Consider the following 56,456-nt stretch of genomic DNA (forward strand, 5'->3'; position numbering starts at 1 on the left):
CTGCCCGATGGGCAGCACCAGCGCATGGCCGGCGTGTTCGATTTCATGCACACGCATTTCCGGGAAGAAATCGCACTGGAAACCCTGGCGCAGAAGGCGGCCCTGTCGCTGGGCGCGTTCCACCGCTGTTTCAAGCGCCATGCGCATTGCACGCCGGGCGACTACCTGGCGCGTCTGCGCATCGGCCGCGCCTGCCAACAGCTGATCGAAAGCGATCTGGCCATCGCCGTCATCGCGCAAGAGGCGGGCTACCGCAACCTCGCGCACTTCAACCGCCAGTTCCGCGCCGCCAGGCACGTCACGCCGCGCGCGTTTCGCCGGCAGTACCGGCGCGGTGCCACAGGCGCAACATAAATCCGTTCGGAAACGAAAAAGGGGATCAGATTTTACAATCTGACCCCCGATATTCTGGTGCGGCTGGCAGGAATTGAACCCACGACCCCTTGGTTCGTAGCCAAGTACTCTATCCAGCTGAGCTACAGCCGCCTAAGACAAGATTATAGCAGGGCTTTGCAGAATGGCAAAGGGCGTGGCGGCACTATTTCACAATTGACGCCCTCCCCGGATTTCAACGGCCGAGCCGCCCCGCTCACTTGCATCTTTCATCACATTTATTTTCTGACTGCGGCGCAAAACCGACAGGTTTATTTCTTCTTAGTCATTATCAATACATCCAGGAAAAATAAATGCTATTCATGGAAAACTTTGAGAATGTTTACTAGCAGTAATTTCAATAAAAATACCAAGGGGATGTCATGAAAATAAAATTGCATAAATTGCCTCTGGCCGCCGCCTGCGCGGCCACCTTCCTGCTGGCCGCCTGTGGCGGCGGCAGCAGCACCCCGGCCGACCCGGCGCCGCCAGTTCCCCCCGTTGCGCCCGTCCCGCCGGTGCCGGCAACGACGGTCAGCGGCACGGCCGCCGTCGGCGCCCCCATCACGGGCAGCGTGGTGGCCATCGATAGCAAGGGCAAAGTGTCCGTGGCGGTCAACACCGGCGCCGGCGGTGCCTTTACCGTCGACGTGGCCGGCATGACGGCGCCCTTTTTCCTCAGCATCACCGGCACGTCCGGCGGCAAGCAGGTGACGCTCAATTCCATCGCTACCGCAGCGGGGCAAACCGTCAACATCACGCCGCTGACGGACCTGATCGTCTCCACGGCGTCGGGCCAGCCCGGCCGGCGGCACCGCCCTGGCCGCCGTCTGCGCACCCGTCGCCAATGCGGTCCCGGCCGCCTGCACCGCGGCGCTGGCCACGGCGGCGACCCAGCAACGGCTCGATGCGGCCGTGGCCGCCGTCGTCGCCATGATCAAACCGATTAATACCGGCAATACCAATCCACTGACGGGCGCCTTTGTGGCCAACGGCACGGGCATGGATGCCGTGCTGGACCAGATCCTCGTCGCGCCCGCGGAAGCGCAAGGCGCCATGGCCACCGTTACCCTGATCGCCACCAACAGCGCGCTGGGCAGCGTGACCTTGCCCGCCGCCGCCGGCGGCGCGCCGACCATTCCCGCAGCGACGCCGCCATCGGATGCCGACTTGCTCAAGGCGACGGCCGCGGCCAGTGTCTTGCCGGAAATCCGCGCCTGCATGGCCTCGCTCAGCGCGCTGTATCCGAAGACGGGCTTCGTCGTGCCGTCGACGGCGGCCGTGTCGCCGTTCATCGACAGCAGCTTCAACATGGGCGCCGGGGTGGGCCAGGCGGACATCCTGGCCGCCCTGACCAGCGCGGACCAGGCCGCCCACGCGGGCCTGACGATCGAGGCGCTGGGTTTGTCCAGCGTCAGCATGCAGCCGTTGAGCAGCAATGAAATTGCCACGCTGACATCCAGCAGCAGCACCTCGACGACGCGCGTGGCCGACTTCATCGGCAATCGCCTGGGCGCCGGGGCGACGGCCATCGCCTTCGCCGCAGGCAAGCCCAGCAGCGCATGGGTGCAGTTGCGGATAGGAAACGATGCGGGCATGCTCAACTGGCAACTGGTCAAGACCAGCGACACCAGCGGCTGCGCCGGCGGCTGGAAACTGGCCGGCAGCGGCCATCTGGACATGCACATGAATGCGCGCATCCAGCGCAGCGTCGATAGCGGGGGCACGGCCAGCTTTGCGCGCGAATGGGCCGCGCATGTCGAGCTCGACACCGTGCTGCAGGAAAATCCGGCCGTCAACAAGATCGACGTGTGCGGGGACCGGGCCTGACGACGTTCGGCGACTTCCAGATACCTGGCACGGCCGGCAGCAAACTGCAGCTGATCCTGCCAGCGACCGGCTACACCCACATGCGGATTGCCGACAGCAATGGCGCCGCCAGCGCTTTCTACAATAACGCGGAAGCGATCCAGAGCTGCCAGGACCTGGCCAGCCTGCCCGTCAATACGCCGGGCCTGGGCGCGGGTACGGCTTGCATCGACGAAACGAAAGTAGCGCCTGGAAAAATCTACGTGTGGACCCTGAAAACGCCGAATGGCCCCGTCAGCGCCTTCCCGTTCCAGATCAATGCCGTGCCGCTGTCGAAAGCCTTTGCCAAGGCCAACCAGGCCAGCCTGTTCGCCACGCTCACCGGCATCACGCCGGCGAAACTGTCGTCCATCCCCGCCGCCACCCTGCTCGACGGCGCGGTGACCTTCCATTACACGCAATCGGCCACCTACGGCTCGAAAATGGATAATTGCGGCCTGTATTTGTTCAATGGCGCCACGCCGGTGCTGAATGCGGAACAAAATGCAGTTGGACAAGAAACCGCGTGCACCTTCACGAGCTCGGGGTTGAATGCGCTGGCCTCGAACGTGGCGGACCCGGCGCAGTCCGGCGCTTCGCTGTTCAAGTTCACCGGTCCCGTGACGCATGGCGGATTGTGGGTGACCACCATCGTCCTGGGCAACCAGGCGTCGTCGGGCCAGCCTTATCCGAATTGATACGGCCTGGCCACTGAAGCGCGCCGCGCTGCTGGCGGCGTGTTTCAAGCGACAGTTTGACTGGACGAAAAAAAACCCGGAAAGCGAACTTTCCGGGTTTTTTTCACTACTGCTGATACTGGTGCGGCTGGCAGGAATTGAACCCACGACCCCTTGGTTCGTAGCCAAGTACTCTATCCAGCTGAGCTACAGCCGCAAACTCTGACACACTTCGCCGGACGGCGCGAAGCTTGAAACTTTCATCAACACAGGAAAACCCGATGTTGGCAATACTGGTGCGGCTGCGGCTGGCAGGAATTGAACCCACGACCCCTTGGTTCGTAGCCAAGTACTCTATCCAGCTGAGCTACAGCCGCAAAACTTCTACAACATTCCATTGAACAACATGGAGGTGAAACTTGTTACAACAAAACCAGGCAAAGTCTGATTTTCAGTATTCTGGTGCGGCTGGCAGGAATTGAACCCACGACCCCTTGGTTCGTAGCCAAGTACTCTATCCAGCTGAGCTACAGCCGCGCAGGCAAACATTATAGCGTATTCATTTCGCTTTGAAAAGTTCGATTTTTCAATCGCTTAGCTGATTTTGCAGAATACCGCCCCGCATGACCGACTACCTTTTCACCGCCAAAAAGCCGACGCCTTTTTATCGATGGACCCTTCTGCTTTCACAGTGGCATCCAGCGAATCGAGAAGTTGCTGTCTCGAAAGAAGCGGGATTATAGGGACTGCCTTCCAGCCTGTCCAGTGCTATCTGCATGCGGCAGGCAAGCGTGCGGTGGCGGCGTGCCGCTTGGGGCTACAATACCAGCCAGACAGGGGCGCTCGTGCCTCCGCTAATTCATGACGGCTGGCATTTTCATCATGACCCATTTAACTGAGCTTAGCGACGGTGGCCTGGCGGGGCAAGCGCCCGTCCGGCAGCCGCACCGTTCCAGGATTTCCGATGGCCAAGCATGAACGCAAGCAAGATCTGCTTCCCCCATCAGCGCCGCTGAGCCTATCCGACGAGCGCCTGGCCAACTTACTGGAGAGCATCACCGACGGCTTTTGCCTGCTCGACCGCGACTGGAGCATCCGCTATATCAATACGCGCGGCGCCGGCATGCTGGCGCCGCAGCGTCCGCCCGGCAGCCGCCTGGCGGGCGGCAACCTGTGGCAAGCCTGCCCCGCCTTGCAGGGCACGGAACTGGAAGTGCAATACCGGCGCGCCATGGCGCAGCAGCACAGCTGCAGTTTCGAACTGCTGTATCCGCCGCTGGGGCGCTGGCTGGAAGTGCGCATCTTCCCTTCCAGCGACGGCCTGACCACGTATATCCAGGATATCAGCCAGCGCAAGGCGGCCGAGGACAGCCTGCGCCAGCGCGAGGAAGACTTGCGCGCGCTGGCCAATTCCATCCCGCAACTGGCCTGGATCGCCAGCTTCGACGGCACCATTGCCTGGTATAACCAGCGCTGGCACGACTACACGGGCACCAGCGCCGAGCAGATGGCGGGCGACGGCTGGAGCATCGCCTATCACGCGCAGCACCTGCCGCCCATGCTGCAAGCCTGGAAGGCCGCCTTGCGCGACGGCACGCCGTTCGAGATGGAATTTCCCATCCGCGGCGCCGACGGCCAGTTCCGCTGGTTCCTGACGCGCGCCAATCCCGTGCGCGACCGGGGCGGACAGCTGCTGCGCTGGTTTGGCACGAGTACCGACGTCGACCAGGTCAAGCGCGCGCAGGAAGCCTTGCGCGACGAGACGCGCGTGCTCGAATTGCTCAACAACACGGGTGCGGCCCTGGCAGGCACCTTGGACTTGCCGGCCCTGCTGCAGGAAACCGTCGATGCGGCCACTCGCATCAGCGGCGCGCGCTTCGGCGCGTTTTACTACCATGACGATGCGGCCGCGCCCGATACAGACGCGCTCCCCTCGGCGCGCGCCGTCACCGGCCTCAGCCTTCGCCAGGCGGATGCCATGGCCACGGAACTGCGCCAGGGACCGGCCATGCGCCAGAACGACTTGCTGGCGGCGCCCGAGGCCGGCGCCGACGGCGCGCCGCCGCTGCGCAGCTGCCTGAGCCTGCCCGTCAGCTCACGCTCGGGCCTGCTGCTGGGGCGCTTGCTGCTGGGCCATCCGCAGGCGGGCATGTTCAGCGCGCGCAGCGAACGCATCGTCTCGGCCATCGCGGCCCAGGCCGCCGTCGCGCTCGACAATACGCGCCTGTACGCGGCCGCCACGCGCGCCGCCGAAGAGCGCAAGGTGCTGCTCGACAGCGAACGCGAAGCGCGCGCCGAGGCCGAGCGCACGAACCAGCTGAAAGACGATTTCCTCGCCACCCTGTCGCATGAACTGCGCACGCCGCTGTCGGCCATCCTGGGCTGGGCCCAGGTGCTGCGGCGCGGCACGCGCGACCAGGCCGACCTGCACCGCGGCCTGCAAAGCATCGAACGCAATGCGCGCGCCCAGGCGCAGCTGATCGAAGACTTGCTCGACATGAGCCGCATCACCTCCGACAAGGTCATGCTCGACCTGCAGCCCCTCGCGCCCGCCAGCGTCATCGCCTCGGCCATCGAAACCCTGCGCCCGGCGGCCGACGCCAAGCATATCGCCATCCACAGCAGCATCGCCAGCGATGCGGGCAGCATCATGGGCGACCCCAGCCGCATCCAGCAAGTGATCTGGAACCTGCTGTCGAATGCCCTGAAATTCACGCCGCAAGGGGGACGGGTCGAGATCGGCGCGCGCCGCGAAGCGAACCGCCTGGCCATCACAGTGGCCGACAACGGCGTCGGCATCAGAAAGACTTCCTGCCCCACGTATTCGACCGCTTCCGCCAGGCCGACGCCTCGACCACGCGCCGGCATGGCGGCCTGGGGCTGGGGCTGGCGATCGTCAAGCACCTGGTGGAGCAGCATGGCGGCACGGTCACGGTGAGCAGCGCCGGCGACATGCAGGGCGCCAGCTTTACCGTGCGTCTGCCGCTGGGCACGCCGGCCGCCGCCGCGCGCCAGACGGGCGGCGCCCCGTCCGCCAGCCATGACTTGCGCGGCATCAAGGTGCTGCTGGTCGATGACGAAGCCGATGCGCGCGAACTGACGGCCCGCATCCTGCGCGACCACCACGCCGAAGTGCACGACGCCGGCAGCGTGGCGCAGGCACTGCTGCTGCTGGAACAGGTGCAGCCGCATGTGCTGATCAGCGACATCGGCATGCCCGATGCGGACGGCTTCGACTTGCTGGCGCACATACGCGCGCATGCCTCCCCCGCTACCGCCCGCCTGCCCGCGCTGGCGCTGACGGCGTTTGCGCAACCGCAAGACCGCCAGCGGGCGCTGGCCAGCGGCTTCCAGGCCTGGGTCGCGAAACCGCTCGACCCGGCCGAACTGCTGGCGGCCGTGGCGCAGCTGGCCGCCGCACGCGTGATGATCCCACCCTGAACAGGGTCATCCGCCGCCCCTAAAAAGATGATACAAAGAAATACATAGTGCTGAACATAATGACTATTTTGTGGTTTAGCCTTCCTACTTTCAGACGCGGCACTGTCCTACAAGCAACTAAGCTGAAGTTTGCTACACTGAAATGCAGAAGCACACCTGCACGGCAGGCAGGAGACAGGCAGCCTTGGCTGCCATCGGTGGCAGAAGCGAGTTCAAGCGCTGTTGTGCGCCCTGTCTTGTTGCAAGGCGCTACTATCTTTCCCACCGCCGCCAGCCGAAACGCTGCGGTAGAAGCCAGCGTTGCATAGACCGTATTAACCGAGACCCTACATGCCCAGCCAAGATGAGATTTTGAAAGCTAAAATTTTGGTCGTCGACGATTCACCCGACAATGTCGACCTGATGCTGGAAATCCTGCGCGATGCCGGCTATACCAATGTCACGGCCACCATGCGTCCGGCCCAGGTCTGCCCCTTGCACCAGGAGCATTGCTACGACTTGATCTTGCTGGATCTGCAAATGCCGGAACTGAATGGCTTCCAGGTCATGAAAGGCTTGAAGGAAATCGAGCATGGCGGCTACCTGCCCGTGCTGGCCCTGACGGCACAACCGAGTTTCAAGATCGCCGCCCTGGAAGCGGGCGCGCGCGACTTCATCAGCAAACCGTTCGACCTGATGGAAGTGCACAAGCGCATCCACAACATGCTGGAAGTGCGCCTGCTGTACAAGGAACTGGCGCAATACAGCAAGCAGCAGCAGGAACTGGCCCTGCACGACCCGCTGACGGGCTTGCCGAACCGGCGCCTGCTGGAAGACCGCATCGGGCATACCCTGCAGCAATCGGCCCGCAACCGCGGCAAATCGGCCATCCTGTACCTGGACCTGGACGGTTTCAAGGCCATCAATGATACGTATGGCCATGGCTATGGCGATGACATCCTGAAAATGGTGGCGGCCCGCCTGGTGGGCGCCTCGCGCAAGGAAGACACGGTGGCGCGCATCGGCGGCGACGAATTCGTCATCGTGCTGGGCAACCTGGCCGGCAAGGGCGACGCGCGCGAACCGGCCGCCAAGCTGATCGAAGTCATTTCCGAGCCGTATTTCATCAACGACCTGACCCTGCGCCTGTCGACCAGCATCGGCATCGCCATCTACCCGGACGACGCCAGCACCGTCGAATCCCTGCTGGGCGCGGCCGACACGGCCCTGTACGAAGCCAAGCGCGCCGGCAAGAACCGCTTTTGCTGCTCGCCCCACGAAGTGATGGCCGCCCAGGTCAACATGCAGAAAAACAGCATCCCCTCGATCGCCTGAGCCAACTTTCCGCGCAGCACGTCAAAAAACCGGCAAGCCTCACGGCCAGCCGGTTTTTTTATGGCAGAGACACTTTATTTCTTGCCGGCCGTCACTTCATGCTGGCCCGCATGCTGGTGGTCCGTTTGCGCATCGACGGTTTCCGGCGGCACTTCGATGCGCGTGATGCCGGCATCGACGGAGATCGGGTCGCTGGCGGGGAAGGTCATTTCCACTGCGTCGTCGAGCAACTCTTCCTTGGCCCGCTCTTCGCCGCTCATGCCCTCTTCATCGGCCAGGATGGCCAGCGCGCTGGCCCATTTGACGAAGTTGAGGTTGGACAGTTCGCGCACGGTGGTCACGCCGAACGCTTGCTGCAAGGCCTTGGCATCCTTGGCGCTGACGCCGCGCAAGGCGCTGATGGGGGCGTTGACGATGTCGCGGAAGCTTTTGTCGAGGTATTCCTTGTCGACGATGGTTTCGATATTCATGGCATGTCCTTTCAGTTCGGTAAAGGGCCGGTGCGGCGCCCTGCGCCACGATGGCGGCTATGCTGCAGGGGAGAATGCATGGCTCCACTATGGCAGCGCGCGGCGTCCGGGTATGTGCGCAGCCGTACGTAACGACGGGAACGATACCGCTGGCGCAAACAATAAGATTGTCTATGATATAAAAGTGATGGGAGGAGATTAAAATTGCCGAAAAGACAGAAATTTTCCATCCATGCGCCTTGCGATGAAATCCTCATGTATGATCCACCACTTGAATTTGGTCCACCTTTCACCATTCACGGGGCGCTATGTCCGCACAAACAGATCCGAACAAGGAAGCGGCCCAGGCCGATGCGGAACGCGCCGCCGATCTCAGCGAATTGCTGGGTCATGTCAATACCAGCTGGGACAATGAACGGCGCGCCCTGTCGCGCCAGCTGCACGACAGCCTCGGCTCGTCGCTGACGGCGCTGACCATGCATTTGTCGCTGCTGACGCAAAAAATGCCGCAGGAAGCGGCCTTGCTCGACCGCGCGGCGACCATGAAGCAATTGCTGCTGAATGTGATCGAAACGAACCGGCAAATGCAGATGAAGCTGTGGAATGACAAGCTGGAGTTTCTCGGCGTCAATGTCGCGCTGGGCGAACTGGCCACGCAATTTGCCGAACAGCACAAGATCACTGTGCGCTGCAGCCTGCCCGAAGATGAACTGATTTGCCCGCGCAACGTGGGCGTGGCCCTGCTGCGCACCCTGGAAGAGGCGCTCAGCAACATCGCCGCGCACGCCAACGCCACGCAAGTGGACATCATCATCGACGACAATGACGAAGCGCTGATGATGACCGTCAAGGATAACGGCAGCGGCTTGCCGCCCAGCGAGCCGGTCGAAATGAGCAAGCACGGCCTGCGCTCCGTGCGCGAGCGCGTGCACTACCTGGGCGGCAGCCTGAGCCTGGCGGCCAATCCGCACGGCGGCACGGCCCTGACCGTGGTCTTGCCGCGCATTAGCCCGAAGGAATAGCCACCGCCTTGCCCAGCGTCAAGGGCCGGGGAACGGCAGCGGCTCGCGCGCCACCGGCCGGCTGGCCCGTCGCTGCCCATGTGGCAATTACCCCGTGGAAAAAGTTCTGTGCCGACAAGGGTAGCTCGCAGACCAGCGCCACCATGCCATCTGGCGCCTCAGGCATTTCACGGGACAAGTTAAGGCTCACGTCAATATTGCCAAATTGCACCGTTTCTCGGCGCGGGTACGGCCCGTCCAGCGACAGCCTGAAGGCAAGCGGCGTGGACGCCGCATCGGCGGAAACCTGGCACTCCAGCCATGCCTGCCCTGCCTGCCCTGCCCCGCCCGCCCAGGTAACAAGAACAAGCTGGTTGCCGCGCGCGCGCATGCGCCACTGGCCTTCGCCACCCTGAAGGCCATCGCTGCGCTGCGGCGTGAAAGAATCGTGCATGATTGCTCCTGGTAGTGATTGGGCCAGCAATGTCATTCCATAAAGTATAGTTGGCCTGCCGCTCCATCGGGCGGCGCGCAGCGCCTGCACTGCGAAAAAGCATCACTTTATTGCAATTATTGAATGCAAATATCTGAAGAACAGGAGACCGTATGCAAGGCCTTGCCACGACGTGGTTTGTAGTTCTGCTGGGCATGACCACCGCCCAGGCCGCCGAAAAAACCGTGCCGCCGCCGGAAACCGTGGACAAGCTGGCCTGGCTGGCCGGCTGCTGGAACGTCGACGGCGCCGAGCCCGGTTCCGGGGAGCAATGGAGTACGGCTGCCGGCGGCACCCTGCTCGGCACCAGCCGCACCGTCAAGGGCGGCAAGACGACGGCCTTCGAATTCGTGCAGATCCGCCTCACCGAACCGGGCCAGCTGGCCTACATCGTGCAGCCGTCGGGCCAGCCGGCCGTAGTGTTCAACCTGCTGCGCCAGGACAAGCCGAATGAATTCATCTTCGCCAACCTGGACAATGACTTCCCGAGCCGCATCATCTACCGCCACGACAGCGAGCGCATCTTGCACGCCAGCATCACCGGCACCTTGAAGGGCAAGCTCACCACCATCGATTTTCCCATGACGCGGGGCCGCTGCGACGCGGCGCCCGTTGCGCACGGCAAATAGACTCCCCCTCCCAGGCAGAAACCGGAGCCGCGCTTGACGGCCCTGCCTGCCTCAAGGCGGCGAGCGCCCCCCCGTGGCCGCAGGAGGACGCAGGGCGAAGCCGGCGGCCATGCCCAGCCAGCCCGCGAACCAGGCAATGAAGGCCGCCACGTGGCCATACTCCCAGCGGCCGCGCAGGCGCGCATAGGCTGCGGCGAATTCTTCCTGGCTCACGTCGGCGCTATTGCCCCATTCCGCATTGACGGGGGCGACGAGGAAAGCCCACAGCAGCAAGGAGGCAAGCAGCGCGGCGGCCGATGCGGCCAGCAGGCGGCCATGGGGCAGGCGCCTGGAGCGAAAAGCCAGCACCGCCGCGGCCGCCAAGGCGGCCATTTGCACGGCGCCCCCTGCCGGGCCAAACAGGGCGTACAGCGTGCTGGTCACCTGCGCATACAGGGCCGGCGGATATAAGCCAGCTTGACGGGCAGCTCCAGCAGATGCGCGGCACCCGGCGCGAGCCCGAGGGCGGTCAGGGTCAGGGCGATGACCTGCAGTAAGCGTGACGGCATGCCGGCCTCCTCTCCTAGAGCGCGCGCACCTTCCATTTCTGGTTTTCCTTGCCGTCGCAAGGAAAGATTTTCAGCTGCACGGCATTCGCCTCGCTGGCGTGATCGACGCCTATGCAATTTTGTGGGTCATCGAGATTTCTGAGGGTAAAGAAAGGAGTATCAGGCACCTCTTGCCATTGCTGATTTGGCTTCCTGTCGCAATCAAATTGCCGAATATCGGCGCCAGGCCTGGAGCTGCCGCCATCCACGCCCATGCACTTGCCGCTCTTCTTGTTCTTCATGCGGAAGTACGCCGAACCCGGCACAGGATCGTGTATCCACCGTTGATTCTCTGCGTTGTCGCAGTCAAATTGCTTGATATGCGCCCCGGCACTGGTACTGGCGCGGTCCACGCCGATGCAGCGGCCAGACTTGGCATTCTTGAACTCGACTGCTGCATCCTTCTTGAGTGCTTCTGTTGACTGCCCGGCCTCCGGCTGCGCAGCATAGGAAGTCAGACAACACAAAAAAGCCATCAGCAAGATTGCGTATCTCATCATTTCCTCCATTGTTATTCTTCATCGGAGTGTGCTTGATCCCCGTGGCGATGAGTCGAAAAAGCGGCGAAAAGGCGGCGAAAGGCGCCGCGTGTGGAAGTGCAATCGAATTGCAGTCGAGGGCTGTACCAGGAAAGCAACGCACATTGCTATGACCATCGCGCGGCAAGCCCGGTTCCCGGCCTGGCATGGCGTTCAGCGTATCGACCGCATCTGGAAACCTTTTTTGTAGCCGGTGTCGGGTACCCTCGCGCCGGGCGCATAGGTTGGCGAGGCCGTGCCCTTGCAGTGGCGCCGGGTCCACATCGTGGCGCCCCGCTGGCTGCCTGCGATCAGCGATTTCACAGGCAAGACGTGGCCCTTGCGCAGCATCCAGCAAATGGTCGGGCCCAGTTGCGTAAACGTGACCTTGTCGCCCTTGTAGTGCTTGCCCGTCCACAGGGAGAAATGATCCTTGCCGCAGGAGGCGGCCAAGGCTTCGCTTGAACCGGCGGGTGCGATCCAGACCGCGGTACCGTTGGCTAGCGTGATGATGGTGACGCCTTCGGCCGTCACCGCCTGCCGGGAAGCCGCCCCCTGCTGTGACGCGGTCTCCAGGGCAAATGCGGCAATATCGGCCTTGGAAAGCACCGGCCGCTCGTCGTCCTGCGAATCGGCAATGGCAGGCGGCACGGCCGCCAGGCACAGCAGAACGATGAACGAACCAAGCCTGCGGCGGCGTTTGACGGCAATATCGGCAATGCTATCCAATGCAATCGCAGGCATGGAAGGCCCCTCCATTCCGGTCGGTACGCGTGATACTGCAAGCAGCTTCAGTTAGACAGGCCGGTAGCGGGAGATTCCATTAAACAGACGACAAAAAGGGGCCTTGCGGCCCCATTTTGATCTGACGCAAACTGTGGAATATAACTGTTTAATGCAGCTTGACCTGCGGCGTGCTGCGCTTGATCAGGAAACGGCCCATGGCCATGACGGCCGTGCGCACGCTGCCCAGCACGGCATTGTGGTGCATCAGGTGCAGGCTGACATACATCATGCGCGCAACAAAGCCTTCGACGAACCAGCTCAGGCCCTTCAGCGAACCCATCAGGGTACCGACCGACGTCGTGCGGCCGAACGACACGAGCGAACCGTAATCGAGGTATTCATACGGTTTCGTCTGCGGCGGCTTGCCCTTGGCTTGCAGCAAAAAGGTCTTCAGCAGGTAATCGGCCTGCTGGTGGGCCGCCTGGGCGCGCGGCGGCACCAGCTTGCCGTCCGGCCCCATGCAGGCGGCGCAATCGCCGAGCGCGAAGATATTCGCGTGGCCCTGCACATTGAGCATGCCCGTCACTTCCAGCTGGCCGGCGCGGTTGGTCGGCAAGCCCAAAGTGGACAGGAATTCCGGCGCGCGGATGCCGGCGGCCCACACGCAGATGTCGGCCGCATAGCTGGTGCCGCTGGCCACCGTCACCTTGTCGGGGTCGATGGACGTCACGCGCGTATCGGTCACCACGGTGATGCCATGCTGATGCAGCAGTTTCGAGGCGGCAATGGAGACGCGCTCGGGCAGCGGCGCCAGGATGCGCGGCGCCCCTTCCAGCAAGGTGATGCGCACGTCCTTGATGGCGTTGAGATTCTGGAAGCCATACGCGGCATATACGCCGCTCGCTTCGCGCAGTTCGGCCGCCAGCTCGACGCCCGTGGCGCCGCCGCCGATGATGACGATGTCGACACCGGGATGGCCGGCGTCGCCCTGGCGCTGCTCGGCCATGGCCAGCAGCTTGAGCAGGGTCAAACGGAACCGTTCCGCGTCTTCCGTGGCATTCAGGGAAATCGTGTTTTCCTGGGCGCCGGGCACGCCGAAGTAATTCGAGGTGCTGCCACACGGCCAGCACCAGCTGGTCATAGCTGACTGTGCGCTGCGGCAAGAGCTGTTCATCCTTGTCGGTGGCGATGGCGCCCACGGTGAGGCTGTTGCTGGCCGCGTCGAGCGCGATCAGGGGGCCATAGACATAGGTAAAACCATTGTCATGCGCCAACATCTGGTACGACAGGCCCTCTTGATGAATATCCAGGGTGCCGGCCGCCACTTCATGCAGCGACGGCTTCCAGATGTGATACAGCCGGCTGTCGACCAGGGTCACCTGGCCGGGGCCGAGCTTGCGGCTGAGTTTGCAGGCCAGCTCCAGGCCGCCTGCACCTCCTCCTACGATTACGATTTTACTGTGCAAAGATCCTCCTGCGTGTTAATCCCTGTGCCCGTTGCCGTTGCCGTGACCATTGCCATTGCCATTGCCATTGCCATGGCCCTTGCCCGGCTTGTTGTCATGCTTGTCGCGCTTGTCATCATGCTTGTCGAAGTGCTTGTCATGCTTGTCGTCATGACGGCCGCGGTCGCCATAATCGGGACGGCCATGGTCACCATGTTGCTGGCGGTAACGGGGCACATATTGGTTGTTATACCAACTATCTTGGACGAAATATACCTCTTGGTTACAGGCATTATACTTGCGGCAGTGCTTGGACCAGTTTTTCGCATGGCCGGGCGGCACGCGCAAATAGATGGGGCGCGCCGAATAGTATTGCGGGCGCTGCACGATGACGGGCTGGGCGTAGATCAATTGCGGCGCGGGATAGTCGCCGATGTCGAGGCGTCCGTAAAAGCCTGGCTGGCCGACGGTGACGGAGACGCCAACCTGGGCGACAGCAGCGGTACCTGCCGACAGCAGGACGGCGGCGAGAATGAGGGTTTTCATGGGGACACTCCTTTTATCAGTTATGCCGCAATTGTAGACCTTGTGTGACCAACTGTTTGTTCGCAAGGACACATAAGGACTGCCGTGGCAATCTCACCACAGCTTGCCCAAAGGCACTACCAGGCCGCTGAACAGCGACCAGTCCGGTGACGCCGCCGTCAAGCCGCGCGCCATGCCGATATCGATGGCCAGCCGGGGCGTGGGACTGTAGGTGGCCGCCAGCAGCAGTTGCGCCGTGGCCCGTGCGCCGCGCAGGCGCGTGCCCGACATTTCCGCCGTGGCGCCCCAGCGCTCGCTGACGGGCGTGGAAAAGGAGGCCGCCCAGCCCGTCTGCACCCGGCCCGACACCGGGTCGGATGCGCCCAGGCGCGTGGCGTTCACATTGGCGTCCATGTGCACGGCGCCCAGGTCGCGGCTGAGAATGCCGTTCAGCGACACGTCGCTCTTGCCGCTGCCGATGCTGTCCTTGGCCGTGGGCAACTTCCAGCCCAGTTCCAGGCCCAGCGCCGTGGCGCTGTCGAGCATAAAGGCGCGCTTGAGCACGACCGTCGTGTCGCCCACGCCCGTCTCGCGCCGGCCCGTGTCGTCGCGCGCGCGCACAACACCCTCGCCTTCGAGCAGCACGCCCCATTCGGGCGTGAACGCCAGCTTGAAGGTGTAGGGCAGGCTGGCGCGGCGCGTATCGTCCGTTTTCGACAACAGGCCGCCCGCCTCGAATTCCAGCTGGCCCGGCACGGGCAGCTGGGCGGGGCTGGCCACCGAAGGACGGTAAGGCAGGACGGCATCGCTATCCTGCGCCTGCGCCAGGGGCGCCAGGAACAGCAGCAACAGGGAGAAACGGAAGGACGGCAGGACAGGAGATGGCATGGGGAACCCGGAAGTGGCAAACGCGCAATAGCGACAGCCTACCACCGCCGCGCCGCTTGCGCCCGGTCCAGCCGCCGTCAGGCCAGGCGCCGCACGCCCGGCCTGGCCGCCGGCGCGGGCCGGCGCAGCGGCGTGACATTGCTCGATGCCGGCACGGCGATGCCCTCGGCCTGGGCATGCAGGCGGAACACGCCCACCAGCTCCGTCAGGGTCTGCGCCTGGTCCTGCAGCGATTCGGCGGCCGCCGCCGCCTCCTCCACCAGGGCCGCATTCTGCTGCGTCACCTGGTCCATCTGCAGCACGGCCTGGTTGACTTGCTCGATGCCGGCGCTCTGTTCCGCGCTGGCGGCCGTGATTTCCTGCATGATGTCGGCCACCTGGCGCACGCTGGTGACCACTTCGTCCATCGTGTGTCCCGCGTCGCGCACGAGTTTGGCGCCCACGGCCACCTGCTCGACGGAGTCGCCGATCAGGATCTTGATTTCCTTGGCGGCACTGGCCGAGCGCTGGGCCAGGTTGCGCACCTCGGCCGCCACGACGGCAAAACCGCGCCCCTCCTCGCCCGCCCTGGCCGCTTCCACGGCTGCGTTCAGGGCCAGAATATTGGTCTGGAAGGCGATGCCGTCGATGACGCTGATGATGTCGACGATCTTGCGCGACGAGGCATTGATCGATTCCATGGTCTGCACCACCTGCCCCACCGCAGCGCCGCCCTTGCCGGCCACGTCGGACGCGGCGCCGGCCAGCGCATTGGCCTGGCGCGCATTGTCCGCGTTCTGCCGCACGGCCGAGGTCAGCTGCTCCATCGACGACGCCGTTTCTTCCAGGGAACTGGCCTGCTCTTCCGTGCGCGACGACAGGTCCAGGTTGCCCTGGGCGATTTCGCTCGACGCCGTATGGATGGTATCCGTGCCCGAACGAACCTGGCTGACGATGCCCACCAGCTTGTCGCGCATGGTTTTCATGGCAAACAGCAGGCTGGCGCTGTCGTGGCTGGCCGTGCGGATCTCGACGGTGAGGTCGCCCTCGGCAATGGCGCCGGCGATCTTCACAGCATACGCCGGCTCGCCACCGAGCTGGCGCGTCAATCCCCGCGTGATCAGCGCACCCAGCGCCAGGCCGACCGCCACACTGCCCAGCACCAGGGCGAGCATGAAGCTGCGGCTGGACTGGTACACGCCGGACGCCTGCTCGGCGGCCGCCTTGGCGCGCGCTTCCTTCTGCAGCGAGAGCTTGTCCAGCACAGCGTCGAGTTCGTCCGCATGCTGGCGCGTCTTGTTGAGCAGTTCGACCAGTTGCGCGCTGCGCTGGGCCAGCGGTTCGCCCGCCGCCAGGGTCAGTGCCTGCTGCATGGTGGCAATGTACTCGGCTTCGACAGTGGCGAAGCGGGCAAACAGTTCCTTGGCCGCTTGCGTGACGAACAGCGGTTCCGCCTTGGCAAGGTAACTTTTATTTAATTCGAGAAATTTGGCGATGTCGGCCTGGCGCGTGGCGCGCTCCTCGGCGGTCGTGGCCAGCAAGAAATTGCTGCGCGCGCGGCCCACCTTGATCAGGGCGATATTGGCTTCCTTGATGTACGACAGGCCCAGCAATTCATGGTTGTACATCTGCCCCGCCATGGTGTCGATCTTGCCCATGTTGAAGATGCCGATGCCGGCCACGATGGCGCCCAGCAGCGCCACGCAAAAGAATGCCGCCAACAGGCGCGTGCCCACCTTCATCCGATTCAACATGATTCCTCCGATGGCCTGGCGGCCGATACGCAACGGGACCTCAGCTTGAATATAAAGAAAAAAGCAGGAGGAAAATGCTCGGATTGTCACTAAACAACAATTCATTGATTTATAGCAACATGCAAAACGGCTTGCCGTGCTAGGCAAGCCGTTCCGGCAGGTGCTTAATGGGCCAGCTTAATGGCCCGTGTGCGCGCCAGGCTTGCGCACCGTCATCTCCACGCCGCCTTTCACCAAGGGCTTGCCCGCGCCCTGGCCGCGCACGGCTTCCGGCAAGGCGCCCGTCCATTCATACGCCACGCTGCCGGCCGGATGCTTGTACCAGCCCGGGTCGCGGTAGTCGCCGGCTTTCTGGTCCTTGCGCACCTTGACCGTGGTAAACATGCCGCCCATGCCGATGGCGCCGAAGGGGCCGTCGCCGGCCATCATCGGCAAGGTATTGTCGGGGATCGGCATCTGCATCTCGCCCATGTCGGCCATGCCCCGCTCGCCCATCACCATGTAGCCGGGCACGAGCTGGTTGACCTTCGCCGCCACGCCCTGGTGGTCAACGCCGATCATGGTCGGTACGTCATGCCCCATGGCATTCATCGTGTGGTGCGACTTGTGGCAGTGGAAAGCCCAGTCGCCCAGGTCCGTGGCCGTAAACTCCACGGCGCGCATCTGCCCTACAGCCACGTCCGTCGTCACTTCGGGCCAGCGCGACTCGGGACGCGTCCAGCCGCCATCCGTGCCCGTCACCTCAAATTCGTGGCCGTGCATGTGGATCGGGTGATTCGTCATGGTCAGGTTGCCCACGCGCACGCGCACCTTGTCGCCCTGGCGCACGACCATGGGATCGATGCCGGGAAAGACGCGGCTGTTGAAGGTGAACAGATTAAAATCCGTCATGGTCATGATCTTCGGCGTGTAGCTGCCCGGGTCGATGTCGTAGTTGCTGAGCAGAAAGACGAAGTCGCGGTCCACCTGCATGAAATGCGGGTCTTTCGGGTGCGTCACCCAGAACCCCATCATGCCCATGGCCATCTGCGTCATTTCATCGGCATGCGGGTGGTACATAAAGGTGCCGGGCCGCTTGGCAACAAATTCATACACGAAAGTCTTGCCGGGAGGAATGCCCGGCTGGGTCAGGCCCGTGACGCCATCCATGCCGTTGGGCAAGCGCTGGCCATGCCAGTGCACGCTCGTGTGTTCCGGCAATTTGTTGGTGACGAAGATGCGCACGCGGTCGCCCTCCACCACTTCGATGGTGGGACCGGGCGACTGGCCATTGTAGCCCCACAGGTTCGCCTGCATGCCGGGCGCCAGTTCGCGCACGACGGGTTCGGCCACCAGGTGAAATTCCTTGACGTTGTTGTTCATGCGCCAGGGCAAGGACCAGCCATTCAAGGTGACGACGGGGTTGTACGGGCGCCCGTTCGGCGGCGGTGGCGGCGCTTTCGTTTCCGCGCCGGCCATGCTGACGGCTTCCGGCAACGACGCCGCACCCACGCGGCTGACCGCAGCCGCACTCAGGGCGACGGCGCCCGCATTCATGAAAAAGTTTCTACGTGTAATCATCATTATTCCTTGTTGGCAAGACCGCTGCCGTTGATGGCGCCTTGCAATTCAGTTTGCGCGATCCAGAAATCGCGCTGGGTCTCGATGGCGCTGTTCACGCTGGCAACTTGCTCGCGCGCGTCGGCCAGCAGCTCGAACACGCTGGCCAGCATGCCGTTGTAGCGCAGCAATACTTCATGCGAGATCGTCTTGCGCAGCGGCACGACTTCATCGCGGTAGTGGCGCGCCAGGTCGTAGGCCGTGCGGTAGCTGGAATACGCTTCGCGCACTTCCGAGCGTGCCTTCACCGCCGTGCCCGCCGTGCGCTGCAGCGACTGCTCGTACAGCGCTTGCGCCTTCGCATTGCGCGCCGTGCCCCAGTCGAACAGGGGCAGTTCCAGCGACACCTCATAGCCGTTTTCGCGCGGCGCCTCGCTGCTGCTCTTGTTGGTATAGCCCACGTCGAGCACATTGACGAAACCCGTCGTCACCTTGGACAGGCCCAGCGCGTCCGCCATCGCATGCGCGTCGAGTTTCGCTCTTTGCACGTCGAGGCGCTGCTCCATCGCCTGCGCCTCGATATTGCCGGCGTCGGCCGGCTGGGCCGGCAAGTCGGGCAAGCGCGACGGCAAAGTGAACGCCGTCTGCTTGCCCCACAGGCCCAGCAAGCGCGTCAGGTGCTCGCGCTTGGCCGTGGCCTGGTGGCGCGCGCGGGCCAGGTCGCCGACGGCGTCCGCGTAAAACACTTGCTGGCGCGCCTGGTCGAGGCGGCTCCAGTTGCCCGCCTGCTGCAAGCGCGTGGCCAGTTCGGCGCCCGCCTCGGCCGACAGCAGCGCGCGCTGCATGAACTGTTCCGTCTGCACGGCGGCCACCGCATTGAAATAGGCGCGGCGCGTCTCAAGCGCCAGCTGCACGGCGCTGCCGGCGGCCTGCAGCTTGGCTTGCTCGAAACGGCCCCGCTCGATGTTCACGCGCAGCGGCATGGTCAAAGAGGCCCGCCAGGTCGAAGCTGACGCCACGGTCGATTTCATTGCCGTGGCTGCCGTGCGAGCGGCCGAACGACAGGCCGGGATTGCGCAAGCGCCCCGCCTGCACCAGGTCCGCCTCGGACGCGCCCAGTTCGGCCAGCGCCACCTTCATGCCGTGGTTGTTCATCAGGGCGATGCGCACGGCGCTGTCGGCATCCAGGGGCTGGGCCAGCAGGGACGCCAGTTTTTCCTCGCCGCCCTTGTCCGTCAATGCCGCGGGGGCGCCCGTGCGGGCGTCCGCCAGCGCGGACACCGTCTGCATGCCGCCATCGGGGCTGAAGCTGGCGCAGCCGCCGAGCAGCAAGGTAGCCGCCAGCGCCAGCGGCGTGAGGCAAGTTGATTGAGAGAAACGGGTCATGTCAGTGTCCCTCATGCTGGTGTTGCGGGGCGGGTTGGGCATCGGGCCTGGGGCCGGGCTTTTCCATCGGCATGGTGTGCCCTTCCATCTTGTGGCCCTTCATCTTGTGGCCGTCCATCTTCATCATGCCCATGTGGCCGCCGGCCTTGCCGACTTTGTCGTTGACGGCGCGCCAGGTCTGGTCGGGCGTGGAGTCTCCCTCGGCGGCGGGACGGTAGCCGGTGAAGGCGGAACGGTAAGTGGCGGCCGGCACGGACGCTTGCGCCTCTTGCGGAGCGGACGGGGATTGCGCTGCGGCGGCCAGCGGCAGTACAGCCAGCGCGAAGCTGAACAGGTGTTTCATGGTATTCCTTGAATGACGGGTATGGCGCGGCGGGCGCGCGGCTGGAACGCTGGCGTGGCCGCTGCAACGTGCAGGGACGTGCGACGGCGGCGCCGCCAGGTTCAACGGGCGGTCAGGCGGAGCGCGTGCTTCTCGGGGGACGTTCGGGGCCAGGCGGGATATGCCCGGCGAACAGGGAATCGGGCGCCAGCGCCGGGGGCGGCGCGCGCAGGGTCAAGGCGTGCAAGGCAGGCATGCCGGGCGGCGCCGTGGCGCCCACGGTGCAGGCACCATGATTGCTGCAATCGTGGCCATGGTGGGTGGCGCCGCCATCGTCCATGGCCATCTTCATCGGCTGGCCCTGCATCAGCATGTCGCCCATGTCATGGCACTGGGGCGCCTGCATGGCCTCGGCGGCGACCGTGACCGCTGCCGCCAGCTCGTCCACGCAGCAGCTGCGCATGGCCGACGCAAAGCCCTGCAAGGGCAAGGTGACGACCAGCAGCCAGAGCAGCGAGCGGGCGAGTGAGCGGAAAAAGGCGCGGTTCATGGCAGGACTATAAACCTTCCCACGCGAGGAAGGTCAAGCCCCTATTTGCGCCCGCCGCCGTGCGTCAGCCAGATGACGTAGGCGCCGTAGTAGCCCTGCCCCTCCAATATGACCTGGCCCTCGGCAAAATGGATTTTCTCCACTTTATTGACGGTAAAATACGCGCGGCCATCGGCCGCCTCCACGTCGCCCAAGCAACGGGCGCGGGGCCGGCAGTAGCCGCTGGCTGGCGCGCCCGATGGCCCACATCAGGTCGCCGATCATGAAGTCGTACATCATTTCGGCCAGCAACGGCCGGTGCCCCGCCAGCATGGCCGTGATATCGGGGTAGCCGGCGTCCCTGAGCTCGGGCAAATCGCTTTCCTCGTACTGCAGATCGTCTTCACGGCAATCCTGCACGAAACTGTTGAACGGTTCGTCGAGCAGTCCCGCCAGCCCCGCTTCCGGCACGCTCAGGCGGAACGGGTGCAGCGGCAGCACGCTGTGCTGGCCGTAATTGAGTTCGCGGCAGTCGAGCAAGGCCAGCGGGTGCGGCTGGCCACCGACCTCGCAGCGGATGCCGGAGGCCTGCGCCATCAGCTGCCCATCCCCGCCGCCCGCATCAGCAGGCGCATTGCCCAGGCGGCCAGGCCCAGGGTGGCCACGCTCGCCAGCCAGATGCCGGCCATCCACGCCAGTCGCTTCCGCCATGATTGTTGCCCTTGTTCAAATTGTTTCATCAATGATAGCCATCTTCCGGCAAGACTTTGCCACGAAACACATAATAGGACCACACCGTATACATCAGGATCACGGGAATGATGAACAGCGCGCCCACCAGGGTAAAGCCCTGGCTTTGCGGCGGCGAGGATGCCTCCCAGATCGATACCGACGGCGGGATGATGTTGGGCCACACGCTGATGCCCAGGCCCGTGTAGCCGAGGAAGACGAGCGCCAGGGTGCACAGGAACGGCGCCGTTTGCCGGCCCCGCCGCAGGGAGCGCAGCAGCAGCCAGCCCGCGCCCGCCACCAGCAGCGGCACGGGCAGGAAGAAGAACAGTTGCGGCAGCGCAAACCAGCGCGCGGCGATGGCCGGGTCGACCAGCGGCGTCCAGACGCTGATGACGGCGATCACGCCCAGCAGCAGCCACACCAACACGCGCGTGACGCGGTAGGCGTGCGCCTGCAAGCCGCCCTGCGTCTTCATGATCAGCCAGGTACTGCCCAGCAAGGCATACGCCGCCACCAGCCCCGCGCCCGTGAACAGCGAAAACGGCGTGAGCCAGTCCAGCGCGCCGCCCGCATAGCTGCGGCCCTCCACCGGCATGCCCTGGATGTAGGCGCCCAGAGTCACGCCCTGGAAGAAGGCGGCCGCCACCGAGCCGAAGATAAACGCCTTGTCCCACACGTGGCGCTCGTGCTCGCGCGCCTTGAAGCGGAATTCGAAGGCCACGCCGCGGAAGATCAAGCCCATCAGCATGAAGCTGAGCGGCAAATAGCAGGCGCTCAGCACCACCGAATAGGCGAGCGGAAAGGCGGCCAGCATGCCGGCGCCGCCCAGCACCAGCCAGGTTTCGTTGCCATCCCATACAGGCGCGACCGTATTCATCATCACGTCGCGCTCGCTCTTTTCCTGGAAAAACGGATACAGGATGCCGATGCCCAGGTCGAAGCCATCCATCACCACATACATCATGATGCTGAACAAGATAATAATGGCCCACAGTAGTGGCAGATCAATGCCCATGCGAATTCCTCCTTGTGCTGCAGACAGTGGCCGCGCGGGTGTACGTTGCTGGCCCGGTCCGCCGTGCTCGACGCGCTCGCCCTCATGCGGCTGCGGCCCCACGCGGATCAAACGCAGCAGGTAGCCGATGCCCGTGCCGAAGACGGCAAAATAGATGATGACAAAGAACACCAGGGTGATGCCCAGCTGCGTGGCGCCGTGCGCCGAGACGGCGTCTTGCGTGCGCAGCAAGCCGTACACAGTCCACGGCTGGCGGCCGATTTCCGTCGTGTACCAGCCGGCCAGCATGGCCACCAGGCCGCTCGGGCCCATCCACAGCGCGCAGCGCAGGAACAGGCGCGAGCGCCACAGGGTGCCGCGCCAGCGCAGCCACGCGCTCCAGATGCCCAGCGCGATCATCAGCATGCCCAGGCCCGCCATCAGGCGAAACGACCAGAACACGACGGCGGAAGGGGGCCGGTCGCGCGGCGCGAAGTCCTTCAAGGCGGGGATCGTGCCATTCCAGTCATGCGCGAGGATCAGGCCGCCCAGGCGGGGGATTTCCACCTTGTACAAGGTTTCCTCGCGCGCCATGTCGGGCCAGCCGAACAGGATCAGCGGCGTGCCCTCGCCGCCCTTGTTTTCCCAGTGGCCTTCCATGGCGGCCAGCTTGGCCGGCTGGTGCTCCAGCGTGTTCAGGCCGTGCAGGTCGCCGATCACGGCCTGGATGGGCGCGACGATCAGCAGCATCGACAGGCCCATGCTCATCATCTTGCGGATGGCCGCATTGTCGTTGCCGCGCAGCAAATGCCAGGCGGCCGACGCCACCACCAGCAAGGCCGTGGCAAGGAAGGCGGCCACGCTCATGTGCAGCAGGCGGTACGGGAACGATGGATTGAAGATGACGGCCAGCCAGTCCACGGGCACGATCCTTCCGTCGATGATTTCATGGCCCTGCGGCGTCTGCATCCAGCTGTTCGAGGCGATGATCCAGGTGGCCGAGATCAGGGTGCCCAGCGCCACCATGGACGTGGCGAACATGTGCAGGCCCGGCCCCACGCGGTGCCAGCCGAACAGCATCACGCCGAGGAAGCCCGCTTCCAGGAAGAAGGCCGTCAGCACTTCATAGGCCAGCAGCGGCCCCGTGATGCTGCCCGCGTAATCGGAAAAGAAACTCCAGTTGGTGCCGAACTGATAGGCCATGACGAGGCCGGAAACGACGCCCATGCCGAAATTGACGGCGAAAATCTTCGACCAGAAGTGGTACAGGTCGCGGTACACGGCGTCCTGCGTGCGCAGCCACGCCGCTTCCAGCACCGTCAGGTAACTGGCCAGGCCGATCGTGATGGCAGGAAAAATGATGTGGAATGAGATGGTGAAACCGAACTGGACGCGCGCCAGTTCCAATGCCGTAAGCCCTAACATGTGTTGCCTTCCCGACGCATGACGTCTGTTTTACCCAGGCCTCCACTCTAGGCGTATCCGGCAAAACATAACAGACTCAGAAATCGGAGAAAACATAGGATCAGTTTGACGTTTGCCGAATGACAAGGTCAAGCCGATCCAATGGAAAAACGCTTCAGGCAGGCTCCGTGATCCCCACGCAATTGCGCCCGTTTTCCTTGGCCACGTACAGGGCCGCGTCGGCGGCCAGCAGCACGGCGTCCGTGCTGCGCTCCCCGTGCGACGACGAGACGACGCCCAGCGAGACCGTGATGGCGCCCGCGCCGGGTATCACGGCGGCGGCCACCTTGGCGCGCAGGCGCTCGGCCACCTGCATGGCCACGTCCAGGTCGGCGTCGGGCAGCAGCATGATGAATTCATCGCCGCCATTGCGGCACAGCACATCGGCATCGCGCGAACAGGCACGCATCAGCTGCGCCAGGCGCAGGATGACTTCATCGCCCACGGCATGGCCCCAGCGGTCGTTGACTTGCTTGAAATGGTCGATGTCGATGGCGATGACGGAAAACGGCCGCGCCTGCGCCTGCCAGGCGTCCAGCGCCGCCGCCATGCCGCGCCGGTTCGACAGGCCCGTCAGCGGGTCCGTCTCCACGTCCGTCTTCAGCTTGCCGATCTTGTTCTGCAACAATGCCAGCCCCTTCAACAGGGCTTTCTTGATCTGCGCCGCTTCCACGTACCACGAGCGGATGGCGGCGATGCGCTCGGCCGTGCCGGGCGCGTCCATGCGCCGCGCGCCTTCGGCCAGCTGCACCAGGGGCCGTGAAATCAGGCTGGCCAGCCACCAGATGAATGGCAGGCTCAGCAAGGCGATCGGCAGGGAATGCCACACCGTGTTGGCCATCAGCTGGTTCAGCGGCGCCAGGGTCATGGCCGTGGGACGCTGCGCCACGATGCCCCAGCCCGTCGACGGCATGACGGCGTAGCCGGCCAGCATGTCCACGCCCAGGCTGTTGTCCATGCGCCGGTTGCCGCCGCCCCGCTGCGCGATGATGGCGTCGATCACTTCATTGCGGCCGGCCACGTCGCCCAGGCGTTCGGGGTCCGGGTGGTACAGCAGGCGCCGGTTCTGGTCGACCACGTACAGGTAGGAGCCGTCGCGGTAGTAATGCTGGCCCAGCATGGTGTACAGGATATTTTTCTGTTTCAGGTAGATGCTGCCGCCCACATAGCCGAGGTAGCGCCCATCCTTGCCCACGATGGGATGCGAGACGAAGACCACCAGATTGCCGACCGACGATATGTAAGGCTGCGTGACCAGCGGGCGCCGTTCGCGCAGCGCCTGCGCGGCGCCGGCCGAATCGAGCGTGCGGTTTTTCAGTGCCAGGGTTTCCGGCGACACGCCCAGCACCTTGCCGTCCGCATCGACGATGAGCACGGAATTGAAGCTGTTCGTTTGCAGGCGCAGGCGCTGCGCCTCTTCCGTCAGCCATTGCTCGTCGTCCATGCGCGAGGGCAGGCTGCCGGCGCTGTAGGCCAGCTGCTGGCGCGCCGACTGCAGGAAGTCCTCAGCCGTGCTGGCCAGCTTGCTGGCGTAGGCGTGGTTCGCTTCCAGGGTGGTATCGATCAGCAGCTGGCGCTGCACGCTGTAGCTGGCATAGAAGGTATTGGCCAGGGACACCAGGGCGCTGGCAAAGGCCACAAGCACGATCAAACGGCGCAAGTTCATGCGCAGAACAGGTTTAGTCCACATGGAGTCGGCAAGAAGAAAGTATTGCGCTAAAGAAAGGGCGCATTATACCGAGACACCCGTGCCAATATTGAAATCCTGGCATCCATGGTCAAAGAATATGAACAAGCGGCAACGCTGGGCGCTGCCGCCTTGATATGCATCAAGCGTGGATGGCGTGCTTGCGGACCCAGTCCGTGTAACGCTGCATCCAGCCCTGGAAGAAACCCAGGCTGGCCGGGCCGATGCCGCCGTGCTCGTCGAACAGGCCGTCCTTGGCCTGGATAAACATTTCAGGCTGCCCCAGCAGCGGCACGTCCAGGTAGGCGAGCACATTGCGCAAATGCTGCTGCGCCAGCGCCGTGCCCGTGGCACCCACGGAGACGCCCAGCACGGCACCGGGCTTGCCGCCCCACACGCTCTGGCCATACGGGCGCGAGCCGTGGTCGAGGGCGTTTTTCAGCACGCCGGGGATCGAGCGGTTGTATTCGGGGGTGAGGAAGAGCAAGGCTTGCGATGCGGAAATGTCGGATTTCAGGCGCAGCACCTGCTCGGCCTGCGCGCCATCGTCGTCCTGGTTGTACAGCGGCAAGTCGCCGATCTCGATATGTTTAAAGGAAAACTCGGGCGGCGCCAGCTTGATGAGGGCGTCGGCCAGCTTGCGGTTGAAGGAATCCTTGCGCAGGCTGCCGACGATGATTGCGACTTGATATTGGCTCATATAAATCCCCGATGATGGTTAAAGAAAAGCCCTGAGGTGCGATGCACATCAGGGCTATCTTGCCACACAATCATCGGTTTCGCGCTGCTTAGCGTGCGAAACCAGCGCACCTGAAAAAATGCTCAGGGCTAGGCGCCTTGCCGAAGACAGTACGAATGTACGGCAAGGCAAGGCAACAACGCCATGGGCGTTTTGGCAGGTGCGCTAACGTGCCAATCCCCGGTATTCGCGGTAGTAGCGTCCGCCCAGGTTCGTCAGCACCTCATAGCCGATGGTATTGGCCATGGCCGCCACGGCGTCGACCGGATGTTCGGCGCAGATCAGGTCGACCAGGCTGCCCGGCGCGACGCGCTCCTGGTCGATGGCGCTGACGTCCAGCGTAATCGAATCCATGGAAATGGCGCCGATCTGCGGCACTTTCACGCCATCGACGATGGCCAGGCCCTGGTTGCTCATGCTGCGCAGCCAGCCATCGGCGTAACCGACGGAAATGGTCGCCACCTGGCGCGGCTCGCTGGCCGTGTAGCGGCGGCTGTAGCCCACGTGGTCGCCGGCGGCAATCGTGCGTGTCTGCATGACCTTGCCCTGCAGCCGCACCACGGAGCGCAGCGGATTCGGCTCGCCGCCCTGCGGCCCGATGCCGTACAGGGCCGCGCCCGGACGCACCAGGTCGAAGTGATAGTCAGGAGACAGGAAAATGCCCGAGGAATTGGCCAGGCTGGCGCGGTATTGCGGCAAACGGGCGCGGATGGCGGTGAAACGGGCCAGCTGCTCGCCATTCATCGGGTTGGCGCGCTCGTCGGCGCAAGCCAGATGGCTCATGATGTAGCGCACCTTGATGCCGTCGAGAAAGTGCGGATCCAGCAGCCAGGCGTCGATTTCCTGTGGCGACAGGCCCATGCGCGACATGCCCGTGTCCACCTGCACGATGGCGTCCAGGGTGGTGCCCAGCGCCTTGGCGTGCCTGCGCCAGCCCGCCACCTGCGGCTCGCTGTTGAGTACGGGCGTCAGGCCGTGGGCCGTGAATTCGCCTTCCGTGTCGACGGGCGGGCCGTGCAGCACGAAGATGGCCGCATCCGGCGCCACGTGCGGGCGCAGGCTGATGCCCTCTTCCAGGTGGGCGACGAAGAAATGGCGGCAACCCTCTTCATACAGGGCCGCGCCCACTTGCGCGGCACCGAGGCCATACGCGTCGGATTTGACGACGGCGGAACAGACGGCCGGGTGCGCCTTGTCGCGCAACAAGCGGTAGTTGGCGCGCACGGCATCGAGATCCACCGTCAGGATGGCGCCGCTACGTTCCTTGGGAGGCATGCTGGCCGCCATCTCAAGCCGCCGCGTGTTGCAGTTTGCCCTGGCCCTGCGCGCCGCTGTAGCGGCTGACGGACAGGTCGTCGGCCAGGATGGCCGGCTTTTTCGACGACATCAGGTCGGCCAGCAATTGCGCCGAACCGCAGGACATGGTCCAGCCCAGGGTGCCGTGACCCGTGTTCAGGAACAGGTTGCGCAGCGGCGTGCGGCCGACGATCGGCGTGCCGTCCGGCGTCATCGGACGCAAACCCGTCCAGAACGTCGCCTCGGCCGTGTTGCCGCCGCCGGGGAACAGGTCGTTGACGACCATTTCCAGCGTTTCGCGGCGGCGCGGGTTCAGGTTCAGGTTGTAGCCGGCGATTTCCGCCATGCCGCCCACGCGGATGCGGTCGTCGAAGCGCGTCACGGCGATTTTATAGGTTTCATCGAGGATGGTCGACACGGGCGCCTTGGCCGCGTTGACGATAGGCACGGTGATCGAATAGCCCTTCAGCGGATACACGGGAATGTCCTGCAGCGGCTTCATGAAGCCCGTCGAGTAGGAACCGAGCGCCACGACGTAGGAATCGGCCTTGACGATTTCCGCGCCACATTGCACGCCAGCAATCTCATCGCCCTGCGTCAGCAAGGCATCGATGGACACGCCATAGCGGAACTTCACGCCCAGCGCCACGGCCATTTCGGACAGGCGCGTGGTAAACAGCTGGCAATCGCCCGTTTCATCGTTGGGCAGGCGCAAGCCGCCGAACAGCTTGTCCTTGACGGCTTCCAGGGCCGGTTCCGCGCGCGACAGTTCGTTGCGTTGCAGCACCTCATACGGCACGCCGGCATCCTTGAGCACTTCGATATCCTTGGCGGCGTCGTTGTATTGCTTTTCGGTACGGAACAATTGCATCGTGCCTTGCTGGCGGCCTTCATACGTGATGCCCGCTTCGGCGCGCAGCACCTTGAAGCAGTCGCGGCTGTATTCGGCCAGGCGCACCATGCGTTCCTTGTTCACGGCGTACGCTTCCGGTGTGCAATTACGCAACATCTGCCACATCCATTTCAGCTGGGCGGCGCTGCCGTCGAGCGAGATGGCCAGCGGCGCGTGGCGCTGCATCATCCACTTCACGGCTTTCAGGGGAATGCCGGGCGCGGCCCATGGCGAAGCGTAGCCGGGCGAGATTTGCCCCGCATTCGCGAAGCTGGTTTCCAGTGCCGGGCCCGGCTGGCGGTCGATAACTGTCACCTCATGTCCTGCCTTGGCCAGATAGTAAGCACTGGTGACGCCGATGACGCCGCTACCCAGAATCACGATACGCATAGTTTCCTCATTATATTTTTTAGGCTGACGCCAGATTAACCGCTATCATATTGGGAAAGAGCCAGTATTTGTTCACGTATAAATCGAGATATTCAGCAATAAATCATGAGAATCCTTAAAGAATCGGCACGTGGCCTCGACAAGCTGGATCGCCACATCCTGCGCATCCTGCAACAGGATGGCCGCATCTCGATGAAAGACCTCGGTGAACAGGTGGGGCTGTCCATCACGCCCTGCATCGAGCGGGTCAAGCGCATGGAGCGCGACGGCGTCATCACGGGCTACCACGCCAAGGTGAACCCGGCCGCGCTGGGCGCCAAGCTGCTCGTCTTTGTAGAGATTACTCTCAATCAAAAGTCGGCGTCCGCCTTTGAGCAATTCCGCCGCGAAGTGCTGCAGATTCCCGAAGTGCAGGAATGCCACCTGGTGTCGGGCGACTTCGATTACCTGATCAAGGCGCGCATCCATGAAATGGCCGAATACCGCAAGCTGCTGGGCGACATGCTGCTGCAGCTGCCCGGTGCCGCGCAATCGAAAAGCTATGTGGTGATGGAAGAAATCAAGGAAACCCTGGCGCTCTCGACCGACGTGCTGCAGAACCGCTAAAAGTACCGCCAGCCGGTACCACTGGCATCAGATTTTGCGCCTTTGTATAATCTTGTAGCACATTCGTGGCGACGCAAGCACACTCCCGGCATGACATCACGCCCGTCCCCTCTGAGATTGGAAGCAGTGATGCACACCGGGAGTCCCTATGAACACATTGATCAAACTGGCAGCTTCCTGCCTCGCGGGCCTGGCCGTGGCCATGTGCACCGCCAGTGAATACAAGGTCAACCGCGCGCCCGATAATGGCGCCATCTATCAGAACATCAAGGTCGGCAAGACCACCCGCCTCGACCTCGACGCGGCGCTGGGCAACGCCACCGTCGTCAGCTTCGACCCCGGCTATGAAGTCTGGGTCTACAAGAACCAGCTGCAAGCGCCCAAGGTGACGCGGCTGATCCCCCTGCTGGGCGAAAAAGGCACGCGCGAAGTGGCCGTCATGTTCGACCAGGCGGGTGTCGTGAAGAAATTCCGTATTCACGAGCCGCGCAAGTAGGCGCACAGCGAACGGGCGCCGCCTGCCACGCTGGCTGGCTATACTGGCTGCTGGCTACCGCCGCCCACCTACCCAGCAAGGAGTTCCCATGCGCCTGCCCCTGATCGCTCCGAAAGACCTGACGCCCGAACAACAGCCGCTGTACGACGATATGCGCAAAGGCATCACCAGCAATTTCAACGATTTCATCGCCGTGCGCGAAGACGGCGCCCTGATGGGGCCATGGAATCCATGGCTGCACGAACCGGCCATCGGCAAGGCCATCTGGGACCTGACCCTGGCCATGACGGCCAACGCCACGCTGCCCGACAAGGTGCGCCAGATTGCCATCCTGGTGGTCGGCGCGCGCTACAACGCCGCCTATGAAATCTACGCCCACATCGCCGTCGCGGAGCGCGAAGGCATGTCGGCCGAGCGCCTGGCCACGCTGGTGGCCGACGTCAAGCCCGTCGACCTGGACCAGCATGAGAGCATCGCCTACGACCTGGCTTACGCGCTCAGCGGCGGCGGCACGCTGCCGGAGCCGCTGTACCGGCTGGCGCTGGCCACCTTCGGCCAGCACGGCACCAACGAGCTGATCTATCTGGTGGGCCTGTACGCGCTGGTCTCGACCACCTTGAACGGCTTCAACGTGCCGGTGCCGGAACGCGACTGAAGGGCCTTGCCCTTCACTTGCCCTACCCCTGCCCACTTGCCGCGATGGGGAACGCCGGTGGACGCGCTCTTGCTCTACACTGGCGTTTTATCCTCTGCAACCTCCATGCAACTACCTGCAAACCTCGCCCCCATCTCGGTCGAACAAGACTGGCAACACACGACAGCGTATCCGCCGCTCGGCTTCACCCCGTTCGTTGAAGGCGCGCTGGGCAATGGCGACACGTTCGGCCTGTACTGGCCCATCGGCCGCGAAGCGTGGGAACCCATCGTCGTCGAAACATGGCACGACGAGTGGCGCATCCAGCCGCACTTTTCCAGCCTGGCGGCGTTCCTGCAAGCCTACGCAACGGCGGAAGACGAGTATGTCGCCACACCGACGCTGGCCGACGACCCCGCCTCGCCGCGCGCCGCCTTCCTGGAAGCCAAGGAATTGATTGCGCAGCGCAAGCCGTACGCCGCCATCGCGCTGCTGGAAGCGGCGCTGGCCATCGTGCCCGAATACACGGACGCCCTGACCTTGCTGCATGGCCAGTATGTGCGCGCGGGCAGAATCGATGACGCCGTCAAGGTGGCCATCCAGGCCATCATTTCACCGCCGTCGTTTGGCGGCCCGCCATTGAAGGCCTTGCAATGGCTGCGCGCGCAGCCGGTGCCGGACGGGGAACTTGACCCCATCTGGCGCGCCTGCGGGCAATTGTCGTTCAACTTTGGCGGCAGCAAGGAAAATGCCGATTACCCCGTGCTGCTGGCCGCCATCGACACCTACCTGGTGCAAGGCAAGCATGTTTCCGCCTCGACCCTGATGCAGACGTATGCCGAACTGATGAGCGCGGAAACCGTTTCTTTTCAGGAACGCTACGAATTTGACCAGACCGCCTTCATCGCGCGGCAAATCGATGTCAGCGCCCAGCTGGCCAACGGCAGCCGGGACACATCAACGCTCTGGCTGCCCGACCCGGCCTGATTGCTGCCGGAACAGCTTGCGGTACGCCGACGGCGACGTCTGCAAGCTGGCGCGGAAATGCTGGCGCAGCGACAGGGCCGTGCCGAAGCCGGCTTCTTGCGCCACGACATCGATCGAGGCCGCACTTTTTTCGAGCAGGCTTTGCGCATGCGCAAGACGCTGGTTCAGCAGCCATTGCTTGAACGACGTGCCCGTCGCCTGGCGGAAGTGGCGCGTGAAATTGCGCCGGCTCATGGCGGCCCGCTCGGCCAGCGCGTCGATGCTGTGCGCCTGGCCCAGGTTGGCCGTCACGCAGGCGAGCACATCGGCAAAGCGCCCTTCGCTGCCGGACACGGGCAGCAGCGGGCGCGCGATGAACTGCGCCTGCCCGCCCTGGCGGTGCGGCGCCACCAGCAGCCGGCGCGCCACGCGGTTGGCCACCTCGGCGCCGGCAAGCTGGCGCAGCAGATACAGACAGCAATCGAGGCCGGCCGCCACGCCGGCCGACGTCAGCACGCCGCCATCGTCCACGTACAGCACTTCCCGGTCCACCTTGACTTTGGGATAGCTGGCCGCCAGCCGGTCCGCCATGCCCCAGTGCGTGGCCGCGCTCTTGCCATCCAACAAGCCAGCCTGCGCCAGGGGAAACGCGCCCAGGCACAGGCCCACCATGCGCGCGCCGCGCGCGCTGGCCGCCCGCAGCGCCGCGACCAGGGATGGCGCCGCGTCGCGGCAATCGTCGTGCCAGGCCGGCATGATGACGATGTCGGCGCCCTCCAGCCCTTCCAGGCCGAACCCGGGCGTGATGGCGAAGCCGGCCGCCGTGCGCAAGGGCGCGGGATCGGCGGCGCAGACGCGCACGTGGAAAGGCGGCAGATCGGCCTCGTCCGTCTGGGCGCCAAACACGAGGCAAGGCACGGACAGGTGAAATGGCGTCATGCCGTCGAAGGCGATCACGGCCACGCTCAAGGGGGACAAAGAAGGGATAGCAGTCATGGCCCGATTTTATCGCAGATAGGCCTTCGGGCCACTTTTTGTTTTCAACGCGCCGCTTGAAAATGGCGGTATCGGGGAAGTCCTTCCTCTTTCAACCATTCAGGAGTCAAGTATGTCCACCACTACCGCACCGCGCCGCGCCCTGCTCGTCATCGACGTGCAAAACGAATACTTCACGGGTGACATGCCCATCGAATATCCATCCGTCGACATCTCGCTGCCGAACATCGTCGCCGCCATGGCCGCCGCCCGCGCCGGCGGCGTGCCCGTCATCGTCGTCCAGCACGATGCGCCGGAAACCTCCCCCATCTTTGCAAAAGGCAGCGACGGCTGGCAGCTGCATCCGCAAGTGGCTGCGTTTGCCGCCGACCACCGCATCAACAAGAGCATGGGCAGCGCGTTTGCGGGCACGGACTTGCGCGCCTGGCTGGAGCGCCACGGCATCGACACCTTGACGGTGACCGGCTACATGACGCACAACTGCGACGCCGCCACCATCTACCACGCCGCGCACGACGGCTTGCAAGTCGAGTTCCTGCAGGACGCCAGCGGCACCCTGCCCTACGCCAATGCGGGCGGCACGGCCAGCGCCGAGGAAATCCACCGCGTCTTTTGCAGCGTGTTCCACTCGAATTTCGCCGCCGTCGCCAGCACGCAGGACTGGCTCGATGCCGTGCGCGAGGGCAAGCCGCTGGAAAAGGACAATATTTATCTGTCGAACCAGCGTGCGAGAAAAGCGCAGGCGAACTGACGCCGGCGGGAATGGACGGGTATCATGCGTCCATTCCCAACTTGATGATGAATAATGCGAAAAATAACTGTGCTGGGCTTGACGACTGCTGGTGTTTTCCTGCTGGCCACCGCCGCCCTGGTACTGGCGGGACTCAACGACAAGCTGGCCCCGGCCGACGTGATCGTCGTGCCCGGCAACACGATCCTGCCCGACGGCACGCCCAGCCCCCGCCTGCAGGCGCGGCTCGATGCGGCGCTGACGCAATTCCAGGCTGGACTGGCGCCGCGCATCCTCGTCAGCGGAGCGACGGGCAAGGAAGGTTTCGACGAAGCCGCATCGATGGCCCGCTACCTGCAGTCGCGCGGCGTGCCGGCCGGCGCCATTATTGAGGATAATCAAGGCTGGACCACGGACGCCACGGCCCGCAACGCGGCGCTTCTCATGCGCACACACGGCTGGAAGACAGCCATGGTCGCCACGCAATATTTTCACGTGCCCCGCTTCCGGCTGGCTTTGGAGCGGGCCGGCATCGCCGTCAGCGGCAACGTGCATGCGCCGTATGTCGAGCTGCGCGACCTGTATTCGGTGCCGCGCGAAACGGTGGGCTATGCCGTGTATTTCGCGCGTCCCTAAATAGACACTGCGTGGCACTACTGCGTTCTGAAGATGGCATCCTGCCTGCCACCGGGCGCTGGTGGTGGCGAACATGGCCAACCAGCGCGTTCCTCAACCCTGCTCCAGAATAACTATGGCACCCATTTCATGCACTCAGCACAGCCAACTCGCCTGCATAGCGGGAGCAGAACTTCGTTGCAGAAACATTGATCTGGGAAAATGCCCGGGCGGCACCGACATCGAGAATGGAGTCGCTATATCGATAGCCTTTTTCCCCAGGTATGTTCTGAAAGAAGCGGCCATATGGGTCAATCATTAAATAGGACTCGGTCATGTCGGCGTTATCCTCCACGCGAACGCCATGGTCAAGGTGGGCATGGCGCCGGACGAAGGTGTCAAACTGCGCGTCAGACAAGGACAGGTCATCCGTAATTTTGGGCAGCATACGCAGGATTTTCCATTTCTCCGGCGCCAGACTGGCAATCAAGTTACCCATGTCTTCTTGCCAGTTCAATGCGTTGACGACAGTATTGATCTTGAGCCGAAGCCGGGGATTGATCTGCCGGCCCAAAACAATCATGTCAACCAATGCAGGCATCGACAGCGTGCGCAACTGCCGATCAACTCGTCCGATACCCAGATTGGTCTTCTCTTCCGAGGAGTCCAGGCTCAGCCCCAGTATCGTAAGATGGGGTGCCAGCGCTTGCATCAAGGCAGGCGTCAGACGACTGCCATTAGTGATAACGGAGGTCTCAAGACCCAGTCGCCGGGCATGCAGGATGACGTCCAGCGATTTCTCGGCATACAGCAGCGGCTCTCCGCCAGCCAGATTCAGCCGCAGCGATTCCCAATGCATACTCGGCCACAGCGGATTGTCAAAATTGCCAGGTTTAAAAAACCGTCCGACCTCCTCGACCAAGGCCTTGATGGCGCTACCATCGTGTATCAATTCCTGCGTCGAACCGCCCCCCTCCCACTTTGCATAGCAATAGCGGCAACCATAATTGCACACTTCGGTAACATGCCAATTGACAACAATTTCGCGTACACACATGGTGGGGGTAAGGCTCACGGCACACTCCGGTTATTTGATAGAGCCTCACTTTGCCCAAGAAGTTACTCAAAAGCCATGAAAAACCCCGGCCCCTCCCCTCAATATTTGACATTTGCCGCAAATATCCATGGAGATGGGGAGGGGACGAGAAGTTTCCGTGACACCGGCACAAGCGACGTGAGAACATTGTTGCAATCAAAACAATGAAAGATAAAAAACAATGGCAACCATTCCTTCCTTTGAAGCGCTATTACTTGAAATCCATCAAAGCCTTGATTTAGTTCCCTATTCAAGCAAGGTCAAGGACAAATTCGCCAATCTCGGCATGCGCAACAAAAACCATCAGGAGATGGCGACTGACGTTTGTGGCGCCATCTTGAATAGCCTGGATATGGATGCGGCAGCTTGCCGGGATGCAGTCCTTGGAATGAGCGAATGGGAGGGGTATCACAAGGCTGTTGAACTCAACACATGGACCGCGGATGCCGACCAGCGCCAGGTGGTATGGCATCTTCTCGGATACTGCTATGTTCCGACCTTGGCCCGCAGAATCGCGTTCTGGAATCTCGACGGGGCTTTCGACAAAGGAATGCCCGGCGGAGCATTCTGGTTCTTGCCTCACGTGAATGTCATTACGGGAACAATGGAGCTGCCTGTGCCGCACGTTGTCGACTGGCTCATCGACCTGCTGGACTGTTCCATCGGCAAGGCAGGCGTCGGGGCAGAATCGCCTGGCGACGGCAATACCGACAGGGACTCCATCGTCAGGAACTTGCACAACTGGAAAAACACATCTATCCCGCGCGTCACGTCGATCAATGAATACTTCTCTGACGACGCCAACCTGGTGTTCAAAGGCGTATTTGAGCTTGCAGAAGACCTTGCTGAGCAAGTCAAATTTGAAGCTGCCCTCGCCTTCGTTCAATCCAGGAATTTATCTGCGGACGACCTTCGCGATCAGATTCCGATGACGCAGCCCGGGCGGCTTGAAGCTATCATGGATGAATCCGCCAGCGACGACGAGAAACTGGTTTTCGTGCAGGCACTGTTGACACGCTATGCAAAACCAGGCATGGCCATGATCCGGCAACGATTGCGGGTCGCCCGCATGGTGCAGGATGGATACATCAGATTGCTGAAGTTCCTCTGCCCGGGCGTACAGGCAACTTGTACAGACCCGTCTCAAAACAAGCTGCTGCAATTGGCGGGCATCTTCGGCACCATCTACAACCTGACCATTGATGCCTGGAAAAATTCCGACACCCAGGATGAGGAAGACATCCTGTTCGAGTCACGGCTGCCCCCTTGGGACAAAGCGGATATCTTTCTGTCGATCTTGCCTTCCATTAAAAACGAGGGGCATCTCCCTGTGGCCGACCTGCTGACGCGCCGGTTCGCGAAACTCGCTGAAGGCGATGCTCTGGAAGACCTCGTAGCGCTCGATATGGACACTGCCACAACCCTTATCGCAAGCAAATGCCGGCGAATAAAGGAAGAATATGAAGAGAACATCCGATTACAGCGCTTGCTGGAGCGAGTCCGTACCGCCTCCCCTTGGCGGACGCTCCAGGGTGAAGCCAGCTATGCCGTCGTCAGCCATGTTGCAAAATCGACTTCCTTACCCTTGAAAACCAGGCTGCTGGCGATTCAACGGTTGCGGGAATTGGCTGCAACGCCTGCCGAAATGGTTGGCGCCAGCGTCCTGGAACTGGCCGAGCTTTTGAATTCCCGTCACACAAACAGGTCAACCGATGTCCAGCACAGGGTGGAGGCGCTCCTTACAGAAGCCGAAGCCAGCGCTGGCCATGCGACATGGAAAGCGCCCTTGCTGCAGTACCGCGCCAGACACCTTGTGGCGCAAAACGCATTCGACGACGCGGCAAAGCTGATGCGAGCGGCCCTCGACGCTTGCGACGACGGAAATTTCGGCACTCTGCGCGGTGAAATCGCCAGGGATGCGTTTGCCATCGAAGTCGCAAATCTGGGCTTGATTCCTAACAACCACGAAAAATACCATCGTAATATGCTTGCCTATGGCATGTTTCCGGACCAGGTGACATCCCTGGAAGACACCGCTATAGGCGTTTCCGACTACTTCTGGGACAAACTCTACCAACCCTACCCCGGAACGGAAAGCGTGCAGCCATTGGCAAAAAATCAATCGCAGGCATTCATCCAGGAGGCTCTTCCTATCATCATCGAAGGCCGCTGGGATGCCCTGAAGGTCTGGATGAAACACCATGCAAAAACATTCAGACAAGGCACTATTCGTGAGGTGCGGAGTAACTCCGTGCTCATGGCATGGCTGAAGATACAGGGTGACCTTGCAAAACAGCTGCCCCTGCTGCGTGCCGAAGTCTCTTCCAGCCTGCAAGGCGAAGTAAGCAAGATGGAAAAGCTCGTGGCCCATTGGCGCCACGCCATTCATCTGCTGGCTGAAGCGTGGCCCAAACAAGTCAACATGGCAGACTTCAAAGGGCAGACGCCCTTGATGATGGCGGCCGATGCAAGCGATGCGCAACTGACTCTGGCGTTCCTGAGTGCCGGCGCCGATGTGAATGCCCAGGACTACCTGGGACGCACCGCCTTGCATGCGGCAGTTACTGCCCGGTCAAAAAACTGTGTTTCCATGCTGTTGACACATCAGGCAGACACGTCCAGGGTCACCTACGATGAAGCGAACACCGCGCTCCATACGGCCGCGCGCATGGGCTACGCCGACATCGCATCCCTTGTGATCGAACATCAAGCACACCTCGCAGCGAAGGAAAACTCTTTTCACCAGACACCGTTGGAATTGGCAAAAAAAATCCTGATTGACTTGCCAGGCTTCCGGAACATGATGGCAACGCACTATCGGCGCAGCATTGGATCAAAACAGGACTTCGATCAGATTATTGCAATGCTGACAAACGCTGCACGCGATGATCAACTCGGCGAAAGGAAAAATGTCCGCTAGTCACTCGCTCCAGTCGCGCGAGCGCTCCACCGCCCGCTGCCACTTGTGCAGCCGGCTCAGGCGCTCGTCGGCCGCCATCTTCGGTTCGAAACGGCGTCCCACCTGCCACTGGGCAGCGATTTCTTCCTGCGACGTCCAGAAGCCCACGGCCAGGCCAGCCAGGTAGGCGGCGCCCAGGGCTGTCGTTTCCGTCACCACGGGACGCACCACGGGCACGTTCAAGATGTCGGCCTGGAACTGCATCAGCATGTCGTTGCGCGCCGCGCCGCCGTCGACGCGCAATTCGGACAGCGCAATGCCCGCGTCGTCCTGCATGGCGGACAGGACGTCCACGTTCTGGTAGGCCACGCCCTCCAATGCCGCGCGCGCGATGTGCGCCTTGCCCGTGCCGCGCGTGATGCCGATCAGGGTGCCACGCGCATACGGGTCCCAGTACGGCGCACCGAGCCCCGCGAACGCGGGCACGAAGACCAGGCCGCCCGAGTCGGGCACGCTGGTGGCCAGCGCTTCCACTTCGGATGAGTCGCGGATGATGCCGATGCCGTCGCGCATCCATTGCACGGCCGCACCCGCAATGAAGGCGCTGCCTTCGAGCAAGTAATCCGTTTGATTTGCATCAGAGCCAAGGCTCCAGCCCACGGTCGTCAGCAGCCGGTTTTTCGATGGCAAGGGGCGCTTGCCCACGTTCATCAGCATGAAGCAACCCGTGCCGTAGGTATTCTTCGCCATGCCCGGCTTCAGGCAGGCCTGGCCGAAGGTGGCCGCCTGCTGGTCGCCCGCGATGCCGGCGATGGGCACGGCCACGCCCAGCAGGTCAACGTAGGTGTGCGCAGCCACGCCGCTCGATGGCACGACGTCGGGCAGCAGCGAGGCGGGAATGTCCAGCAGCGCCAGCAGGTCCGTGTCCCATTGCAGGGTGTGGATGTTGAACAGCATGGTGCGCGCCGCGTTGCTCGTGTCCGTCAAGTGGGCGCCGCTCATCTTGTAGATCAGCCAGCTATCGACGGTGCCAAAGGCCAGCTCGCCCCGCTCGGCGCGCGCGCGGGCGCCCTCCACGTTGTCGAGCAGCCATTTGAGTTTGGTGGCGGAAAAATAAGCGTCCAGCACGAGACCCGTCTTGCGCTGGATCAAGTCTGCCTTGCCCTGCTCGACCAGCTGCTCACAGTAAGCCGCATTTCTCCGGTCTTGCCAGACGATGGCATTGGCAACGGGCTCGCCCGTGGCGCGGTCCCACAGCACCGTCGTTTCGCGCTGGTTGGTCACGCCGATGGCGGCCACGTCGCTTGCCGCCACGCCGCTGTCGCGCAGCACCTGCTGCAGCACGCCCTCTTGCGAGGCCCAGATTTCGTTCGCGTCATGCTCGACCCAGCCCGGCTGGGGGAAAATCTGGCGGAATTCGCGCTGCGCGCTGGCGTGCGGCCGGCCCGCATGGTCGAACAGGATGGCGCGCGAACTGGTGGTGCCCTGGTCTAAAGCAAGTATGTATTTGGTCATGGTCGCTACTACGGCTATACAGTGAAAAAAGGGCACGGACAAGCGCCCGTGCCCCGGGAAAGCGGCGGCAGAAGTCTACACGACTACTTTACCTTGCCTTCTTTCCAAGCCTGCAATAATTTATCGTAAGCAATCGTTTCACCCTTCGGCTTTTCATTCGCCAGCTTTTTCCATGGCGCGTGCTGGTCCGACAGATACTGGTTCGGATCGACCTTCGGATTGAGCTTCGGTGCGCACGCCTTCATGCCGGCCCGCTGCAGGCGCGCCATGACCTGGTCCATTTCCTCGGCCAGGTTATCCATGGCCGCTTGCGGCGTTTTTTCCGCCGTGATGGCCGTGGCCACGTTCTTCCACCACAGCTGGGCCAGCTTCGGATAGTCGGGCACGTTGTTGCCCGTCGGCGTCCACGCCACGCGGGCGGGGCTGCGGTAGAACTCGATCAAGCCGCCGTATTCGTTCGCGTGCTTCGTAAAATAATCGTGGCGGATGTCGGAATCGCGGATGATGAAGGTCAGGCCGACGATGGATTTCTTCAGCGATACGGTTTTCGAGGTGACGAATTGCGCGTACAGCCAGGCGGCCGCCTTGCGGTCATCGGGCGTGGACTTGAACAGGAACCAGGAACCGACGTCCTGGTAGCCGTTCTGCATGCCCTCTTTCCAGTACGGGCCGTGCGGCGACGGCGCCATGCGCCATTTCGGCGTGCCGTCCTTGTTGACTACTGGCAAACCCGGTTTCGTCATGCCGGCCGTAAATGCCGTGTACCAGAAGATTTGCTGGGCGATTTCGCCCTGCGCCGGCACGGGGCCCGATTCCGAGAAATTCATGCCGTTCGCCTGCGGCGGCGCGTATTTCTTCATCCAGTCGATATATTTCGTCAGCGCAAAGACGGCCGCCGGCGAATTGGTGGCGCCGCCGCGCGACATCGAGGCGCCCACGGGCGTGCACTTGTCGGCCGCCACCTTGATGCCCCACTCGTCGACCGGCATGCCGTTCGGAATGCCCTTTGTCGGCCGCGCCAGCCATCGACAGCCACGCATCCGTAAAACGCCAGCCCAGGGATGGATCTTTCTTGCCGTAATCCATGTGGCCATACACTTTCTTGCCGTCCAGTTCCTTCACGTCATTCGTGAAGAAATCGGCGATGTCTTCATACGCGGACCAGTTTTGCGGCACGCCCAGCTCGTAGCCATACTTGGCCTTGAACTTGGCTTGCAAATCCTTGCGCGCGAACCAGTCGGCGCGGAACCAGTACAGGTTGGCAAATTGCTGGTCGGGCAGCTGGTATACCTTGCCATCGGGCGCCGTCGTGAAGCTGATGCCGATGAAATCTTTCAAGTCCAGGCCGGGATTCGTGAATTCCTTGCCCTTGGCAGCCATGTAGTCGGACAGCGGTTCTACGGCGCCATAGCGGTAATGCGTGCCGATCAGGTCGGAATCGGAAATCCAGCCGTCATAGATGCTCTTGCCCGACTGCATGGACGTTTGCAGCTTTTCCACCACGTCGCCTTCCTGGATGATGTCGTGGCGCACCTTGATGCCCGTGATTTCCTCGAAGGCCTTGGCCAGGGTCTTCGATTCGTAGACGTGGGTGTCGATGGTTTCCGAGACCACGGAAATTTCCTTGATGCCCTTGGCTTTCAGCTTGGCCGCCGCATCGATGAACCATTTCATTTCAGCAAGCTGTTGCTGCTTGCTCAGGCTGGATGGCTGGAATTCCTTGTCGATCCAGGTTTGCGCCTGCTTGGCGTCGGCCAGGGCCGCGTTCGACACGAGCATGGCCGCAGCCGCGAAGACCGTGAACTTCAATTTCATCGTGAATCTCCTTTTATTTTATTGCCGGCCGCCTGCTGACGGTCCGGCCTCCATCAACACCGGCAAGCCGGTCATCCCCAACGCATTACCACTAATAAAATGACAAAACTGATGGCAGCACCTATCGCCTGCTGCATTTCCGTAAATCCCGCCCAGGCCAGATTCACGTAGGCCGCCGTGAGCAAGCCGATGAACAGGCGGTCGCCGCGCGTCGTCGGCATGGGCAAAAAGCCCTTGCGTTCGATGCTGGGCGAACGGATTTGCCACACCGTCATGCCGGCCAGCATCAAGCCGATGCAGATGAAGAAGATGGCCACTTCCGGCGTCCAGGCCATCCAGCCGAACAGGCTGGCCGTGCTATCGCTTGTATTTTCCATATCACACCCTCCCCATCGCGAAACCCTTGGCAATGTAATGCCGCACGAACCAGATCACCAGCGCGCCGGGCACGATGGTCAAGACGCCGGCCGCCGCCAGCACGCCCCAGTCCATGCCGGCCGCCGAGACGGTGCGCGTCATGGTGGCGGCGATGGGCTTGGCATTGACGGAAGTCAAGGTGCGCGCCAGCAGCAACTCCACCCAGCTGAACATGAAGCAGAAGAACGCCGTCACGCCCACGCCGGACTTGATCATCGGCAAGAAAATGCGGATGAAGAAGCGGGGGAAACTGTAGCCGTCGATATACGCCGTCTCGTCGATTTCCTTCGGCACGCCGGACATGAATCCCTCCAAAATCCACACGGCCAGCGGCACGTTGAACACCATGTGCGCGAGCGCCACGGCCAGATGCGTATCCATCAGGCCCACCGTCGAATACAGCTGGAAGAACGGTACGAGGAAGACGGCGGGCGGCGTCATGCGATTGGTCAACAACCAGAAGAACAGATGCTTGTCGCCGACAAAGTTATAGCGGGAAAACGCGTACGCGGCCGGCAAGGCGACCGTGACCGACATGACCATGTTCAAGGCCACGTAGATCATGGAATTGATGTAGCCGCTGTACCAGGAACGGTCGGTAAAAATCGTGTGGTAGTTGGCGAACGTCAGTTGCTGGGGCCACAGGCTCAACACGCCCACGATTTCCTCGTTGGTCTTGAGCGACATATTGAGCATCCAGTAGATGGGCAACAGCGAGCCCAGCAAAAAGACCACGAGGATGGTGCTGCTCATTTTCTTGTGCATCATTTCTGGTCTCCCGTGCCGACGCGCTGCATCCACGTGTACAGCACAAAGCAGAACAGCAGGATGATGAGGAAATAGATCAGTGAAAAGGCCGAGGCCGGCCCCAGGTCGAACTGGCCCACGGCCTTTTGCGTCAGGTATTGCGACAGGAACGTGGTCGCATTGCCCGGTCCGCCGCCCGTCAGCACGAACGGTTCCGTGTAGATCATGAAACTATCCATGAAGCGCAGCAAGACGGCGATCATCAGCACATTGCGCAGTTTCGGCAGCTGGATGTAGCGGAACACGGCCAGGCGCGAGGCGCCGTCGATGCGTGCCGCCTGGTAATACGCGTCGGGAATGGCGCGCAAGCCCGCATAGCACAGCAGCACGACCAGCGGCGTCCAGTGCCAGATATCCATCACCATCACCGTCAGCCAGGCGTCGAGCGAATTGCCGTTGTAATTGTAGTCAAAACCCAGCTGGTTCAGGGTGTAGCCCATCAGGCCGATGTCGCCGCGGCCGAAGATTTGCCAGATGGTACCCACCACGTTCCAGGGAATCAGCAAGGGCAGCGCGATCAGCACCAGCGCCAGCGACGCCTTCCAGCCATCGGCCGGCATGCACAGGGCGATCAGGATGCCGAGCGGAATCTGGATGGCCAGCACGGAGCCGGAAAACAGCAGCTGGCGCAGCAAGGCGCTGTGCAAGTCGCCGTCCAGCATGACCATGCGGAACCATTCCGTGCCCACGAATACCTTTTGCGTGGGGCTCAGAATATCTTGCACGGAATAATTGACCACCGTCATCAGGGGCAGGATGGCGGAAAAGGCCACGCACAGCAGCACGGGCAAGATCAATAGCCAGGCGCGGCGGTTGTTATCGGTTTTACCGTTATGTATCATCAGGCCACCCGCTTATCGTTGACATAGAACAAGGTGCGTTGCGGCGGAAAGCGCAGCCGCACAGCATCGCCCACCACCGCATCGATGGCGCGCAACTTGGCCGCCACCGTCGCGCCGCCCAGCTGGAATTCCGCCAGGTAATGCGTGCCCATGTTGCGCACGGCAGTCACCGTGGCGTCCAGGCAGTGATCGCTGCCCGCGCCGCCCTCGCCCGCCTTCAAGCATGCGACGAATTCGGGCCGCACGCCCAGCGTGATTTTCCCTTGCGCGCCAGCCAGGGCCGCGCGGGCGGCGGCGGACACGGCCAGCAGCTGCCCCGCCACGCGCACGCCGCCATCGTCCAGGCTGCAATCGAGCAAGTTCATGCCCGGGTTGCCGATGAAATAGCCGACAAACGTGTGCTCGGGTTCCTCGAACAGCGCCTGCGCGCTGCCCGTCTGCACCACTTCGCCCTGCGTCATGACGACCACCTGGTCGGCAAAGGTCAAGGCTTCCACCTGATCGTGCGTGACGTAGATCAACGATAACTTCAATTCGTGGTGGATTTCCTTCAACTTTCTGCGCAGCAGCCATTTCAAATGCGGGTCGATCACCGTCAGCGGTTCGTCGAACAGCACGGCCGCCACGTCGGGGCGCACGAGCCCCCGCCCCAGCGAAATCTTTTGCTTGGCATCCACGGACAAGCCGCTGGCGCGCAGCTTCAGGTCGCCCGTCAATTCCAGCATCTGCGCCACCTGCTGCACGCGCTTTTTCACCTCGCTCTCTTTCCAGCCGCGATTGCGCAGCGGAAACGCCAGGTTATCGTGCACGGTCATGGTGTCGTAAATGACGGGAAACTGGAACACTTGCGCGATATTGCGTGCTTCCGTCGGCAGCTGCGTCACGTCCTTGCCGTCGAACAGCACCTTGCCATGCGACGGTTTCACGAGGCCGGAAATGATATTGAGCAAGGTCGTCTTGCCGCAGCCGGACGGTCCCAGCAAGGCATACGCGCCGCCGTCGTGCCACTCCATGCTCATGGGCCGCAGCGCATAGTCGGCGGGCGCCGCCGGGTTCGGTTTGTAGGCGTGGGCCAGGTCCACCAGTTCGATGCGCGCCATGTCAAGCTCCTCCTTGCGCAGGAGCAAACAGCAGCCCGCCGTCATCGGCGAAGATCAGCAAGGCGTGCGGCTGGCAATACACGGTGCAGGCGCTGCCGATCTCCAGGTTGTGCACGCCGCCGAGCTGGGCCACCAGGGCCAGGTCGCCCCGGCGCGCATGCACATAGGTTTCCGAGCCGCTGATTTCCGCCAGGTCCACCGTAGCGGCGATGGCCACGTCGCCTTCGGACTGGGGAGATAAATGCAGACTGTGCGCGCGCACGCCGAGGATCACGTCCGTGCGGCCCGCCAGGCGGGCGCGCTGCGCGCCGCTCAGGTGTATCGACAGGCCGTCGGCCGCCTGCGCCACGCCATCGGCGCTCACGCGGGCGGGAATCAGGTTGATGGGCGGGTCGCTGAAGGTGCGCGCCACATCGATGGAATTGGGGGCGTTGAAGACGTCCAGGGTCGGCCCCTGCTGCAGCAATCGTCCTTCATGCAGCACGGCAACGTGGCCGCCCAGCTGCAGCGCTTCCAGCGGCTCCGTCCGTGGTGGCGTACACGACCGTCGTGCTGCCGCTGGAAAACAGTTCCGTCAATTCGCGGCGCAATTCCTCGCGCAGTTTGTAGTCGAGGTTCACCAGGGGCTCGTCCAGCAGCAGCAATGACGCATCCTTGATCAGCGCACGCCCCAGCGCCGTGCGCTGCTGCTGCCCGCCGGACAACTCTCCCGGCGTGCGCTGCAGATAGGGCGTGATGTGCAGGCGCTCGGCCAGCGCCAGCACCTTGGTGCGGATCTGTTCCTCGGGCACCTTGCGCAAGCGCAAGGGCGAGGCGATATTGTCGTAGACGGTAAAGGCCGGATAATTGATGAATTGCTGGTACACCATGGCCAGGTTGCGGCGGCTGACGGGCACGCCCGTCACGTCCACGCCATCGGCCGTGACGGTGCCCCCGCTGGGCTTGTCCAGGCCCGCCATCACGCGCATCAGGGTCGTCTTGCCGGCACGCGTGGTGCCCAGCAAGACGTTGATGGCGCCCGGCACCAATGCCAGCGACATCGGATATAAAAAGTCGTCAGCCCCCTGCTTCCTGCTGATCTTGTCCAGTACCAGTTGCACGCGCTTCTCCTCCAGTGATGTGTTCTTATTCTTCGCCGCGCCCTCTGCGGGGTGCGGTCGCTTACGTGTGCTGCTTACGACGACAACGGATGCTGCAACAGCCAGGCGTCGAGCGTGCCCGCCGTCCCGCGCGGCAGGTGCAGGCCCAGCTTGGAGCGCCGCCACAGGATGTCGGCCGCGCTGACGGCCCATTCATGGCGCCGCAAATAGTCCACTTCCGCCGCGTACAGGCCGGCGGCGATTTCCTCGCCCATGGCCGCCACCTCCGCCCGCCCGGCCAGCAGCACGTGGATGCGCGTGCCGTAGGCGCGCGCATAGCGCGCCACCAGCGGCGCCGGCAGCCACGCATAGTCGCGCTGCAAGCCCTGCACGAACTGGCCGAACTCGCGCACGGAGCGGTTCTGCGGCGTGCTGCCGAACACGTCGCCGCCGGGCAGGCAGGCGTTGGCCGTCCAGGCCGGCAGCGTATTGCCTGGCACCGGCGCCAGCAACGGTGCGAGCACATCGAGCGCTTCTTCCGCCAGCTTGCGAAACGTGGTGATCTTGCCGCCAAAAACACTCAGCAGCGGCGCGCCTTCCCGGTCCAGCTCGAATCGGTAATCGCGCGTGACGGCCTTGGCATCGGCCGCCGCGTCTTCCACCAGCGGGCGCACGCCCGCATACGTCCACACCACGTCTTCTGGATTGACGGGCTTGCTGAAATAGTAACTGGAAAGCTCGCACAAGTAACGAATTTCCTCGCCGTCGATTTCCACCTTGCCGCTGTCGCCGTGATAGTCGAGATCGGTGGTGCCGATCAGGGTGAAATCGTGCTCATACGGAATGGCAAACACGATGCGCCCGTCCGGATGCTGGAAGATGTACGCGTGATCATGCTCGAACAGGCGCTTGACGACGATATGGCTGCCTTTGATCAGGCGCAAATGCCGGCCCTGCCCGCCGGGCGCCGCCTGCTGCAGGAATTCGGCCGTCCACGGCCCGGCCGCATTGACGACGCTGCGCGCGCGTACGGACAGCTCGCGCCCGTCGCCTTGCAGCAGGGTCGCCTGCCAGCAAGCGTCCGCACCCGCTCCCTCGCGCCGCAGGGCCGTGCAGCGCGTCTGCGTGAGGATGGTCGCGCCCTTGTCCGCCGCGTCGATGGCGTTCAAGACCACCAGACGCGCATCGTCGACCCAGCCGTCCGAATACACGAAGCCGCGCTTGAACTGGGGTTTTAACGGTTTGCCGGCCGCGTGGCGCGCCAGGTCGATGCCCTGCGAGCCAGGCAGGATTTCGCGCTTCGCCAGCATGTCGTACAGAAACAGGCCGGCGCGTATCAGCCAGGCGGGGCGCTGGCCCTGGGCGTGCGGCATGACGAAGCGCAAGGGCCACATGATGTGCGGCGCCGAGCGCAGCAGCACTTCGCGCTCGATCAGCGCCTTGCGCACGAGCCGAATTCATAGTATTCGAGGTAGCGCAGGCCGCCGTGTATCAGCTTGGTGGAGGCGGACGAGGTGTGGAAAGCGAGGTCGTCCTTTTCGCACAGCACCACGGACAAGCCGCGCCCGGCCGCGTCGCGCGCGATGCCGGCGCCATTGATGCCGCCGCCGACCACCAGCACGTCGCATGCCATCGTTGTCTCCACACCTTGCTGTGCTGCCGCCATCGGGACTCCGTGTCTGTCGGGGAAAGGCCGGCGAGGAAAGACTAGGCATCGCCGGCGACTGTCGTTAAGATCAATACAGCTGTAATTCGAATGCAATATGGATAAGATACGCCAGATTGCGAATCGATAGCAACATATTTTTATCACTATTTGTTCGTTTTTGTTCGTTTGTGATTTTTAAAGAGACAAGCCCATGATTTTGAATCCCCGCCAGCGCCGCCTGCTCGAAGTGGTGCGCCAGAAGGTCACGATGTCCGTCGAAGAGCTGGCGCAGCAGCTGGACGTGACGCCGCAAACCGTGCGCCGCGACGTCAAGCAGATGGAGGAAGCGCGCCTGCTGGCCCGCTACCACGGCGGGGTGGGCTTGCCCTCGTCCGTGGAAAACATCGATTACAGCCAGCGGCAAGTATTCAACAGCGAGGCCAAGCGGCGCATCGCCGCCGCCGTCGCCGCACAGGTGCCGCACGGCTGTTCGCTCTTGATCAATATCGGCACGACGACCGAGGAAGTGGCGCGCGCGCTGGGCCGGCACACGGGCTTGCACGTGGTGACGAACAACCTGAACGTGGCCGCCATCCTGGCCGACAACGCCGCCTGCGAAGTCATCGTGGCCGGCGGCGTGGTGCGCGGACGCGACCGCGGCATCGTCGGCGAAGCCACCATCGACTTCATCCGCCAGTTCAAGGTCGACATCGGCATCATCGGCATTTCCAGCATCGATGAAGACGGCAGCCTGCGCGACTTCGACGCGCGTGAAGTCAAAGTGGCGCAAGCGATCATCGAGCAGTCGCGCGAAGTGTGGCTGGTGGCCGACCAGCATAAATTCGGCCGCAAGGCGCTGGTGCGGCTGGCCGACCTGGCGCAAGTCGACATCCTGTTTACGGATGCGCCGCCGCCGCCCCGCTTTGCCGAAGTATTGCGCGAAGCGGGCGTGAAGGTGGTGCTGGCCTGAACGGGCCGCATTTCTGAAGGAAAACCGCGCGCTGTCGCGTGGGCAATACATCTGGCGTTGGTCAGCAGACGAAATGATATGAAATATTTATCAATTCGGCAAAAATGCTGTTACCATTGATGCAACATGAGTTATTTTTTTAATCTTCCTCTCTGGCAATACGATTATTCGCTTGATATTGTTTTTTATCTATCCAGAGCAAGAAAAAAGGAAAAATTCTTTGCCGGTAAGTGATTTCCTGTGAAAACAGTGTTAGAAATACCTCAAGCACGATGATTGTTCCCAAACAAACCACTCGACAGCAAGCGTGAAGGCCTTAACCATGCCGGCAACGCCGCCTAGTGAAGGAAAAGAAATGAGCCATAATTTTGAAACGGCCGCCATGCCGCAAGCCGCCCATCCCAACAGCGTTCCCGTCAGCGAGCTGGAAGCCCATCTCGGTTACTGGCTGCGTTTCGTTTCCAACCACGTTTCCCACAGCTTCCAGAAAAAAGCGGAAGCCAATGGCGTGACTGTGTCCGAATGGGTGGTGCTGCGCGAAATGTTCCGCCTGGGCTGCACCTCGCCCACGGTGCTGGCGCAAGTGTCCGGCATGAGCAAGGGCGCCGTGTCGAAGCTGATCGACCGCCTGGAAAGCAAGGGCATGGTCAGCAAGTCCATCCTGCTGGCCGACCGCCGCCAGCACTCGATCGAACTGACCACGGAAGGCGAGGCGCTGGTGCCCGTGCTGGCCGGGATGGCCGACCAGAACGACGAGGAATTCTTCGGCCAGTTGCCGCGCCAGCTGCGCGACGACCTGCTCGAAGCGATGAAGGAAGTGGCGCGCACGCACCAGCTCAAGAACGCCCCGCTGAACTAAGCAGTAACACATGCGGCAAGGGTGACACGGTGGCGCGGGCGCTTCGGCTATGATGCTGGCCTGACTGTTTACCAGGAACACGCATGGCCCTGCATATCGAAACTCCCTTGCTCAACTCGCGCGCCCTGAGCCTGCACAGCGAACGCGCCATCTGGCTCAAGCTCGAAGCCTTGCAGCCGCCCGGCTCCTTCAAGATCCGCGGCATCGGCCTGGCGTGCGAAGAATACGCGCGGCGCGGCGCCAGCCGCTTCATCTCCTCTTCCGGCGGCAATGCCGGCATCGCCGTCGCCTATGCGGGACGCCAGCTGGGCATTCCCGTCGTCGTCGTCGTGCCGGAAACGACCAGCGAACGGGCCAGGGCCCTGATCGCCCAGGAAGGCGCCGAAGTCATCGTGCACGGCGCCGCCTGGCAAGAAGCCAACGCGCTGGCGCAATCGATGCTCACGCCGCAAGACGCCTTTCTGCACCCGTTCGACGACCCGCTGCTGTGGCAAGGCCATGCCGGCATGATCGATGAAGTGGCCCGCGCGGGCCTGAAACCGGACGCCGTCGTGCTGTCGGTGGGCGGCGGCGGCCTGCTGGCCGGCGTGGCCGAGGGCTTGCAGCGCAACGGCTGGGACGACGTGGCCCTGGTGGCCGTGGAAACGGAGGGCGCCGCTTCGCTGGCGGCCGCCGTGGCCGCGCGCGAACACGTGGCCCTGCCCGCCGTGAGCAGCATCGCCACCTCGCTGGCCGCGCGCCAGGTGTGCGCGCAAGCCTACGCCATCAGCCAGAACCGCCTGCTGCACAGCGTGGTGGTATCGGACCGCGCCGCCGTCGACGCCTGCCAGCGTTTTATCAGCGACCAGCGCCTGGTGGTGGAACCGGCCTGCGGCGCGGCGCTGGCCGCCGTCTACGGCAAGGCGCCGGAACTGGCGCCCTACCGCAACGTGCTCGTCATCGTCTGCGGCGGCGTGACGGCCACCACGCAGCAGCTGGACCAGTGGACTGCCACCCTGTAGCGCCTACGGCGCCGCCTCGAGCAGCGCCACGCCGTCGCGGCCCTGCCCCTTGGCCGCATACAGGGCCTGGTCGGCCAGGTCCAGCAGCTGCGCGCCGGCGTCAGCGCGCCTTCGCGGAAGATGGCGATGCCGATGCTGGTCGTCACCGGCAGCGGGCCGCCGGCCAGCGCAAACGGCTGGCGGATGGCGTCGATGATCTTCGCGCCGATCTGGCGCACTTCGGCCGCGCCGTTCACGCCTTCAAAAACGATCACGAATTCGTCGCCGGCCAGGCGCGCCACCAGGTCGCTGGCGCGCACGCTGCGCACCAGGCGCGCGGCGAATTCCTTCAGCACCTCGTCGCCCGCCTTGTGTCCCAGGCTGTCGTTGATGGCCTTGAAACGGTCGATATCGAGATAGGCCAGCGCCATCGGCGCGCGTGCCGCACGCGTGCGCTGCATGCTTTGCGCCAGCTGTTCGTCGAAGCGGCGCCGGTTGGCGATGCCCGTCAGGGTGTCGGTGGCGGCGGCGAACTGCAGCGCCGTATGCACGGCCTTGGTCTTGGTGATTTCGTGGATCAGGCCATACACGCCTTCCACCGCGCCGCTCTCGCCCACGTCGGGCACGTAACTGGTCTGGAAGGTCCGCTGGCCAGCCTCTCCCACGCCATCGACGGTAAACTCATATTCAACTTCTTCGCCCGCAAAGGCGCGCCGCAGGTAGGCTTCGCGCAATTGATACGCTTCCTCCCCCAGCACCTCGCGGATCGACTGCATCAGGCTTTCCCGCTGCGACCTGCCGAACCATTTTTCAAACGTCGCGTTGATGAACTGGTAACGGTGCTCGCGGTCGATGTAGACGATTACCACGGGCACGTGGTCCGTCAGCAGCTTAAGGCGCCGCTCGCTGTCGCGCGTCTGCGCCACGGCGATTTCGCGCTCGGCCACCAGCGAATAGAAATCGCGGCTCAAGTCGCCGATCTCGTCGCGCCGCTCGATCTGCAGCGCCTCGATACCCAGGCGCTGGCGGCGGATTTCATGCACATGGTGGCGCAGGCGCGCCAAAGGCTGCAGCAGGCGCAGCACCACGCGCCAGCCGGCCAGCCCTGCCAGCGCCGCCAGCAGCACGGCGGCCAGCAATATCTTGCTGCGGATGGCGTGCAGCGGCGCGAACGCGTCGCGCATGGGATACACGGACGCCAGGATCCAGCCGGTGGCGGCGATGCGGTGGTAGGCGAACAGCGCATCGACGCCTTGCGTGGTGGTGCCCGTCATCCAGCCCTCGAAACCCTGCATGGCGCGCCGCGTCGGTTCGCTGATGGGGCCATGCGCTTCGATATGCTGCATGATGCGCGACTTGTCGGGATGCTCGACGATGACGCCTTCACTCGTCATGATGTACAGGTAGCCGCCCGGACCCGGCTTGAGCGCGCCCAGGCGCCCCAGGAAATCGGGCTGGCGCAGATTGACGCTGGCCGCCAGCACATAACGCACGGCGCCCTGCGCGTCGAACACGGGCTGCGTCACCACCACGATGGGCATGCCGGAAATGCTGCCGTTGAGCGGCGCGGAAATCACCGAGCGCCGGGCCGCCAGCGTCTGGTCGAAGTACGGGCGGCCTGTCACGTTCATCCCCGCCTGCGGCTTGAAGGGGCCCACGCTGGCCAGCAGGGAGCCATCGCTGGCCACCACGCCGGCCGTATAGAACTCCTTGCCCAGCACCGTTTGCGCGGCCAGGAAGCGCTGCAGGCTGGCGCCGTCGTGCGCGCCGCCGGCTGCCAGGCTGTCGGCGATGGCGCGCAGCACGTTGCGCTTCGCGTCGAGCTCCTCGTCGATGAAGACGGCGGCGCTGGCCAGCGATACGTACTGCTGCCGGCCCGTGACGTCGCGCATGCCGCGCTCGGCCACGGCCAGGGTGGCCAGCGCCAGCGAAGCCACGGCAGCCAGCACGAGCAGGAAGACGACCACGCTCATGCGCGCCTTCAGGCTGGCCGGCAGGCGCCGGCGCAATCGTTTGCGCCAGGTCGTCACGGCCGCTGCCGCAGGTACCGGCAGATGCGCTCGACCGACTCGTCCAGCGCCAGCACCTGGGTATCGAGCGTCAGGGCGGCGGCCAGCGGCGCTTCATAGGGCGCGGAAATGCCCGTGAATTGCGCCAGCTGGCCCGCGCGCGCCTTTTCGTACAGCCCCTTGGGATCGCGCGCCTCGCACACGGCCAGCGGCGTGCTGACGTGGACTTCGATGAAATGCGCGGCGCCGATGATGGCGGCGGCCATGGCCCGGTCGGCGCGGTAGGGCGAAATGAAGGCGGCGATGACGGTCAGGCCCGCCCCGTTCATCAGGCGCGCCACTTCAGCCGTGCGGCGGATGTTTTCATGCCGGTCTTCGGGCGTAAAACCGAGGTCGCGGTTCAAGCCGTGGCGCAGCTGGTCGCCGTCGAGCACCGCCACGGCGCGGCCCTGCGCCTTGAGCTGGCGCGCCAATGCGTCGGCGATGCTGGTCTTGCCGGCGCCGCTCAAGCCCGTCAGCCAGACCGTGGGGTGTTGTGCTGCTGTCATCGCACTGCCTCTCTGTTATAGAGCTGGCAATATAACAAAGCCGTGCCGGAAAGGACAGATTTTCAGGCCGCGCTGCGCGCCTCAAGCAGCAACTGTCGTATCTCGGGCACGCAGGAGCCGCAATTGCCGCCCGCCTTGACGCAAGCCGTCACCTGCGCCGTCGTCGTCAGCTTCTGCTCCACGATGGCGGCGCAGATGGTGTTGCGTCCCACGCCAAAGCACGAACACACGGTGGGGCCGGCGTCAGCGCCCTTGCCGATGGGCTGGCCCAGCAGCACGCCGGCGCGATCAAGCGCCTCCATTTGCGCGTGCGCAAACAGGCTGGCCAGCCAGCTGCGCGACGGCAGGTCGGGCCGGGGCGAGACATACACGCATTGCGCGATGCGCCCTTCGTCCAGGTGCACGGCGCGGTACACGCCGGCGCTGGCGTCCGCGTAATCGAGCCAATCGGCATCCGGGTCGGTGACGCCCAGCAGCGCGCGCGCCCAGGCGCCCAGGTCGGCGATGCGCTGGCGGCCCGCCAGCTCGTAGCGCAAAAACTGCTCGCCCTGCACGCGCGTCCAGTGCGCCACGCCGTCCAGGTTCAAGGGCGTGCGGCTCAGCACAAACGCATGCCAGTGCACGCGGAATTGCTCGATGCGCACGGGCGTGTGCTTGAATTCCGGCTCGCCCGAGACGGGATCGACGACCGGATTGATGACGGCGCCCACGCGCGCATCGGAGGCATTCGCGTCGCTCCAGTGGATCGGCACGAAGACCTGGCCGCGCGCGATGCCGCCGCCATGCACGACGCGCGCCACCATCGCGCCCCAGGCGCTGGAAATGCGCGCCAGTTCGCCTTCGCGCACGCTGTACAGCAGCGCATCCTGCGGGTGGATGTCGATGAACGCTTCGGCGACGTGGCCGGACAATTTCGCCGCCTTGCCCGTGCGCGTCATCGTATGCCACTGGTCGCGCACCCGGCCCGTGTTCAGGATCAGCGGATAGTCTTCGTCGGGCGCGTTGCGCGGCGCGCGCGGCGCCGTCGGCACGAAGCGCGCGCGCCCGTCCGCATGCGCGAAGCGGCCGTCGCCGAACAGGCGCGCCCGGCCCGGCGGCCACTGCTGCGGCGCCAGGGCGTCGTATTGCGCTGCATCAAGGTTCTCCAGGCCCGCCAGATTGAACAGGCGCGCCGTTTCCGCCCCGTTGCGGAAGGTCGACAGACGTGCATGCTCGGCAAAAATCGCTTGCGGCGACGTGAAATCGAAACCCGCATAGCCCATGCGCCGCGCCACGTCGCACAGCACGTCCCAGTCGGCGCGCGCCTCGCCCGGCGCCGGCAAGAACGCGCGCTGGCGCGAGATGCGGCGCTCGGAATTGGTCACCGTGCCATCCTTTTCGCCCCAGCCCAGCGCGGGCAGCAGCACGTCGGCATGCGCGTTCGTATCCGACCCGGCGCTGATGTCCGACACCACCACCAGCTCGCATTTGGCCAGCGCGCGGCGCACCTGGTCAGCGTCCGGCATGCTGACCAGGGGATTGGTGGCGATGATCCACACGGCCTTGACCTTGCCCGCTTCGATCGCGTGGAACAGTTCCACGGCCTTCAGGCCAGGCTTGTGCGCGATGCGCGGCGCGTCCCAGAACGTTTGCAGCGTGTCGCGGTGCAGCGGGTTGTCCAGCTCCAGGTGCGCCGCCAGCATATTGGCCAGGCCGCCCACTTCGCGCCCGCCCATGGCATTCGGCTGGCCCGTCAGCGAAAACGGCCCCATGCCGGGCTGGCCGATGCGGCCCGTCGCCAGGTGGCAGTTGATGATGCTGTTGACCTTGTCCGTGCCGCTCGATGACTGGTTCACGCCCTGCGAAAAGGCCGTGACGACCTTGCGCGTGGCGGCAAACGCCTGGTAAAACGCCAGCAGGGCTTGCGGGTCGACCTTGCAGATGCGCGCCACCTGCAGCGGGTCGCCGCAATCCGCGTGCGCGGCCGCCAGCGCCTCATCGAGGCCGCGGCTGTGCCGCGTGACGAAAGCGTCGGCGATCACGCCCTCCTTCGCCAGATAGCACAGCAAGCCGTTGAACAGCCACACGTCGGTGCCCGGTTTCACGGGCAGGTGCAGGTCGGCCAGCTCGCAGGTGGCCGTGCGGCGCGGGTCGATCACCACCAGTTTCATCTCCGGCCGGGTTTCCTTGATGCGGGCGATGCGCTGGAACAAAATCGGGTGGCACCAGGCCGTGTTCGAGCCCACCAGCACGATCATGTCGGCCAGTTCCAGGTCTTCATAGCAGCCGGGCACGATATCCTCGCCGAACGCGCGCTTGTGTCCCGCCACGGCCGACGACATGCACAGGCGCGAATTGGTATCGATGTTCGCGCTGCCCACGTAGCCCTTCATGAACTTGTTGGCCACGTAATAATCTTCCGTCAGCAGCTGGCCCGACACGTACAGGGCGACGGCGTCGGGGCCGTGCTCGTCGATGATGGCGCGCAGGCCGCCGGCGACTTGATCCAGCGCAAAGTCCCAGGAAGTGCGCTGCAGCACGCCGTCGACGCGCACCTGCGGCTGCAGCAGGCGCTGGTCGAGGTCCAGGGTATCGCCCAGCGCCGAGCCTTTCACGCACAGGCGGCCCAGGTTGGCCGGGTGGCTGGCGTCGCCGGCGATGCGGATGGCGCCGTCGGGCAGGCGTGTCGCTTCCACGCCGCAGCCGACGCCGCAGTATGGGCAAGTGGTTTTTACGGGCGCGCAGCTTGTCATGGAATGTCCTGTCAGGCGGCCTGGGCGCACAGCGCCTGGCCAAACAATAAATGGGCACGCAGCTTGCTGATGTCGCGGCGCTGCTGGATCAGGTCGAAATACCAGGGACCGTCCTGCACGTCGCCATACAGCACGGCGCCGGCCAGGCGGCTGCCCTGCACCACGAGGCGCTTGTAGATGCCGCGGCGCGGGTCGCGCAGCACGAGGTCTTCGCTGCCCTCGCCGCCGAGAATGTCGCCGGCCGAATACAGGTCGATGCCCGTCACTTTCAGTTTGGTGGCGCTGGCCTGCTGCACGTAGCGGCGGTGTCCGGCGCCGGCCAGGTGCGCGCCGCACACGCGCGCCTGTTCCCAGATGGGCGCCACCAGGCCGAAGGTGGCGCGCCGGTGCTGCACGCATTCGCCCACGGCATACACGCGCGGGTCGTAGCTTTGCAGGCAGTCGTCGACGACGATGGCCCGCTCGCAATGCAGGCCGGCCGCTTGCGCCAGCGCAATGTTCGGGCGCACGCCGGCCGTCATCACCACCAGGTCGGCGGGAATGCTGCTGCCGTCCGCAAACTGCACGCCTTCCACGCGGACGCTGCCCATGATGGCGGACGTTTGCGCATGCATTAAAAACCGCAGGCCGCGCGCTTCCAGCGCCGTTTTCAGCAGCAGCGACGCGGGCGCGTCGAGTTGCTGGTTCATCAGCGCGCCGCTCATGTGCACGACGGTGACGTCCATGCCCTGGCGCTGCAGGCCGTTGGCCGCTTCCAGTCCCAGCAAGCCGCCGCCGATGACGACCGCGTGACGGTGCTTGCGCGCCGCCCGCAGCATGGTGTCGACGTCGTCGATGTCGCGAAAACCGATCACGCCGGGCAGTTCGTGGCCCGGCACGGGCACGATGAAGGGCGTGGAACCGGTCGCCAGCAGCAGGCGGTCATAGCGCACCTCGATGCCGGACAGCGCCTGCACCGTGCGCGCCTGCCGGTCGATGTGCACCACGGGGTCGCCCGCGTGCAGGGTGATGCCGTTGTGCGCATACCAGTCGCGCGTGTGCAGCATGATGTCGTCCACCGTCTTTTCGCCGGCCAGCACCGGGGACAGCAGGATGCGGTTGTAATTGCCGTGCGGTTCGGCGCCGAACACGGTGATGTCGTACAGGTCCGGCGCGAGTTTCAGCAATTCCTCGACCGTGCGCATGCCGGCCATGCCGTTGCCGACCACGACTAAAGACGGCCGTGCGGCGGTGTTCATATGGCCACCCACACCATGCCGCCGAACACGCGCGCCGGCCAGGCGGCCACCGAATGCTCCGGCGCCTCGATGCACTCGCCGCTGGCCAGGTCGAAATGCTGCTTGTAGATGGGCGAGGCGACGACGACGCGCTCGCCGATGCTGCCCACCAGACCCCGCGACAGCACGGAAGCGCCCGCGTTCGGGTCGACGTTGTCGATGGCGTACACGCGCGGCGCGGCA

Annotated in this window: 50 protein-coding genes, 4 tRNA genes and 7 pseudogenes (2 of these 61 cut by a window edge); 19 read left to right on the top strand and 42 right to left on the bottom strand. The window is 63.6% G+C overall.

The window, feature by feature from the left end:
- Positions 1–354, top strand: the final stretch of a protein-coding gene (locus ACQVLG_RS27465; protein ID WP_474291913.1) for a helix-turn-helix domain-containing protein. It extends 519 nt beyond the left edge of the window; 354 of the gene's 873 nt are visible here — the last part of the coding sequence; its start codon lies beyond the left edge, outside the window; its stop codon occupies positions 352–354.
- Between the two features lie 55 nt (positions 355–409).
- Here the strand turns inward: ACQVLG_RS27465 and ACQVLG_RS27470 are convergent.
- A tRNA-Arg gene (locus ACQVLG_RS27470) sits at positions 410–486 on the bottom strand.
- Between the two features lie 269 nt (positions 487–755).
- On the opposite strand from ACQVLG_RS27470, the gene ACQVLG_RS27475 reads away from it, so the two are divergent.
- Genes ACQVLG_RS27475 through ACQVLG_RS27485 form a run of 3 tightly spaced genes read left to right on the top strand, consistent with a single transcriptional unit; the run spans position 756 to position 2,918 of the window.
- Complete coding sequence (locus ACQVLG_RS27475; protein WP_474291914.1) at positions 756–1,322, top strand: hypothetical protein; 567 nt, start codon at positions 756–758, stop codon at positions 1,320–1,322.
- Positions 1,306–2,202 (top strand): hypothetical protein, encoded by an 897-nt coding sequence (locus tag ACQVLG_RS27480; protein ID WP_474291916.1) that lies wholly within the window; start codon positions 1,306–1,308, stop codon positions 2,200–2,202. Before ACQVLG_RS27475 ends, ACQVLG_RS27480 begins: the two co-directional genes overlap by 17 nt.
- Positions 2,184–2,918 carry a hypothetical protein gene (locus ACQVLG_RS27485; RefSeq protein WP_474291918.1) on the top strand — a complete coding sequence of 245 codons (735 nt, stop codon included), beginning with the start codon at positions 2,184–2,186 and terminating at the stop codon, positions 2,916–2,918. The genes ACQVLG_RS27480 and ACQVLG_RS27485 overlap by 19 nt, the downstream gene beginning before the upstream one ends.
- A gap of 119 nt (positions 2,919–3,037) precedes the next feature.
- On the opposite strand, the gene ACQVLG_RS27490 is transcribed toward ACQVLG_RS27485, so the two are convergent.
- From ACQVLG_RS27490 to ACQVLG_RS27500, 3 genes are all read right to left on the bottom strand, one after another.
- Positions 3,038–3,114 (bottom strand) — tRNA-Arg (locus tag ACQVLG_RS27490).
- 86 nt (positions 3,115–3,200) lie between these two features.
- Positions 3,201–3,274 (bottom strand) — tRNA-Arg (locus tag ACQVLG_RS27495).
- Between the two features lie 83 nt (positions 3,275–3,357).
- Positions 3,358–3,434 (bottom strand) — tRNA-Arg (locus ACQVLG_RS27500).
- Positions 3,435–3,861: 427 nt separating this feature from the next.
- Here ACQVLG_RS27500 and ACQVLG_RS27505 point away from each other — a divergent pair.
- From ACQVLG_RS27505 to ACQVLG_RS27515, 3 genes and pseudogenes are all read left to right on the top strand, one after another.
- Positions 3,862–5,628, top strand: a pseudogene (locus ACQVLG_RS27505) (PAS domain-containing sensor histidine kinase); the annotation flags it as partial.
- Positions 5,629–5,708: 80 nt separating this feature from the next.
- Positions 5,709–6,338 carry a response regulator gene (locus tag ACQVLG_RS27510; RefSeq protein WP_474295821.1) on the top strand — a complete coding sequence of 210 codons (630 nt, stop codon included), beginning with the start codon at positions 5,709–5,711 and terminating at the stop codon, positions 6,336–6,338.
- 330 nt (positions 6,339–6,668) lie between these two features.
- On the top strand, positions 6,669–7,652 hold the full coding sequence (locus ACQVLG_RS27515; protein WP_230540732.1) for a GGDEF domain-containing response regulator: 984 nt from the start codon (positions 6,669–6,671) through the stop codon (positions 7,650–7,652).
- Between the two features lie 74 nt (positions 7,653–7,726).
- Here the strand turns inward: ACQVLG_RS27515 and ACQVLG_RS27520 are convergent, their stop codons facing one another.
- Positions 7,727–8,122, bottom strand: coding sequence for a hypothetical protein (locus ACQVLG_RS27520; RefSeq protein ID WP_070219229.1), 396 nt, complete (start codon positions 8,120–8,122; stop codon positions 7,727–7,729).
- 308 nt (positions 8,123–8,430) lie between these two features.
- On the opposite strand from ACQVLG_RS27520, the gene ACQVLG_RS27525 reads away from it, so the two are divergent.
- Positions 8,431–9,144: a sensor histidine kinase gene (locus ACQVLG_RS27525; protein ID WP_230540730.1), complete on the top strand. Its 714-nt coding sequence runs from the start codon at positions 8,431–8,433 to the stop codon at positions 9,142–9,144.
- Here the strand turns inward: ACQVLG_RS27525 and ACQVLG_RS27530 are convergent.
- The gene (locus ACQVLG_RS27530; RefSeq protein ID WP_474291921.1) at positions 9,128–9,577 is read right to left on the bottom strand and encodes a hypothetical protein; all 450 of its coding nucleotides are present in this window, start codon (positions 9,575–9,577) and stop codon (positions 9,128–9,130) included. The genes ACQVLG_RS27525 and ACQVLG_RS27530 overlap by 17 nt on opposite strands.
- A gap of 152 nt (positions 9,578–9,729) precedes the next feature.
- Here ACQVLG_RS27530 and ACQVLG_RS27535 point away from each other — a divergent pair, with 152 nt between their 5' ends.
- Positions 9,730–10,245: a DUF6265 family protein gene (locus tag ACQVLG_RS27535; RefSeq protein ID WP_474291923.1), complete on the top strand. Its 516-nt coding sequence runs from the start codon at positions 9,730–9,732 to the stop codon at positions 10,243–10,245.
- 51 nt (positions 10,246–10,296) lie between these two features.
- Here ACQVLG_RS27535 and ACQVLG_RS27540 read toward each other — a convergent pair whose 3' ends face one another.
- The 21 genes and pseudogenes from ACQVLG_RS27540 to ACQVLG_RS27640 all read right to left on the bottom strand — a co-directional run bounded on the left by ACQVLG_RS27540 (position 10,297) and on the right by ACQVLG_RS27640 (position 28,637).
- The gene (locus ACQVLG_RS27540) at positions 10,297–10,668 is read right to left on the bottom strand and encodes a hypothetical protein (RefSeq protein ID WP_474291925.1); all 372 of its coding nucleotides are present in this window, start codon (positions 10,666–10,668) and stop codon (positions 10,297–10,299) included.
- On the bottom strand, positions 10,665–10,793 hold the full coding sequence (locus tag ACQVLG_RS27545; RefSeq protein WP_474291927.1) for a hypothetical protein: 129 nt from the start codon (positions 10,791–10,793) through the stop codon (positions 10,665–10,667). The genes ACQVLG_RS27540 and ACQVLG_RS27545 overlap by 4 nt, the downstream gene beginning before the upstream one ends.
- A gap of 14 nt (positions 10,794–10,807) precedes the next feature.
- Positions 10,808–11,341, bottom strand: coding sequence for an RICIN domain-containing protein (locus ACQVLG_RS27550; RefSeq protein ID WP_474291929.1), 534 nt, complete (start codon positions 11,339–11,341; stop codon positions 10,808–10,810).
- A gap of 183 nt (positions 11,342–11,524) precedes the next feature.
- Positions 11,525–12,094: a hypothetical protein gene (locus ACQVLG_RS27555; RefSeq protein ID WP_474291931.1), complete on the bottom strand. Its 570-nt coding sequence runs from the start codon at positions 12,092–12,094 to the stop codon at positions 11,525–11,527.
- 148 nt (positions 12,095–12,242) lie between these two features.
- Positions 12,243–13,542 (bottom strand): annotated as a pseudogene (locus ACQVLG_RS27560) (NAD(P)/FAD-dependent oxidoreductase).
- Positions 13,543–13,557: 15 nt separating this feature from the next.
- Positions 13,558–14,067, bottom strand: a complete 510-nt coding sequence (locus ACQVLG_RS27565) for a hypothetical protein (protein ID WP_474291934.1) — start codon at positions 14,065–14,067, stop codon at positions 13,558–13,560.
- A gap of 93 nt (positions 14,068–14,160) precedes the next feature.
- On the bottom strand, positions 14,161–14,934 hold the full coding sequence (locus ACQVLG_RS27570) for a transporter (RefSeq protein ID WP_474291936.1): 774 nt from the start codon (positions 14,932–14,934) through the stop codon (positions 14,161–14,163).
- A 77-nt stretch (positions 14,935–15,011) separates the two neighbouring features.
- Entirely contained in the window at positions 15,012–16,667 is a 1,656-nt protein-coding gene (locus ACQVLG_RS27575; RefSeq protein WP_474291937.1) for a methyl-accepting chemotaxis protein, read from the bottom strand.
- 177 nt (positions 16,668–16,844) lie between these two features.
- Complete coding sequence (locus tag ACQVLG_RS27580; protein WP_474291938.1) at positions 16,845–18,227, bottom strand: multicopper oxidase family protein; 1,383 nt, start codon at positions 18,225–18,227, stop codon at positions 16,845–16,847.
- Between the two features lie 2 nt (positions 18,228–18,229).
- Entirely contained in the window at positions 18,230–19,189 is a 960-nt protein-coding gene (locus tag ACQVLG_RS27585) for a TolC family protein (protein ID WP_474291939.1), read from the bottom strand.
- Positions 19,104–19,592 (bottom strand): hypothetical protein, encoded by a 489-nt coding sequence (locus tag ACQVLG_RS27590; RefSeq protein WP_474291940.1) that lies wholly within the window; start codon positions 19,590–19,592, stop codon positions 19,104–19,106. The genes ACQVLG_RS27585 and ACQVLG_RS27590 overlap by 86 nt, the downstream gene beginning before the upstream one ends.
- 1 nt (position 19,593) lies before the next feature.
- Positions 19,594–19,935, bottom strand: coding sequence for a hypothetical protein (locus ACQVLG_RS27595; RefSeq protein ID WP_474291941.1), 342 nt, complete (start codon positions 19,933–19,935; stop codon positions 19,594–19,596).
- A gap of 112 nt (positions 19,936–20,047) precedes the next feature.
- Positions 20,048–20,464, bottom strand: coding sequence for a hypothetical protein (locus ACQVLG_RS27600; protein ID WP_474291942.1), 417 nt, complete (start codon positions 20,462–20,464; stop codon positions 20,048–20,050).
- Between the two features lie 144 nt (positions 20,465–20,608).
- Positions 20,609–21,154, bottom strand: a complete 546-nt coding sequence (locus ACQVLG_RS27605; protein ID WP_474295909.1) for a hypothetical protein — start codon at positions 21,152–21,154, stop codon at positions 20,609–20,611.
- Positions 21,040–21,330 carry a DUF2474 domain-containing protein gene (locus ACQVLG_RS27610; RefSeq protein WP_474295823.1) on the bottom strand — a complete coding sequence of 97 codons (291 nt, stop codon included), beginning with the start codon at positions 21,328–21,330 and terminating at the stop codon, positions 21,040–21,042. The genes ACQVLG_RS27605 and ACQVLG_RS27610 overlap by 115 nt, the downstream gene beginning before the upstream one ends.
- Positions 21,231–22,190, bottom strand: a pseudogene (gene cydB, locus ACQVLG_RS27615) (cytochrome d ubiquinol oxidase subunit II); the annotation flags it as partial. The pseudogene cydB and the gene ACQVLG_RS27610, both read right to left, overlap by 100 nt.
- Positions 22,191–22,205: 15 nt before the next feature.
- A pseudogene (locus ACQVLG_RS27620) lies at positions 22,206–23,594 on the bottom strand (cytochrome ubiquinol oxidase subunit I); the annotation flags it as partial.
- A 154-nt stretch (positions 23,595–23,748) separates the two neighbouring features.
- Positions 23,749–25,323, bottom strand: coding sequence for a sensor domain-containing diguanylate cyclase (locus tag ACQVLG_RS27625; protein WP_230540716.1), 1,575 nt, complete (start codon positions 25,321–25,323; stop codon positions 23,749–23,751).
- A 139-nt stretch (positions 25,324–25,462) separates the two neighbouring features.
- The gene (locus ACQVLG_RS27630; protein ID WP_230540715.1) at positions 25,463–26,020 is read right to left on the bottom strand and encodes an NADPH-dependent FMN reductase; all 558 of its coding nucleotides are present in this window, start codon (positions 26,018–26,020) and stop codon (positions 25,463–25,465) included.
- A 204-nt stretch (positions 26,021–26,224) separates the two neighbouring features.
- Positions 26,225–27,334 (bottom strand): alanine racemase, encoded by a 1,110-nt coding sequence (alr, locus tag ACQVLG_RS27635; RefSeq protein ID WP_474291943.1) that lies wholly within the window; start codon positions 27,332–27,334, stop codon positions 26,225–26,227.
- 13 nt (positions 27,335–27,347) lie between these two features.
- A complete protein-coding gene (locus tag ACQVLG_RS27640; protein WP_474291944.1) occupies positions 27,348–28,637 on the bottom strand; it encodes a D-amino acid dehydrogenase in 1,290 nt (429 codons plus the stop codon).
- A 105-nt stretch (positions 28,638–28,742) separates the two neighbouring features.
- Here ACQVLG_RS27640 and ACQVLG_RS27645 point away from each other — a divergent pair, with 105 nt between their 5' ends.
- The 4 genes from ACQVLG_RS27645 (at position 28,743) to ACQVLG_RS27660 (ending at position 31,360) form a co-directional block, all read left to right on the top strand.
- A complete protein-coding gene (locus ACQVLG_RS27645) occupies positions 28,743–29,243 on the top strand; it encodes an Lrp/AsnC ligand binding domain-containing protein (RefSeq protein WP_070222192.1) in 501 nt (166 codons plus the stop codon).
- 148 nt (positions 29,244–29,391) lie between these two features.
- Positions 29,392–29,739 (top strand): hypothetical protein, encoded by a 348-nt coding sequence (locus tag ACQVLG_RS27650; protein WP_070222194.1) that lies wholly within the window; start codon positions 29,392–29,394, stop codon positions 29,737–29,739.
- An 88-nt stretch (positions 29,740–29,827) separates the two neighbouring features.
- Entirely contained in the window at positions 29,828–30,394 is a 567-nt protein-coding gene (locus ACQVLG_RS27655) for a carboxymuconolactone decarboxylase family protein (RefSeq protein WP_230540712.1), read from the top strand.
- 105 nt (positions 30,395–30,499) lie between these two features.
- Entirely contained in the window at positions 30,500–31,360 is an 861-nt protein-coding gene (locus ACQVLG_RS27660; protein ID WP_474291945.1) for a tetratricopeptide repeat protein, read from the top strand.
- On the opposite strand, the gene ACQVLG_RS27665 is transcribed toward ACQVLG_RS27660, so the two are convergent.
- Positions 31,331–32,308: a GlxA family transcriptional regulator gene (locus ACQVLG_RS27665; protein WP_474295825.1), complete on the bottom strand. Its 978-nt coding sequence runs from the start codon at positions 32,306–32,308 to the stop codon at positions 31,331–31,333. The two genes, ACQVLG_RS27660 and ACQVLG_RS27665, sit on opposite strands and share 30 nt — an antisense overlap.
- A 139-nt stretch (positions 32,309–32,447) precedes the next feature.
- On the opposite strand from ACQVLG_RS27665, the gene ACQVLG_RS27670 reads away from it, so the two are divergent.
- Positions 32,448–33,086 (top strand): cysteine hydrolase family protein, encoded by a 639-nt coding sequence (locus tag ACQVLG_RS27670; RefSeq protein WP_474291946.1) that lies wholly within the window; start codon positions 32,448–32,450, stop codon positions 33,084–33,086.
- A 54-nt stretch (positions 33,087–33,140) separates the two neighbouring features.
- Entirely contained in the window at positions 33,141–33,701 is a 561-nt protein-coding gene (locus ACQVLG_RS27675; RefSeq protein WP_474291947.1) for a YdcF family protein, read from the top strand.
- A gap of 127 nt (positions 33,702–33,828) precedes the next feature.
- On the opposite strand, the gene ACQVLG_RS27680 is transcribed toward ACQVLG_RS27675, so the two are convergent.
- Positions 33,829–34,755, bottom strand: a complete 927-nt coding sequence (locus ACQVLG_RS27680; RefSeq protein ID WP_474291948.1) for a viperin family antiviral radical SAM protein — start codon at positions 34,753–34,755, stop codon at positions 33,829–33,831.
- Between the two features lie 202 nt (positions 34,756–34,957).
- Between ACQVLG_RS27680 and ACQVLG_RS27685 the strand changes: the two genes are divergently transcribed.
- Positions 34,958–37,696 (top strand): ankyrin repeat domain-containing protein, encoded by a 2,739-nt coding sequence (locus ACQVLG_RS27685; RefSeq protein WP_474291949.1) that lies wholly within the window; start codon positions 34,958–34,960, stop codon positions 37,694–37,696.
- On the opposite strand, the gene glpK is transcribed toward ACQVLG_RS27685, so the two are convergent.
- From glpK to glpD, 8 genes and pseudogenes are all read right to left on the bottom strand, one after another.
- Complete coding sequence (gene glpK, locus ACQVLG_RS27690) at positions 37,697–39,190, bottom strand: glycerol kinase GlpK (RefSeq protein WP_474291950.1); 1,494 nt, start codon at positions 39,188–39,190, stop codon at positions 37,697–37,699.
- Between the two features lie 83 nt (positions 39,191–39,273).
- Positions 39,274–41,005 (bottom strand): annotated as a pseudogene (locus ACQVLG_RS27695) (ABC transporter substrate-binding protein).
- A 71-nt stretch (positions 41,006–41,076) separates the two neighbouring features.
- Positions 41,077–41,352, bottom strand: coding sequence for a DUF2160 domain-containing protein (locus ACQVLG_RS27700; protein WP_070222334.1), 276 nt, complete (start codon positions 41,350–41,352; stop codon positions 41,077–41,079).
- A gap of 31 nt (positions 41,353–41,383) precedes the next feature.
- Positions 41,384–42,190, bottom strand: coding sequence for a carbohydrate ABC transporter permease (locus ACQVLG_RS27705; protein ID WP_070256602.1), 807 nt, complete (start codon positions 42,188–42,190; stop codon positions 41,384–41,386).
- The gene (locus ACQVLG_RS27710; RefSeq protein ID WP_034754965.1) at positions 42,187–43,071 is read right to left on the bottom strand and encodes a carbohydrate ABC transporter permease; all 885 of its coding nucleotides are present in this window, start codon (positions 43,069–43,071) and stop codon (positions 42,187–42,189) included. The genes ACQVLG_RS27705 and ACQVLG_RS27710 overlap by 4 nt, the downstream gene beginning before the upstream one ends.
- Positions 43,071–44,171, bottom strand: a complete 1,101-nt coding sequence (locus ACQVLG_RS27715; protein ID WP_474291951.1) for an ABC transporter ATP-binding protein — start codon at positions 44,169–44,171, stop codon at positions 43,071–43,073. The genes ACQVLG_RS27710 and ACQVLG_RS27715 overlap by 1 nt, the downstream gene beginning before the upstream one ends.
- A gap of 1 nt (position 44,172) precedes the next feature.
- Positions 44,173–45,271: pseudogene (locus ACQVLG_RS27720) on the bottom strand (ABC transporter ATP-binding protein).
- Between the two features lie 74 nt (positions 45,272–45,345).
- Positions 45,346–46,916 (bottom strand): annotated as a pseudogene (gene glpD / locus ACQVLG_RS27725) (glycerol-3-phosphate dehydrogenase).
- A gap of 193 nt (positions 46,917–47,109) precedes the next feature.
- On the opposite strand from glpD, the gene ACQVLG_RS27730 reads away from it, so the two are divergent.
- From ACQVLG_RS27730 to ACQVLG_RS27740, 3 genes are all read left to right on the top strand, one after another.
- Positions 47,110–47,868 carry a DeoR/GlpR family DNA-binding transcription regulator gene (locus tag ACQVLG_RS27730; protein ID WP_230540701.1) on the top strand — a complete coding sequence of 253 codons (759 nt, stop codon included), beginning with the start codon at positions 47,110–47,112 and terminating at the stop codon, positions 47,866–47,868.
- 355 nt (positions 47,869–48,223) lie between these two features.
- A complete protein-coding gene (locus tag ACQVLG_RS27735; protein ID WP_230540700.1) occupies positions 48,224–48,727 on the top strand; it encodes a MarR family winged helix-turn-helix transcriptional regulator in 504 nt (167 codons plus the stop codon).
- 83 nt (positions 48,728–48,810) lie between these two features.
- Complete coding sequence (locus ACQVLG_RS27740) at positions 48,811–49,728, top strand: pyridoxal-phosphate dependent enzyme (protein WP_230540699.1); 918 nt, start codon at positions 48,811–48,813, stop codon at positions 49,726–49,728.
- On the opposite strand, the gene ACQVLG_RS27745 is transcribed toward ACQVLG_RS27740, so the two are convergent.
- The 5 genes from ACQVLG_RS27745 to nirD form a co-directional block, all read right to left on the bottom strand.
- The gene (locus tag ACQVLG_RS27745; RefSeq protein ID WP_474291952.1) at positions 49,647–51,737 is read right to left on the bottom strand and encodes a diguanylate cyclase domain-containing protein; all 2,091 of its coding nucleotides are present in this window, start codon (positions 51,735–51,737) and stop codon (positions 49,647–49,649) included. The genes ACQVLG_RS27740 and ACQVLG_RS27745 overlap by 82 nt on opposite strands.
- Complete coding sequence (cysC, locus tag ACQVLG_RS27750; protein ID WP_474291953.1) at positions 51,734–52,264, bottom strand: adenylyl-sulfate kinase; 531 nt, start codon at positions 52,262–52,264, stop codon at positions 51,734–51,736. The genes ACQVLG_RS27745 and cysC overlap by 4 nt, the downstream gene beginning before the upstream one ends.
- Before the next feature lie 62 nt (positions 52,265–52,326).
- Positions 52,327–54,996, bottom strand: a complete 2,670-nt coding sequence (locus tag ACQVLG_RS27755) for a molybdopterin-dependent oxidoreductase (RefSeq protein ID WP_474291954.1) — start codon at positions 54,994–54,996, stop codon at positions 52,327–52,329.
- Positions 54,997–55,007: 11 nt separating this feature from the next.
- The gene (locus ACQVLG_RS27760; protein ID WP_230540695.1) at positions 55,008–56,234 is read right to left on the bottom strand and encodes an NAD(P)/FAD-dependent oxidoreductase; all 1,227 of its coding nucleotides are present in this window, start codon (positions 56,232–56,234) and stop codon (positions 55,008–55,010) included.
- A protein-coding gene (gene nirD / locus ACQVLG_RS27765; protein ID WP_474291955.1) for a nitrite reductase small subunit NirD crosses the window boundary here: on the bottom strand, positions 56,231–56,456 show its 3' portion. 137 nt of this gene lie beyond the right edge of the window; only the last 226 of its 363 coding nucleotides appear in the window; its start codon lies off the right edge, out of view — the gene reads right to left on this strand; its stop codon occupies positions 56,231–56,233. The genes ACQVLG_RS27760 and nirD overlap by 4 nt, the downstream gene beginning before the upstream one ends.

The organism is Janthinobacterium sp. TPC_1 (assembly GCF_056037845.1).

Excerpts from the sequence above, each read along its gene's own strand:
- ACQVLG_RS27475 (WP_474291914.1), top strand. The coding sequence starts at position 756 with ATGAAAATAAAATTGCATAAATTGCCTCTGGCCGCCGCCTGCGCGGCC.
- ACQVLG_RS27480 (WP_474291916.1), top strand. The coding sequence starts at position 1,306 with ATGATCAAACCGATTAATACCGGCAATACCAATCCACTGACGGGCGCC.
- ACQVLG_RS27515 (WP_230540732.1), top strand. The coding sequence starts at position 6,669 with ATGCCCAGCCAAGATGAGATTTTGAAAGCTAAAATTTTGGTCGTCGAC.
- ACQVLG_RS27520 (WP_070219229.1), bottom strand. The coding sequence starts at position 8,122 with ATGAATATCGAAACCATCGTCGACAAGGAATACCTCGACAAAAGCTTC.
- ACQVLG_RS27525 (WP_230540730.1), top strand. The coding sequence starts at position 8,431 with ATGTCCGCACAAACAGATCCGAACAAGGAAGCGGCCCAGGCCGATGCG.
- ACQVLG_RS27530 (WP_474291921.1), bottom strand. The coding sequence starts at position 9,577 with ATGCACGATTCTTTCACGCCGCAGCGCAGCGATGGCCTTCAGGGTGGC.
- ACQVLG_RS27535 (WP_474291923.1), top strand. The coding sequence starts at position 9,730 with ATGCAAGGCCTTGCCACGACGTGGTTTGTAGTTCTGCTGGGCATGACC.
- ACQVLG_RS27545 (WP_474291927.1), bottom strand. The coding sequence starts at position 10,793 with ATGCCGTCACGCTTACTGCAGGTCATCGCCCTGACCCTGACCGCCCTC.
- ACQVLG_RS27550 (WP_474291929.1), bottom strand. The coding sequence starts at position 11,341 with ATGGAGGAAATGATGAGATACGCAATCTTGCTGATGGCTTTTTTGTGT.
- ACQVLG_RS27555 (WP_474291931.1), bottom strand. The coding sequence starts at position 12,094 with ATGCCTGCGATTGCATTGGATAGCATTGCCGATATTGCCGTCAAACGC.
- ACQVLG_RS27565 (WP_474291934.1), bottom strand. The coding sequence starts at position 14,067 with ATGAAAACCCTCATTCTCGCCGCCGTCCTGCTGTCGGCAGGTACCGCT.
- ACQVLG_RS27570 (WP_474291936.1), bottom strand. The coding sequence starts at position 14,934 with ATGCCATCTCCTGTCCTGCCGTCCTTCCGTTTCTCCCTGTTGCTGCTG.
- ACQVLG_RS27575 (WP_474291937.1), bottom strand. The coding sequence starts at position 16,667 with ATGTTGAATCGGATGAAGGTGGGCACGCGCCTGTTGGCGGCATTCTTT.
- ACQVLG_RS27580 (WP_474291938.1), bottom strand. The coding sequence starts at position 18,227 with ATGATTACACGTAGAAACTTTTTCATGAATGCGGGCGCCGTCGCCCTG.
- ACQVLG_RS27585 (WP_474291939.1), bottom strand. The coding sequence starts at position 19,189 with ATGCCGCTGCGCGTGAACATCGAGCGGGGCCGTTTCGAGCAAGCCAAG.
- ACQVLG_RS27590 (WP_474291940.1), bottom strand. The coding sequence starts at position 19,592 with ATGACCCGTTTCTCTCAATCAACTTGCCTCACGCCGCTGGCGCTGGCG.
- ACQVLG_RS27595 (WP_474291941.1), bottom strand. The coding sequence starts at position 19,935 with ATGAAACACCTGTTCAGCTTCGCGCTGGCTGTACTGCCGCTGGCCGCC.
- ACQVLG_RS27600 (WP_474291942.1), bottom strand. The coding sequence starts at position 20,464 with ATGAACCGCGCCTTTTTCCGCTCACTCGCCCGCTCGCTGCTCTGGCTG.
- ACQVLG_RS27605 (WP_474295909.1), bottom strand. The coding sequence starts at position 21,154 with ATGGCGGAAGCGACTGGCGTGGATGGCCGGCATCTGGCTGGCGAGCGT.
- ACQVLG_RS27625 (WP_230540716.1), bottom strand. The coding sequence starts at position 25,323 with ATGTGGACTAAACCTGTTCTGCGCATGAACTTGCGCCGTTTGATCGTG.
- ACQVLG_RS27630 (WP_230540715.1), bottom strand. The coding sequence starts at position 26,020 with ATGAGCCAATATCAAGTCGCAATCATCGTCGGCAGCCTGCGCAAGGAT.
- alr (WP_474291943.1), bottom strand. The coding sequence starts at position 27,334 with ATGCCTCCCAAGGAACGTAGCGGCGCCATCCTGACGGTGGATCTCGAT.
- ACQVLG_RS27640 (WP_474291944.1), bottom strand. The coding sequence starts at position 28,637 with ATGCGTATCGTGATTCTGGGTAGCGGCGTCATCGGCGTCACCAGTGCT.
- ACQVLG_RS27645 (WP_070222192.1), top strand. The coding sequence starts at position 28,743 with ATGAGAATCCTTAAAGAATCGGCACGTGGCCTCGACAAGCTGGATCGC.
- ACQVLG_RS27650 (WP_070222194.1), top strand. The coding sequence starts at position 29,392 with ATGAACACATTGATCAAACTGGCAGCTTCCTGCCTCGCGGGCCTGGCC.
- ACQVLG_RS27655 (WP_230540712.1), top strand. The coding sequence starts at position 29,828 with ATGCGCCTGCCCCTGATCGCTCCGAAAGACCTGACGCCCGAACAACAG.
- ACQVLG_RS27660 (WP_474291945.1), top strand. The coding sequence starts at position 30,500 with ATGCAACTACCTGCAAACCTCGCCCCCATCTCGGTCGAACAAGACTGG.
- ACQVLG_RS27670 (WP_474291946.1), top strand. The coding sequence starts at position 32,448 with ATGTCCACCACTACCGCACCGCGCCGCGCCCTGCTCGTCATCGACGTG.
- ACQVLG_RS27675 (WP_474291947.1), top strand. The coding sequence starts at position 33,141 with ATGCGAAAAATAACTGTGCTGGGCTTGACGACTGCTGGTGTTTTCCTG.
- ACQVLG_RS27685 (WP_474291949.1), top strand. The coding sequence starts at position 34,958 with ATGGCAACCATTCCTTCCTTTGAAGCGCTATTACTTGAAATCCATCAA.
- glpK (WP_474291950.1), bottom strand. The coding sequence starts at position 39,190 with ATGACCAAATACATACTTGCTTTAGACCAGGGCACCACCAGTTCGCGC.
- ACQVLG_RS27705 (WP_070256602.1), bottom strand. The coding sequence starts at position 42,190 with ATGATGCACAAGAAAATGAGCAGCACCATCCTCGTGGTCTTTTTGCTG.
- ACQVLG_RS27710 (WP_034754965.1), bottom strand. The coding sequence starts at position 43,071 with ATGATACATAACGGTAAAACCGATAACAACCGCCGCGCCTGGCTATTG.
- ACQVLG_RS27715 (WP_474291951.1), bottom strand. The coding sequence starts at position 44,171 with ATGGCGCGCATCGAACTGGTGGACCTGGCCCACGCCTACAAACCGAAC.
- ACQVLG_RS27730 (WP_230540701.1), top strand. The coding sequence starts at position 47,110 with ATGATTTTGAATCCCCGCCAGCGCCGCCTGCTCGAAGTGGTGCGCCAG.
- ACQVLG_RS27735 (WP_230540700.1), top strand. The coding sequence starts at position 48,224 with ATGAGCCATAATTTTGAAACGGCCGCCATGCCGCAAGCCGCCCATCCC.
- ACQVLG_RS27740 (WP_230540699.1), top strand. The coding sequence starts at position 48,811 with ATGGCCCTGCATATCGAAACTCCCTTGCTCAACTCGCGCGCCCTGAGC.
- cysC (WP_474291953.1), bottom strand. The coding sequence starts at position 52,264 with ATGACAGCAGCACAACACCCCACGGTCTGGCTGACGGGCTTGAGCGGC.
- ACQVLG_RS27755 (WP_474291954.1), bottom strand. The coding sequence starts at position 54,996 with ATGACAAGCTGCGCGCCCGTAAAAACCACTTGCCCATACTGCGGCGTC.
- ACQVLG_RS27760 (WP_230540695.1), bottom strand. The coding sequence starts at position 56,234 with ATGAACACCGCCGCACGGCCGTCTTTAGTCGTGGTCGGCAACGGCATG.